Source organism: Burkholderia sp. 28_3, from assembly GCF_003253915.1.
Taxonomy (GTDB): domain Bacteria; phylum Pseudomonadota; class Gammaproteobacteria; order Burkholderiales; family Burkholderiaceae; genus Burkholderia; species Burkholderia cenocepacia.
In genome coordinates this window covers 168888-224436 of sequence record NZ_QKZF01000010.1, presented here as the reverse complement: position 1 = coordinate 224436, position 55549 = coordinate 168888, and the positions used below count along the sequence as shown (strand labels likewise).

Genomic DNA, 55549 nt, shown 5'->3' with positions numbered 1-55549 from the left:
CCCGGACACCTGCGTCGGCACCGACAGCCACACGCCGCACGTCGACGCGCTCGGCGTGATCGCGATCGGCGTCGGCGGGCTCGAAGCCGAGAACGTGATGCTCGGCCGCGCGTCGTGGATGCGCCTGCCCGACATCGTCGGCGTCGAGCTGACCGGCAAGCGCCAGCCCGGCATCACCGCGACCGACGTGGTGCTCGCGCTGACCGAGTTCCTGCGCAAGGAAAAAGTGGTCGGCGCGTACCTGGAATTCCGCGGCGAAGGCGCGGCGAGCCTCACGCTCGGCGATCGCGCGACGATCTCGAACATGGCGCCCGAATACGGCGCGACCGCCGCGATGTTCTTCATCGACGGCCAGACGATCGACTACCTGCGCCTCACCGGCCGCAGCGACGAGCAGGTGAAGCTGGTCGAGACCTACGCGAAGGCAGCGGGCCTGTGGGCCGATACGCTCGCGAACGCGCAGTACGAGCGCACGCTGACGTTCGACCTGTCGAGCGTCGTGCGCAACATGGCCGGCCCGTCGAACCCGCACAAGCGGCTGCCGACGTCGGATCTCGCCGCGCGCGGCATCGCCGGCCAGTGGGAAGAGAAGCCGGGCGAGATGCCCGACGGCGCGGTGATCATCGCCGCGATCACGAGCTGCACGAACACCAGCAACCCGCGCAACGTGATCGCCGCCGCCTTGCTCGCACGCAACGCGAACGCGAAGGGCCTCACGCGCAAGCCGTGGGTGAAGAGCTCGCTCGCGCCCGGCTCGAAGGCGGTCGAACTGTATCTGGAAGAAGCGAACCTGTTGCCCGAACTCGAGAAGCTCGGCTTCGGCATCGTCGCGTTCGCGTGCACGACCTGCAACGGGATGTCGGGCGCGCTCGATCCGAAGATCCAGCAGGAGATCGTCGATCGCGACCTGTACGCGACGGCCGTGCTGTCCGGCAACCGCAACTTCGACGGCCGCATTCACCCGTATGCGAAGCAGGCGTTCCTCGCGTCGCCGCCGCTCGTGGTCGCGTATGCGATCGCCGGCACTATCCGCTTCGACATCGAGCGTGACGTGCTCGGCCACGATCCGGACGGCCAGCCCGTCACGCTGAAGGACATCTGGCCGACCGACGAGGAGATCGACGCGATCGTCGCGTCGAGCGTGAAGCCCGAACAGTTCCGCAAGGTCTACGAGCCGATGTTCGCGCGCAGCGCCGATGCGGGCGAGCGCGCGGCGCCGCTGTACGACTGGCGCGCGCAGAGCACGTACATCCGCCGTCCGCCGTACTGGGAAGGCGCGCTGGCCGGCGAGCGCACGCTGAAGGGCATGCGCCCGCTCGCGGTGCTCGGCGACAACATCACGACCGACCACCTGTCGCCGTCGAACGCGATCCTGCCGAACAGCGCGGCCGGCGAGTACCTCGCGAAGATGGGCCTGCCGGAAGAGGACTTCAACTCGTACGCAACGCACCGGGGCGACCACCTGACCGCGCAGCGCGCGACCTTCGCGAACCCGACGCTCGTCAACGAGATGGCGGTCGTCGACGGCGCGGTGAAGAAGGGCTCGCTCGCGCGCGTCGAGCCGGAAGGCAAGGTCATGCGGATGTGGGAAGCGATCGAGACGTACATGAATCGCAAGCAGCCGCTGATCGTCGTGGCCGGCGCCGACTACGGCCAGGGCTCGTCGCGCGACTGGGCCGCGAAGGGCGTGCGGCTCGCGGGCGTCGAGGCGATCGCCGCCGAAGGCTTCGAGCGCATCCACCGCACGAACCTGATCGGGATGGGCGTGCTGCCGCTCGAGTTCAAGCCGGGCACCAACCGGACGACGCTCGGCATCGATGGCACCGAGACCTTCGACGTGATCGGCGAGCGCACGCCGCGCGCCGATCTCACGCTCGTGATTCACCGCAAGAACGGCGAACGCGTCGAGGTGCCGATGACGTGCCGGCTCGATACGGCCGAGGAAGTGTCGATCTACGAAGCGGGCGGCGTGCTGCAGCGGTTCGCGCAGGACTTCCTCGAATCGTCGCAGGCAGCCTGACCGGCGCACATTGAGAACACAGACATGGCTCATATTCCTCAAATCAGGATTCCCGCGACCTACATGCGCGGTGGCACCAGCAAGGGCGTGTTCTTCCGGCTGCAGGATCTGCCGGATGCCGCGCAGACGCCGGGTGCCGCGCGCGACGCGCTGCTGCTGCGCGTGATCGGCAGCCCCGATCCGTACGGCAAGCAGATCGACGGGATGGGCGGCGCGACGTCGTCCACCAGCAAGACGGTGATCGTGTCGAAGAGCACGCGGCCGGGGCACGACGTTGACTACCTGTTCGGGCAGGTCGCGATAGACCGCGCGTTCGTCGACTGGACCGGCAACTGCGGCAACCTGTCGGCGGCGGTCGGCCCGTTCGCGATCAGCGGCGGGCTGGTGGATCCGGCGCGCGTGCCGCGCGATGGCGTCGCGACCGTGCGGATCTGGCAGGCGAACATCGGCAAGACGATCATCGCCCATGTGCCGATCACGAACGGCGCGGTGCAGGAGACGGGCGACTTCGAGCTGGACGGCGTCACGTTCCCGGCCGCCGAGGTGCAGCTCGAATTCATGGATCCGGCCGCGGAGGAAGAAGGCGCGGGCGGCGCGATGTTCCCGACCGGCAACCTCGTCGACGATCTCGCGGTGCCGGGCATCGGCACGCTGAAGGTGACGATGATCAACGCAGGCATCCCGACGATCTTCGTCGACGCGGAAGCGATCGGCTACACGGGCACGGAGCTGCAGGACGCGATCAACGGCGACCCGAAGGCGCTCGACAAATTCGAGACGATCCGTGCGCACGGCGCATTGCGGATGGGCCTGATCGACACGCTCGACGAAATCGCGACGCGGCAGCACACGCCGAAGATCGCGTTCGTGGCGAAGCCGGCCGACTACGTCGCGTCGAGCGGCAAGCGTGTGAACGCGGGCGACGTCGACCTGCTGGTGCGCGCGATGTCGATGGGCAAGCTGCACCACGCGATGATGGGCACGGCGGCGGTCGCGATCGGCACGGCCGCGGCGATCCCCGGCACGCTCGTCAATCTCGCGGCGGGCGGCGGCGAACGCCACGCGGTGCGCTTCGGCCATCCGTCGGGCACGCTGCGCGTCGGCGCGGAAGCGCGGCGCGAGAACGGCGAGTGGACCGTCACGAAGGCGATCATGAGCCGCAGCGCGCGCGTGTTGATGGAAGGCTGGGTGCGGGTGCCGGGGGATGCGTTCTGAGCGTGGTCGTCGGGATCGGCGCGGATGCGGGCGGCTTCGGCCGCCCGCATTGTTTTGGTCAGCCGTGCAGGAACCGGCGCAGCGCGTCGTGGCTCAGGCGGCGCGCCGTTTCCGACACTCGCGCGCCGGGCACGAGGTCGAATCCATGGACGCCGCCGGGCAGCACGTGCAGTTCGGTCGGCACGCCTGCGCGCAGCAGGCGCTGCGCGTAGTCGAGATTTTCGTCGAGGAACAGGTCGAGCGAGCCGACCGACAGGAACGTGGGCGGCAGGCCGTCGAGCCGCGTGGCGCGCGCGGCCGCCGCGTACGGCGACACGCCGTCGATGCCCGGGGCGTGACCGAGCAGCGCGGTCCAGCCGAATCGGTTGTTGGCCGCATGCCAGATGAATTCTCCGGCATGCGGATGCGGCGGGCGCGTGCAGGTGCGATCGTCGAGCATCGGATAGATCAGGTGCTGGAACGCGAGCGGGAATTCGCCGCGGTCGCGGGCCAGCAGCACCAGCGCGGCGGCCAGCCCGCCGCCCGCGCTTTCGCCCGCCACGCCGATCCGCGCGGCGTCGATGCCGAGGGTATCGGCGTGACGGAACACCCATGCGAGCGCCGCGTAGCAGTCTTCGATCGCACCGGGAAACACCGTTTCCGGCGCGAGGCGATAGTCGATCGAGATCAGCGCGCAGCCGAGGTGTGTGACGAGCAACCGGTGCACCGCTTCGAGTTCCTTCGCCGCGCCGCGCACGAAGCCTCCGCCGTGCAGGTGGACGATCGCTGGTAGCGGGCGCGCGTGGCCGTCGGGCAGATAGACGAGGACCGGGACGTCCGGCGCGCCGGACGGGCCGGGCACCGTGCGGCGTTCGAGCGTGCTGCCGGTCGGGTCGGGCGGCGGCAGCGGCAGCACGCGCTGGCGCGACTGCGCGAGGTTGTCGGCATCGAGCGTGACGGTCGGCCAGGTCTCGAGCAGCGGGCGGATTTCAGGATCGACGAGATGCAGGGTGTTCAACGCAGGGCTCCATCGTGGAAGTGGGCGGCGCGCCGCGGTCAGAGCACGCTGCGCGCGACGACCCAACGGTGCACCTCGGTCGGGCCTTCGAAGATGCGCATCAGCCGCGCTTCGCTGGCCATCTGCTGCAACGGCATTTCCTTCGTCATGCCCATCGCGCCGAGCGTCTGCATCGCATGATCGATCACGGTCCACGCCATTTCGGTCGCGAACACCTTGACCATCGAGATCTGCGTGCGGGCATCCTGCCCGGCATCCACGCGCGCGGCCGCTTCGTAGGTCATCAGGCGGCATGCGTGGATCTGCGTGAGCGCGTCGGCGACCCACCACTGGACCGCCTGACGCTCCGCGAGCGGCACGCCGAAGGTCGTGCGCTGTTTCGCATGGTCGCACAGCAGCGCGACCGCGCGCTCGGCGCGGCCGATGCACCACGCGGCCATCTCCAGCCGCCGGTTCGCGAGCCGGGCCTGCATCGGCGTGAAGCCGGCGCCTTCCGGGCCAAGCAGTTGCGCGGCGGGAATGCGGCAGTCTTCCAGCACGATTTCGTAGGTCGACAGCCCGCCGATCATCGGAATCCGGCGTTCGATGATGAAACCCGGCGTGTCGCGATCGACGATGAACGCCGACATGCCGCCGCGCTTGCCCTTGCTGCGATCGGTCAGCGCCATCACGATCGTCCAGTCGGCATCGGCCGCGTGGCTGATCCAGATCTTCCGGCCGTTCAGCACCCAGCCGTCGCCGTCGTGCACGGCGGTCGTCGACAGCGCGCCCGGGTCGGAGCCGGCGCCCGGCTCGGAGATCGCCATCGCGGCACGCGTGGCGCCGCGTGCGTACGGGTCGAGATAGCGCGCGCGCTGCGCATCGTCGGCCGCATCGCACAGCATCCGCAGGTTCGGCGAGTCGGGCGGCAGGATGTACGGGGTGACGGTCGTGCCGATCGCCTCGTTCACGCCGACCATCGCGACGGCCGGCAGATCCGAGCCGCCCACGTCGAGCGGCGCGTCGAGTCCCCACAGGCCGAGTTGCCGGGAGCGCTCGTCGAGGTGCGCACGTTCGTCGACGAGCAGCCCGAAGCGCTGGCCGTCGGCCTCGCGCGCCATCACCGCCGCTTCGAGCGGAATCAGTTCGTCCTTCACGAAACGCGCGACGAGATCCCGGATCATCCGGTGTTCGAGTTCGAGTTCGAAATTCATGTGGGTAGGTGCGTACAGGAGAGGAAGAAGCCGTGCCGTCAGCCGGCGTTCGCGCGCGCCGCCGCGCGGGCGCGCAGCGTCCCGAGCAACGCGAGCGCGCCGGCCGCCAGCAGCGCGGCATTGAAATAGAGGCCGCCGCGCATCGATCCGGTGGCCGTGTTGAGCACGCCCATCAGGAACGGGCTCGCGAATCCGCCGATCGCGCCGGTCATCGTGATCGCCGCGATCGCGACCGCCATCGAGCGCTTCGGCAGCGCGAGCCCCGGCAGCACCCAGAACGCGGGCAGCGCCGCGGCGTGCGTGGCGACCGCGATGCACAGCGCGATCATCAGATGCGACGTGCCGGCGCTGCTCGCGAGACCAGCGAGCGCCGCCGCGCACGCGAGCATCGCGACGGCGCCGTGCTTGCGCCATTCGCGCCGGCGCTCGGTGCGCCAGCCCATCGCGAGCATGCCGACGATGCCGCACAGGTACGGCAGCGCGGATATCAGCCCGATCTGCATCGCGCCATGCAAGCCGCCGCGATGCAGGATCACGGGCATCCAGAACACCAGCGCGTAGCCGGCGGCCGCGATCGCGAAATTGGCCGCGCACAGCAGCCAGAAATCGCGGTGCGCGAGCAACGACCGCGCCGCGTTCGCGGCCGGCGTATCGGCTTCGGCCTGCGCATGCGCGGCGCGCAGCGTGGCCTTGTCTGCGTCCGACAGCCAGCGTGCGTCATCCGGCCGGTCGTCGAGAAAGCGTAGCGCGACGAGGCCGAGCGCGCTGCTCGGCAGCCCTTCGACGACGAACAGCCATTGCCAGCCGCTCAGGCCGCCCAAGCGGTCGAAGTACGACAGGATCGCGCCCGACACGGGGCCGGCGATCAACCCTGCGAGATACAGCGCGGTCATGAACAGCGCGAACGCCTTGGCGCGCTGCCGTGGCGGATACCACGCGCCGAGATAGAACAGGATGCCGGGGAAGAAGCCGGCCTCGAACACGCCCAGCAGGAAGCGGCACGCGTAGAACTGCGCGGGCGTCGTGACGAACATCGTCGCGGCCGAGCCGAGGCCCCACAGCACCATGATCCGGGCAATCGTCCGCCGCGCGCCGATCCGCGCGAGCCACGCGTTGCTCGGAATCTCGAACGCCATGTAGCCGATGAAGAAGATGCCCGCACCGAGCCCGTAGACGGCGTCGGAGAAGTGCAGCTCGGCGGCCATCTGCGCGTGTGCGAAGCCGATGTTGATCCGGTCGATGAACGACAGCGTGTAGCAGAGGATCAGGAACGGCAGCAGCCGGCGCGAGATCCGGCGATACAGCGCCTGCGTCGCGCCGTCGTCGTCGACGGCCGGGTGGGTCGAAAGGGTCGGGGTCATGGGCACTCCGTCAGAAGCGGTGAACGATGCCGAGCGCGAACACTTGCTCGGTGCCGCCTGCTTGCGGCTGCAGGCCGGCGACGACGGTATTGCGGGCGTCGCCGCCGTTCTTCATGTAGAGATAGCGGGCGTAGAGCGAAGTCCGCTTCGACAGCGGATGGTCGTAGCCGACGCCGAGCGCAGTCGCGTCGTTTGCCGAACCCTTCACGTCGCGGCGCACCACCGACACGAGCACGCGATCGAGCGCGCCGACGTTGATCGACGCACCGACGCTCGCGGTCGAGAACGCGGGCAGGCGCGCCGCCGTGCCGACGCCGTACAGGAACGCGGCGTACAGCTTGACCCGCGCGAATGCGTAGTTGGTCGCGAACACGTAGTGGCGGGTCGTCGACGGCGCGACGACGGGTCCCAGGTTGCCGGCCGACGTATCGCCCTGGAAGCCGGCGCCGACATAGAGGCCGCCGATCCGGTACTGCAGCCCGGCGCCGTAGTTGCGTCCAGCCTGTGTCGACAGCGCGTTCGGCGTCGGAAAGCCGTACGTGGCCATCACGCGCAGGCCGTTCCAGTCGGGGCTCAGGTACGACGCCGCCTGGTTGAAGCGCGGAATCGGTGGCGTCGTGTTGCTCGTGATCGTGTCCGTCGACGTCGCGAGCAGCGCGAGCGGCGACAGCCGCTCGTTGAGTCCGAACGGATCGCCGTCGTACACGACGTAGAACGCGGGCGTGTATTGCCGGCCGAGCCGCAGGTCGCCGTAGCGCGCGTTCTGCAGCGACACGTATGCCTGCCGGTAGAACAGCGTGCCGCCCTGGAACGATCCGTCGGCCGGCGAGAAGCCGCTTTCCAGCACGAATTTCGTCGACGTGCCGCCGCCGAGATCCTCGACGCCCGTCAGGCCGAAGCGGCTCGTCGACGCGCCGCCGCCGCTTTGCCGCATGCTCGACAAACTGCCGACGCGATCGAATTCGACGTAGCTGTCGACGATCCCGTACAGCGTGACCGACGACGCGTGCGCCGGCGTGGCGCACAGCACGCACGCGCTGACCAGGAATGCTTTTCGTTGCATGAAGGTGTCTCCGTCCATGTTTTATTGGCGCGCCCGCGTTCTGGGAGCGGTGCGCGCGGGTGTCGCGGTGCGGTGCCGGGCTCAGCGCCCCTTGAACACCGGCTTGCGCTTCTCGAGAAACGCGCGGGCGCCCTCGATCCGGTCCTCGCTCGCGTAGACGTCGGGGCCGACGTCCAGCCGCAGCGCGGCGGCCACCGGCAGCCCCTGGCTGCGGGTCGCGGTTTCCTTGATGCGGCGGATCGTGAGCGGTGCGTTCGCGGCGATCGTCTGCGCCAGCTCGCGCACGGTGTCGTCGAGCGCGGCGCCCGGCACGACGCGGTTCAGCAGGCCGACGCGTTGCGCTTCGTCTGCGTCGAAGCGGCGGCCCGTGAACAGCAGCTCCATCGCGATCGCGTGCGGCAACATGCGCGGCAGCAGCACGCTAGCGAAGTTCGCGCCCATGCCGACCCGCGCTTCGGGCAACGCGAAGGTCGCGTGATCGGCGGCGATCCGCAGGTCGCACGCGAGCGCGATTTCGCAGCCGCCGCCGATTGCATGGCCGTTGACGGCCGCGATGGTCGGCTTGCGCAGTTCCAGGATCAGCTCGTGGACGTTGCGCGCGAGTCCGCGCATCGGCTGCATCCCGCGGATCTCGGGGTCGCCGAGATCGACGCCCGCGCTGAACGCGCGTTCGCCCGCGCCGCGGATCACGATGACGCGAATCGACGGGTTGTCGTCGAGCGTGACGAGTTCGTTGCACAGGCGCCGGATCGCGTCGGCGGACAGCGCATTGGCGACGTGCGGGCGATTCATCGTCAGCCACGCGACGCCGTCGGCGTCGTCGCGCAGGATCGACGGCGCATCGTCGTCCGTCGGTGAAGAAAAGCGCGGGGCGGTCATGACGCGCTCCCGACCACGTCTGCCCGCGTGTCGGGCAGCACGCCCGCCTGCCGCAGCGCGTCGCGGCGCGCCGCGTCGATCCCGAATGCGTCGAGCACGGCGTCTGTGTCGGCGGCGAACGGCTGGGGCGGCCGGCGGATCGCGCCGGGCGTGCGGGACAGCTTGGCGGGGATGCCCGCGCCGATGTACGTGTCGGTGTCGACGAACATCGCGTTGCGCGCCGCCTGCGGATGGCCGAACGCATCGGCCACGGTGTTCACCGGCCCCGTCGCGACGCCGGCGTGCATCAGCCGCTCGACGACGTCGTCCGCCTGCAGTTCGGCGGTCAGCTGGCCGAGCAGCGAGTCGAGCGCATCGCGATGCGCGACGCGCTGTGCATTGGTCGCGAAGCGCGGATCGCGCGCCAGCTCGGGCACGCCCAGCGCGTCGACGAGCCGCGCGAACGTGCGGTTGTTGCCGGCGCCGGTCGCGACCGGCTTGTCCTTGCACGGATAGACGCCGTACGGCGCAATCGCGCCGTATACGTTGCCGGTCGCGACGGGCACGTCGCCGGTTGCCATCCAGCTCGTGCTGACCGGATGCAGCATCGACAGCGCGGTGCTGAACAAATCGATGTCGACGTGCTGCCCGAGGCCGGAGCGTGTCCGCTCGACGAGCGCGATCAGAATGGTGGAGACGGCGCTCAGGCCGGCCGCGTAATCGACGACCGGAAACGGCACCTTGAGCGGCATGCCGCCCGGTTCGCCGTTGATCGACATGAAGCCGGCGAGACCCTGCGCGACCGCGTCGTAGCCCGGAAACCGCGCAAGCGGGCCGTCGGTGCCGTAGCCGGAAATCGAGCAGTGGACGAGGCGCGGAAAGCGCGCGCGCAGGCAGTCTTCGTAGCCGATGCCCCAGCGTTCGAGCGTGCCCTGCTTGAAGTTGTCGATCAGCACGTCGGCCGTTTCGAGCACGCGGAACAGCACGTCGCGTCCGTCGGGATGCGACAGGTCGAGCGCGAGATTGCGCTTGTTGCGGTTGAGCCCCCAGTAGTAGCTGGAGATGCCGTTCGGCATCGCGGGGCCCCAGTCGCGCGTTTCGTCGCCCTGCGGCGGTTCGATCTTGATGACGTCGGCGCCGTGGTCCGCGAGCGTCTGCGCGCAGAACGGCCCCGCATAGACGCGGCTCAGGTCCACCACGCGCACCCCTGCGAGTGCGCCTTCGTTGCTGCTGGTCATGACGATGTCTCCTTCGATGTGGGTTCGACGGGCCGGCAGGCCGGCCTGTGCCGGCCGCACGGCCGCGATGCGTCGCGGGTTCAGCCGCGCGCGGCGAACAGCGCGGTGACGGCCGCGCGATGGTCGGGACTGGCGTGCGCGAACGCCTGGTACGACGCCGACAGGTCGAGCAGCGTGTCGAGGCTTGCGTGGCGGCCTTCGCGCAGCAGCCGCTTGGTCAGGCGTAGTGCGGTGCCCGAGTGATGCGCGATGCGGCCGGCCAGTTCGTGCGCATGCGCGAGGAGGTCGCCATCGGGCACGACGCGCGACACGAGTCCGCAGCGCAGCGCGGCCTGCGCGTCCAGCGCATCGCCGGTGAACGACATTTCCGCGGCGACCGCGGCGCCGACGATCCGCGGCAGGAACCACGCACCGCCGTCGCCCGGCACGAGACCGAGCGCGATGAAGCTCTCCGCGAAGCGCGCACGCTCGGCGGCGATGCGGATGTCGCACATGCACGCGAGATCGGTGCCGGCGCCGATGGCCGGACCGTTGACCGCTGCGATGGCCGGCACTTCGAGGTGCTCGAACGCATGCGCGAGCCGCTGGATGCCGCGGCGATAGCTGGTGCGGATCGCAGCAGGGTCGTGCGGGCCCGCTTCCACGAACGCGCGCATCGCCTTTACGTTGCCGCCCGACGAGAACGTCGTGCCGGCGCCGGTCAGGATCAGCACGCGGATCGATTCGTCACGGTTTGCTTCGTCGCAGCATTCGGTCAGCGCGTCGATCGCATCGGTGTCCGAAATTGCGTTGCGGGTGTCCGGACGGTTCATCGTGACGGTCAGGATCGCGCCCTGCCGTTCACGGATCAAAAAGGCTGCCATGTTGTCTCCGTGTGTTCTGTGCCGCGGGACTTCACGCCGCGGGCCGAAGCCTAGTATCGTCACGACGGTTGGCGGCGGGAAATTCCGTTCCACATACGTGGAAGGCCCGTGCCGGTTGCTGCGGAGAGGGCGGGATGAGCGGAAGCGTGGTCAAGAGCGCGGCGCGCGTGTTCGAGGTGCTGGAACTCTTCAGCACCTTGCAGCGGCCGCTGAGCGTGCGCGAGATCGCGACGCGCTGCGGGTATCCGGGGTCGAGCGCGGCGGCGCTGCTGACCAGCATGAAGACGCTCGGCTATCTCGCCTACGACGATGCAACCCATGCGTATGCGCCCACCGCGCGGCTCGTCAATCTCGGCGAAGCGCTGGTCGATTCGGCGGCCGGCAGCCGGCGGCACTGGCATGCGGTCGCGAAGCGGCTGGCGGCGCGCACGCACGAGGCGGTCGTGATCGCGGTGCAGAGCGACCTGTACGTGCAGTACATCGACGCGGTCGAGGGCTCGCATTCGATTCCGGTGCAGTTCTATGCGCCGATCGGCACGCGTCGCGAGATCTGCATGTCGGGCCTTGGCTGGGCGCTGCTGAGCATCCAGCCCGACAGCACGATTCGCCGGCTCGTGTCACGCAGCATCCGCCGGATCGGGAAGTCGGGCAGGACGATCGACGAGGACGTCGTGCTCGACAAGGTCGAACAGACCCGCCGGCTCGGCTATTCGTATTCGGCGCACACCGTGACGCAGGGCGCCGCGATGATCTCGATGGTGATCGCGGATGGCTGGAACGGGCTGCCGCTGGCGATGGGCGTGGCCGGGCCGGTCGAGCGGATCGACCCGCATCGGGACGCGATCGTGCGCGCGATGCAGGCGGCGCTGGCCGAGCGGGCGTAGGGCCCGCGCAAGCCCGTTATCGGTGTGAACAGGCGCTGGTCGCGCGAAGCTGGCGGGCGCAGGCATTCGCATAGAATCGGAAAGCTTCGCCGCCCCTGTTCCGACTGCATTTCAGCGAGGTCACCATGTCATTGAACGCGCCGCTTGCCGGCATCCACATCGTCGAATTCGAAGGGCTCGGCCCCGGCCCGCTCGCGGGCTGGATGCTCGCCGGCATGGGCGCGCGCATCACGCTGATCGCGCGCCCGTCCGGCCGAACCAGCGCGCCGGACGCGCTGCGGGCTCGCGACGGCGATCTGCTGCGCGAAGGCAAGACGATCGTCGAACTCGACCTGAAGGCGCCGGCCGGGCGTGACGCCGCGCTCGATCTGATCGCGCAAGCCGATGCGCTGATCGAGGGCTTGCGGCCCGGCGTGATGGAGCGGCTCGGCCTCGGGCCCGACGTTTGCGCGCGCCGCAATCCCAAGTTGGTCTACGGGCGCATGACCGGCTGGGGCCAGGATGGACCGCTGGCAGCCGCGGCCGGGCACGACCTGAACTACGTCGCGCTGACCGGGCTGCTGTCGCTGTCCGCGCCGCGCGACGGTCGGCCCGGCGTGCCGCCGACGGTCGTCGGCGATGCGGGCGGCGCGCTCGGGCTCGCGTTCGGCATCGTCTGCGCATTGCTCGACGTGCGCGGCGGCGGGCCGGGGCGGGTGGTCGACGGCGCGATCGTCGACATCGTGTCGATGCTCGGTTCGCTCGCGCTGTGGGCGCGCGCGAACGGCCAGCTCGACGGCGCGCAGCCGAGCCTGTTCCACGACGCGCCGTTCTACGACGTGTATCGCTGCGCGGACGGCGAATGCGTGACGATCGGCGCGCTCGAACCGCCGTTCTATGCGCTGCTGGTCGAACGGCTCGGGCTGACCGACGTCGATCCCGCGTCGCAGTACGACCGGGCGCGCTGGCCCGCGCTGAAGGCGCGTTTCGCGGACGTGTTCGCGCGGCAGCCGTCCGCGCACTGGCGCGCGCTGCTCGAAGGCACCGATGCGTGTTTCGCGCCGGTGCTGAGCGTGGCCGACGCGGCCGTGCACCCGCACAACGCGGCGCGCGGGATCTATCGGACGGATGAGCACGGGAACGTGCGGGCGCGGGTGGCGCCGCGGTTTTTGCCGCTGGTGGGGGACGACGCGGCCTAGCGGCGCGACTTGGGCGCCAGGCGGCCGCGATATTGGGCGCCGGCCGTTCAGGCCGTTCTCACGCCGTTTCCACCGGCGCATCCGGCATCTTGCCGTCGCCGACGCGGTTGATCGTGCCTTGCGCGATCGCGACGAGCCGCTCGTGATCGCCGTCGATGACGAACACATGGCACTGGCAGGTCGCCTGGTGCCGGCCCGCGTAGACGAGCTTCGCGCGGGCGACGAGCGTGCCGTTCACGGCCGGCCGCAGATAGTTGATCTTGTATTCGGCGGTGATCACGCGCGGGCCGAGCACGAGCGCGCCGGCGAACGTCAGCGCGTTGTCCGCGAGATAGCTGATGACGCCGCCGTGCACGAAACCGTGCTGCTGCCGCAATTCCTCGCGCACGGGCAGGCACAGCGACACTTCGTTGTCGCCGATGTGCATCAGCTCCGTGCCCAGCAGCATGCTGAACGGCTGCGCGCGCAATGCGCCGCGCGCGTGGTCCGTGATGTCGGTCATCGAACTTTCCTTCGAAATGCGTGCCCGCTTGCGCTGAACTCTAGGAAGGGGGCTCCGGATAAGCAAGGAAATTCGTCCGCGTTTCGTGCAAATCCCGGCGCGATGCAACGCGATTATTGCGTCGAATACACAAGATCTCCGCGTTTGCGGGCGATTCGACGCGAATGCGCGAGCGAAGCGCGCACTTGACCTGCGTTGCCGCTGATTCCGCCTAAAGTCCGACGAAGAAATGCCGCTAATGCCGGGGCATCGCCTCATCGTCCGCTCTCCAGGAATCCCCCATGTTCGGAAAAATCAAGCTCGCGTCGGGTCTGCTCGGCGTGTTGACCGTGTTCTGTCTCTTCCTGTTCGCGATCGAAGCGCTCGGCTTCTGGGCGCTCACGTCGACGCGCAGCGGCGTCGACGATCTGTCGAACGTCGCGATCGCGCAGGTCGACGCGGCCAGCCGGGCGACCGAGCAACTGCTCGACGCGCGCATCAACCTGTCGCGTGCCGGCACGCGGATGGTGCGCGGCGGGCCGAAGCCCGAAGACATCATCCGCCACGCGGGCACGTCGCTCGCGCAAGCGGACAAGGCGTTCGCCGTACTGACGGCCGCGCAGGCGGTCGACGACACCAACCGCGCGCGCGTCGCGGCGCTCACCGAGCGCTATCGCGCGCTGCGCGGCGCGCTGGGCGAACTCGTGCAGTTCCTCGACGCCGACAACATCCAGGCGTTCCTCGACCAGCCGACCCAGGGTTTCCAGGACGCGTACATCGCCGAGCTGCATCGCTTCACCGGCTATGGCGGCACCTCGAGCCGCGCGGCGCTCGACACCATCGACGGCGGCATGCTGTGGTTCAAGTCGGTCGGCATCGTGCTGCTGGTGGCGATGCTCGCGGCGAGCGCGGCGATCTACGCGGCCGCGCGGCGCGCGGTCGTCGCGCCGCTGGAGCAGGCCGGCCGCCATTTCGAGCGGATCGCGCAGGGCCGTCTCGACGAAGCCGTGCAGGCGGGCGGCGTGTTCGAGATCGACCGGATGCTGCGCGGCCTCGCCGCGATGCAGACGAGCATCGCGGGCACCGTGCGCACGGTGCGCCAGGCGTCCGACGCGATTCACCTCGGCGCGGGCGAGATCGCGGGCGGCAACGCCGACCTGTCGGCGCGCACGGGCACACAGGCCGCGTCGCTCGAGGAAACCGCCGCGAGCATGGAGGAACTGACCGCGACGGTCCGGCAGAACACCGACAGCGCGCGCGCGGCGAGCGCGCTGGCCGACGCGGCGCTCGAAGCGACGAGCCACGGCGGCGGCGTGGTCGACAGCGTGATCGACCGGATGCGCGGCATCGCGCAGAGTTCGGGGCGGATCGCGGAGATCATCTCGGTGATCGACGGCATCGCGTTCCAGACCAACATCCTCGCGCTGAACGCGGCGGTCGAGGCCGCGCGGGCCGGCGAACAGGGGCGCGGCTTCGCGGTGGTCGCGGGCGAAGTGCGTTCGCTCGCGCAGCGCAGCGCGCAATCGGCGAAGGAGATCAAGGCGTTGATCGAGGATTCGGTCGCGCAGATCAACGGCGGCGCGGCGCTCGTCGAGCGCGCCGGCGACGCGATGCGCACGGTGTCGGCGTCGATCACGCGGGTCGTGCAGACGATGTCGGAAATCACCGCGGCGTCGGTCGAGCAGAGCGTCGGGATCGAGCAGGTGAACCAGGCCGTCACGCAGATGGACCAGCTCACGCAGCAGAACGCGGCGCTGGTCGAGGAAGTCGCGGCGGCCGCCGCGTCGCTGAACGACCAGACCGCGCACCTGATGCAGGCGGTGTCGGTGTTCGAACTGGGCGACGGACGCGCCGCGCATGGCGAGCGCGCGGCGCCGTCGTTCGCCGCGGCGGGTTACGCGCCGGTCGGCAGCGCCGCGTAGGCGGTCGCGAGGTGGTAGGGCGTCGTCGACGGCATGTCGGCGCGCGACACCTGCCCGTCCGCCGTCTTGCACTCGAACCAGCCGCGCGGATGCAGGAAGCGCGCGGCGAACCGCTCGATCTGCCGCGCGAGCGGCGCGGAGGCCGGCGTGCCGCCGTGCGTCGCCAGCGCGCGCAGGTATTCGGTCTGCGCCCAGATCCGCTGCGTGCCGTCGATGCATGCGCCGTGCGCGTCGAGCGCCGCGCACACGCCGCCCGTCTGCGGATCGACGCCGTACTGCTCGGCGAACGCGAACGCGCGCGACAGCGCGGCGGGCAGCCCGGTCCGCGCGAGCCGCGCACCGGCCGCATCCACCAGATAGAACCACTCGAACTGATGGCCGGGCTCGAAACGGTTGTCGGCCGCGCCGAGCGGCAGCTCGGCCACGCAGCCGGTCGCCGCATCGACGAACGTGCGTTCGACGGCCTGCGCGGTGCGCGCGAGCGCATCGTCGAACGCGGTATCGCCGAACGCATCGGCGGCCGCGAGCCACGCTTCGGTCAGATGCATCAGCGGATTCTGCAGCGCGCCACTGCCGGACGACGAGAAATCGGGGTGGCGCGCGGCATCGAGCAGCGCGTCGCCGGGGCGCGGCGCGAAGCGGTCCTGGATCAGCGCGGCGGTTGCTTCGGCCACCGTGCGCGCGGCGGCGTCGCCCGACGCCGCATGCCACGCGGCACATGCGAACACGATGAACGCATGCGTATAGAGATCCTTGGTCGTGTCGAGCGGCGCGCCCTGCGCGTCGACGCTGTAGATCCAGCCGCCGTGGCGCGGGTCGCGAAAGTGCCGGCACAGCGCGTCGAACAGCGTGGCCGCGTGCGCGGTGTCGCCGGCCTGCGCGAACACGAACAGTTGCCTTGCGCACGCCATTGCGCGATAACGGGTCACGGGCAGCGGCGCATGGGTGGCCGGATCGACGGCCTCGAACGGCAGTTGCAATGCTGGGTCGAACCCTGAACCCCGCCAGATCGGCAAGACGACGTGCGCGAAATGGTGGCGCAGCTGGGCGGCCTGGGCGGAAGCGGAGTCGGAAACGGACATGGCGGGGTTGAGCGCTTGGATCGAAACGTGTCGGCGCGGCCCGGAGAATCGGCGCGGCCGGGGCCAAGGATAAAACATTCCGCGCGGCCGGCACCAAAAAAAGGAGAGAAATAGGATGCTCAGCAACCTGGAACTCGTGATGCGGCTCGTTCTCGCGGCGGCGCTCGGCAGCGTCATCGGCTTCGAGCGCGAGCGCCTGTCGTGGGCGGCCGGCCTGCGCACGCACATGCTGGTGTGCGTCGGCTCGACGCTGATCATGATCGTGTCGGCGTTCGGTTTCGCCGACGTGCTCGGCACCAGCGACCACGTCGTGCTCGATCCGTCGCGGATCGCCGCGCAGGTCGTGTCGGGCATCGGTTTCCTCGGCGCGGGCTCGATCCTGCTGCGCGGCGAGATCGTGCGCGGGCTGACGACGGCCGCGAGCCTGTGGTCGGTCGCCGCGATCGGCCTGGCGGTGGGCGGCGGGCTCTATGTCGCGTCCATTTCGGCGACCATCATCATCCTGATCATCCTGGACGGCATCAAGCCGCTGGAGCGGCGCTATTTCACGGTGCGCCAGCGGCGCCAGCTCGCGTTGACGGTGGCCGGCGGCACGCTGACGTTCGATTCGCTGCACGCGGCGCTCGGTCCCGACAGCGCGCGGGTGAAGCAGTTCATCGTGCAGCGCGCGGACGACACGGGCGAGCAGGACGAGGTGCGCATCGCGCTGGCGCGGGTGTCGGAACTCGAATACAAGGCGATCTGCGACAAGCTGCGCGCGCTGCCGGGCGTCACGCGTTTCGACGGCGGGAACGGGCTGTCGGGCGACGAATAGCGTGAATCGGTTGCGGGGCGTGCGACAATGGCCGATCACCGATTCCGTTCGACATCCGGGTCCGCGCTTGCGGGCCCCGCCATCCGATTTCCATGACCGAATCCGTTTCCACGCCTCGCTCCCGCTCCCGTTCCACCCGTTCGTCGGCCCGTTCGCGCCAGCGCTCGGCCGCTGCCGCAGGCAGCACGTCCGCCCGGGCGACGGCACGATCCGGCAGCGCGCCGGCCGGCGACGCGCCGCGCGACGAACGGACGCTCGACCTGTTCGGCGATCCGGTGCTCGAGCCGGGCGAGCGCATGCCGGTGGCGGCGCACGATGAAGCGAGCGTGGAGGGCGATGCGGCAGCCGGTGTCGACGACGGTCGACAGGCCATGCTGGACGGGTTCAGTCCGCCAGCGGATGCGGCCGTGGCAACGCGTGCGGAAGCGGAGAGTGCGGCGGCGACGGTTGCAGCGGTCGAGGCCGTTTCGACGCCTGAAGGCGGGACGGCCGCGAACGTCTACAGCGCATCCGCAGAGCGTCTTGCAACGCAGGCCGCCGATTTGCCCGCGGGCGCTGGCGCCGCCACGAAGATCGATGGTCCCGTGATCGACGGCGCCGCGAAGGCGACGACGAAGCTGCAAGCCGCCGATGGCGTTGCGGCGCGGACGGTCGAATCGCAAGCAGCAGACGCCGAAGCCGCGAAGCCTGCAGTCGAGGCGGCGGTCGTCAAATCCCGCGAAGGGAAATCTTCCGGTGATGCCGCGAAGGAACGCCGCGCGTCGTCGGGCGGCAAACGCCGGGCGGCTGCCGGTGCCAACGAAGCGGCGGCGACGCCGGCCGTGCCGGTTGCGCCGAGCGTCGATTCGAAGCCGGAAGCGGTCGATTCGAACCCGCCGTCGGTCCAGGCTGCGCCGGCCGAGCCGCAGACGCAGGCACCGTCCGCACAGCCGCCCGAACCGGTCATCGCCACGCCATTCGCGAAGCCTCGCGACGCAGCGGCGCAGCCCGACGCTTCGCCGTCGCCGGTTGCACAGCCGGTGGCATCCGTCGCGTCGTTCGTGACCAGGCCATCGTCCGAGCGTACGCAACCGGCCGCGCCGGCCTTCGATCCGGACACCCACCTGCGCCCGCTGACCGACCGGCTCGCCGCGCTGCAGGCCGACGTCGACGGCCTGACCCGCGCGGCCGATCGCGAGATGCGCCGCGTCAACCGCTTGCTGCTCGCGCTGGCCGTCGTCGTGCTGGCGGGGCTCGTCGCGCTGGTGCTGCAAACGCGGCAGATCGCGCATCTGAAGCAGGACGTCGCCACCAAGCAGCAACGGATCGATCGTCTCGCGGCCGACCTGTCGACGCAGCAGGCCACGCTGATGACGCTCGAGGAGCACCACGAAGCGCTGCTGTCGCAAGTCGACCGGCTGCAACGCAACGCGAACCGCGAGGCGGCCGTCGCAAAGCGGGTCCGCCGCACGCGTTGATCGTTTCGACCCTATCCCGGAAGCCCGGCGCAGCAAGGATCGCCGTTTCGCACCGACGCGCGGCTGTCGCGGGCGTGCGGCAAACCGATGCAGCGCACTGGCAGAGTTAAGGGAAAACCCTTAGAATGGAGGTCATATAAGGGAAAACCCTAGCCACATCTGTCAGGAGTCTCACATGAGCTTCATCCTCGCCCTGCTGCAAAAGATCGACGACCTGTTCGTGTCCCCGCACCTGCCGCTCGACGCCGAATACTCGTACGCCGCGCGTCGTGCCGAAGCCGAGCGCGTGCGTCGTGCGCACCTCGTGCCGATCGTCCTGTACCGTCGCTGATTCGCTGATTCGCTGATTCGCTGATTCGCTGATTCGCTGATTCGCTGATTCGCTGATTCGCTGATTCGCTGATTCGCTGATTCGGCGCGGCGTCCGCCGCACCCGCCTGCCCGTGTCCACCGCCGCATCGCGCGCCGGTGCGAGTGTCCCGCTACACTGGAAGTCCGATTCCGTTCACGGCGACCGGGCCATGTTGCAGATGCGGCCGATGACGGCCGGCGAATTCCACGCGTACCGCACGCGAGCCATCGACGGCTACGCGCGCGACCTCGTTTCTTCCGGACAAAATGCTGTCGAAGACGCGTCCGACCGTGCGCGCGCCTGTTTCGACACGCTGCTGCCGGACGGCCTGCTGACCGCCGGCCAGACCCTCGTCACACTCATCGATGGCGCCAGCGGCGACACGGTGGGCGACCTCTGGTACGCGATCGTCCCCGAAGGGCCGAACCGCACGCTGTTCATCTACGACCTCGACATCGTCCCGTCCCGGCGCCGCCAGGGCTGGGCCACGCGCGCGCTCGATGCGCTCGATGCCGAGGCGCGCCGGTACGGCGTTACCGAGATCGGGCTGTCGGTCTTCAATCACAACGCGGCGGCGCGTGCGCTGTATCGAGCATGCGGCTTCGCGCCGATCACCACGACGTTGATCAAACCGGTCGTGTCGAACTGAATCCGCCGGCATCGCGATGCATCGTCGCGTGCTGTCGGTTCGGCGCACTACGTAGCCGGCTATCTTCCCGACCCTTCCTGTCGATCGAACGCCGAACGGCCCGTTCGGCCGTCCGCCATTCATCGCTTGCCGCCTCAACGCGCGCGGCCTTTCCATCTCCGCAGCAGCAGCGCGTTGGTTACGACGCTGACGCTGGAAAACGCCATCGCGGCGCCCGCGATCACCGGGTTCAACAAGCCGAGCGCCGCGAGCGGCACGCCGACGAGGTTGTACACGAACGCCCAGAACAGGTTCTGCTGGATCTTGCGGTACGTGCGCTTCGAGATGTCGATCGCGTCGGCGACGAGCGCCGGGTCGCCGCGCATCAGCGTGATGCCGGCCGTGTGCATCGCGACGTCGGTGCCGGTCGCCATCGCGATGCCGACGTCCGCCGCGGCGAGCGCGGGCGCATCGTTGATCCCGTCGCCGACCATCGCGACGACGCCGCCGTGCGTGCGCTTCAGCTCGGCGACGACGCGTGCCTTGTCGTCGGGCAGCACCTGCGCGTGCACTTCGCCGATGCCGAGCGCCGCCGCGACGGCCGCCGCGCTGCCACGGTTGTCGCCCGTCACGAGTGCGCTCGCGACGCCGCGCGCCGACAGCGCCGCGATCGCGTCGCGGGCGCCCGGCTTCACGGTGTCGCCGAATGCGATCAGCGCGAGCACCGCGCGCGGCGCATCGACGCGCATCAACCACGAGATCGTATTGCCGGCGCGTTCGAGTTCCGCCGCGCGCGCGTCGAGCGCCGGCGGTACCGCGATGCCGAGTTCGTCGCGCCAGCGCGTACTGCCGAGCGCAAGTTGTTGCCCGCCGACGTGCGCTTCCACACCGCGCCCGGCCACCGCGCGTGCATCGGTCGCGACGACCGGCGCGGCTACGCCGCCCTGTGCGGCCACGTCGGCGTCATGCGCGGCGACCACCGCGCGCGCGAGCGGATGGTCGCTCTGCCGCTGCACGGCCGCCGCGAGCGCGAGCGCTTCGTCGCGCGGCACGCCGACGGCGTCGAACGCCGTCACGGACGGTTTGCCTTCGGTCAGCGTACCGGTCTTGTCGAACGCGATCACGGTCGTGCGCTGCGCGAGTTCGAGCGCCTGCGCGTCCTTGATCAGCACGCCGTGCCGGGCCGCGACGCCGGTGCCGGCCATGATCGCGGCCGGCGTCGCGAGACCGAGCGCGCACGGGCAGGCGATCACGAGCACCGCGACCGCGTTGAGGATCGCGGTTTCCATCCCGGCGCCGGCGATCAGCCAGCCGACCAGCGTCAGCACGGCGATGCCGAGGATCGCCGGCACGAACACCTCGCTGACGCGATCGACGAGCCGCTGGATCGGCGCCTTCTCGGCCTGCGCGGATTCGACGAGGCGGATGATGCGCGCGAGCGTCGTCTCCGCGCCGATCGCGGTGGTTGCGACGACGAGCGCGCCTTCGCCGTTGATCGAGCCGGCCGTGACGGCGTCGCCGTCGTCCTTCGGCACGGGCAGGCTTTCGCCGGTGATCAGCGATTCGTCGATGTGCGAGCGGCCCGACACGATCCGCCCGTCGACCGGCACGCGCTCGCCGGGCCGGATGCTGACGTGCGTGCCGACGCGCACCTGCGACAGCGGCACGTCGCGTTCGACGCCGTGCTCGACGACCCGCGCGCGGTCGGGGCGCAGCGCGTTCAGCGCGCGGATTGCCTCGGTGGTCTGGCGCTTCGCGCGCGATTCGAGCCACTTGCCGAAGCGCACGAGCGTGACGATGACGGCCGACGCTTCGAAATACAGATGGCCCGGATGCGCGGGATCGCGCAGCAGCATCCACAGGCTCAGCCCGTACGCGGCCGACGTGCCGAGCGCGACGAGCAGGTCCATGTTGCCGGTGCGCGCCTTCACCGCATGCCAGGCCGCGCGATAGAAGCGTGCGCCGAAGCCGAACTGCACGATCGACGCGAGCACGAGCTGGAGCCAGCCGGGCAGCATCAGGTCGAGGCCGAACGGCGCGGCGAGCATCGGCGCGACGAGCGGCGCGCTCAGCACGGCGGCGCCGATCACGAGGTTGCGTTCGCGGATGGCCTCGCGGCGCTTGCGTGCGTCGGCGTCCGGCGCGGGGCCGGCCGGTTGCGCGTCGGCGCCGGCCGTTGCGCCGGCGGGTGACGCGGCGGGAAGCGATGCATGGTAGCCGGCCGTGGTGACGGCGGCGATCAGCGCGGCGGCGTCGAGTGCGCCGGCGCCGTGCACCGACGCGCGCTCGGTCGCGAGATTGACCGTCGCGCGCGCGACGCCCGGCACGGCGGCCAGCGCTTTTTCGACGCGGCCGGCGCAGGACGCGCAGGTCATGCCGCCGATGTCGAGTTCGACGTCGGCGGCCGCGGAAGTGGCGGCGGAGGTGGCGGCGGAGGTGGCGGGGGCGGCAGGCGTGGCGACGGCCGCCGGTGTCGCGCCGTAGCCGGCGTGTTTCACCGCTTCGGCAAGCTGGGCGGCGGATACGTCGGCCGACGCGTCGACCGTCGCGCGTTCAGTTGCCAGGTTGACCGAGGCGCGCGTGACGCCCGGCACTTTCGCGAGCGCCTTCTCGACACGCGACACGCACGACGCGCAGGTCATCCCGTCGATGTCGAGTTCGATGCTCGCGGGCGTAGCGGGGCGGGTCGGGGCGGCGGCCGGGGCATTGGTATCCGACGCTGTCGGCGTCGCGCCATAGCCGGCCTGTTTCACGGCATCTGCCAATTGCGCGGCGGAAACCCCGGCCGACGCGTCGACCGTCGCGCGTTCGGTCGCCAAGTTGACCGAGGCGCGCGTGACGCCCGGCACCTTCGCGAGCGCCTTTTCGACGCGCGACACACATGACGCGCAGGTCATGCCATCGATATCGAGTTCGATCGTCGCGGCGGCGGCCGGCGCGGACGACGTTGCTTCGCGCGCCGCCGGCGTGGCCACACCGGCTTCGACGGCCGCTTCGCGCACCGCTGCGTGGTAGCCGGCCTCACGGATCGCGTCGACGAGCCGGTCGGGCCCGACCGTGTCCTGAGCGGTGACCGTCGCCGCCTGTGCATCGAGATCGACCGCCGCATCGACGACGCCCGGCACGGCGGCCAGCGCGCGCTGCACGCGGCCCGTGCAGCCGCCGCAATGCATGCCGTCGACGCTCAGCGCGATCGTTTGCCGTGCCGCGGAGGCAAGTGGTTCAGTCATGTCGGATTCCCCAAAAGCGCGGTTCGTGCCGCGAATGGTTCCAGTATCAACATTCCCATGATGGTAAGGTCAAGCGCCGGCGACGATGCGACGCAGGTCGATGCACACAGGTTGTCACAACGCGGAAAAAGCGATCGCCCGGCTTCCGGACGGACGACCGGGCGACCGAGCGTGCCGGGGTGTGTGCGCTCAGGCGCAGAGCTTGGCGCTTGCGAGGCGATTGAGGCTGACGCCTTGCTCGGCGGCCTGGATGATCAGCGCGCGGTGCGCCTGCGGCGGGATGCGGACCTTGAATTCGCCGCTGTAGGTTCGGTCGGCGATCGGTTCGGGCACGGTCTCGCCGTTCGCGGTCATCTCGCTCACGACGTCGGCGACGAGCCGGCGAATGCCGACCAGTGCGCCCTCCGGTGTTGCGTCGAGCCACGAAAGAGACGGGAATTCCGCGCAGAGGCCGACGTGCTCCCCGTCCTCCGGGGACCACGTTACGCGGTACGTAAAGTGGTCTTGGGTCATGATTTCTGTTCCTTCAGTCGATCGATCGCGTCGAGAACCTGCGAGATCTCGAACAGATCGATGAAGCGCACCTTCGCGGGCTTGCGCGTCATTTGGTCGAGGATTCTTCCATTCGCTTGGCGTAGCCTGTGGTGCCAATAGTGACACCATTGGTCGATCATCGTCGACGGCCCTCGTCCAGCCATCATTCCGGCGCGATGGCGCCGTTTCAGATTTTTGTCGAATCCTGTGCAATATTTCAGATTCGTTGATAGTTCGACTACCGTTTTACCCGTTATTCGGCATATTGGGGGATGCCCTTAGGCGCTATGATACCGGCCTGACATCAGCGCCCACCGTTACGAAACGTAGCGAAACGGTCATCCGGGTACGCTGGGGTGCCCTGTTTTAGCCGTTCGCGAGACGAACAGGGCGTTGACTGAAAAGAACGATATTCGGCCAGTAATCGATGATTGAAAACCAGCGAGAATCAGTTTCTCTGCGACGCGCGTGCGCGTCGCTGGCCATTGCGGCGTTGCTTGCAGGATGCGCGTCGCAACCGGACGCGATCCAGCGGAAAACCGGCTGGATGCGGGCGGAAGTTGCCGACTCCTATATCTATGCGTATCCGCTCGTGCTGATGGACGTCGCGAAGGAAGCCGCGACGGGCGGCGACGGCGCGCAACCGGGGCAGGCGCCGCTCAACACGCTGCGCCACGCGCAGGCGCTGCCGCCCGTCGGCGCGGTCAACCCGCCGCTGCCGGGCGTCGACACGCTCGACTCGACCGGCTGGCTCGATGTCGCCGCCGAACCCGTGATCGTCACGCTGCCCGACACGCGCGGCCGCTACTGGGACGCGCGTGCGCTCGACATGTGGACCAACGTGCTGTGGTCGTCGTCGAGCGTCGCCGCACGCGGCCCCCGTGGTGCCGGCCGATCGCAAACGATTGCCTTCGCCGCGAAGGACTGGCAAGGCACGTTGCCGAAGGGCGTGCTGCGTGTCGACGTGCCGTCCGCCAATGCGTGGCTCGAAGTGCGGTTGCAGACGAGCGGCGGGCGCGACCTGACGAACGTGAAGAAGCTGCAGCGCGCGATCCGCGTGGTGCCGCTGTCGGTGTACACCGGCGCCGAGCGCGGTGCGTCGGTCGCGGTCCATGCGGGCAGCGCGCCGTCCGAGGCGGTGGGGGGCGGCACGCCGGCCGAGCAGGTCGCCGCGCTCGACCCGAAGGCGTTCTTCACGCGCTTCGCGCGGGCGCTGCAGGACAATCCGGCGCCGGCCGACGACGCGCACGCGCAGGAATCGCTCGCCGACATCGGCGTGACGGCCGGCTACCCGGTGCTGTGGACGGGCGACCGTCTGACGGCCGCGACGGCCGGCGTCGCCGAGGCGCGCGCGCGGCTCGCGGCGGCGCCGTCGAACCTGCTGAACGCGAACGGCTGGAGCTGGATCGGCGATACGGCCGGCAAGTACGGCCAAGACTACGCACTGCGCGCGTACGCGGCCTACACGCAGTTCGGCACCGCGACGCGCGACGACGAGACGCTCGCGGTCGCCCGCGTCGACAGCGATGGCCATCCGCTGAACGGCGCGAACCGCTACGTATTGCATTTCGCGCCGGGCGCGCTGCCGCCGGTGCGCGCATTCTGGACACTCACGCCGTACACGACCAACGGCGCGCTGCCCGACGTCGGGTCGGCGCGCCGCTCGCTCGGCGATCGCGACCGGCTGCGCCGCAACCATGACGGCTCGATCGACATCGTCGTGTCGGCGTCGCCGGGCGGCACGCATGCGGCCAACTGGCTGCCGGCGCCGCGTACCGATTTCGCGCTCGCGTTGCGCCTGTACGCGCCGAAGCCGCAGGCGAGCGACGGGTCCTGGATGCCGCCCGTCATCGTCCGGAAATGAACGGTTGACCGTCGCCGTTGTCCGACCGGCGGGCGCTGCGGCGGCGCCCGACCTCCGTACCGTCACCTCCTGAGCCTATACTTTCGGGATAGCGTGCGCGGCCGCCCGGTTATCCGGTGCGGCCCGGCATCCATTCCCGAGGCATTCAAGCATGGCAAGCGCAGACAAAGAAACCGTACCCTCGACCCTCCATGCCCTCGGCGGCGTTGCACGCTCGCGCCGCACCCGGCGTATCGGCATCGGCGTGCTGATCTTCGTCGTTTTATTCGGAGTGCTCGGCTTCTTCGCGGCGCCGCCGCTGATCCGCCATGTCGCCGAACAGCAGTTGAGCAAGCAGCTCGACCGGCCGGCCACGATCCAGCGCATCGCGCTGAACCCGTACACGCTGAACCTCGAAGCCGACGGCATCCACCTCGGCGAGCGCGGCGGCCAGGGCGATTTCATCGACATCGGCAAGCTGGTCGTGCGGCCGTCGTGGTCGTCGCTGTTCCGCGGCGCGCCGATCGTCAACGAGGTCCGACTCGACTCGCCGCGCTTTCACATCGTCCGCTACGATGCGCAGCGCTTCAATTTCACCGACCTGATCGAGAAGTTCTCGTCGCCGACGCCGAAGCCCGACAGCAAGCCGACGCAATTCTCGGTGTCGAACATCCAGGTCAACGACGGCCGGATCGATTTCGACGATCGCCTGCTGAACGAAAAGCACGTGGTCGACAACTGGACGCTCGGCATCCCGTACATCGCGACGCTCGCCTCGAAGACCGACATCTTCGTCGAGCCGAAGCTGCGCGCGCGCTTCGACGGCAGCCCGATCTCGATCGACGGCAAGACCAAGCCGTTCGCGCAGTCGCGCGAATCGGAGATCGCGCTGAAGTTCGACCGCCTCGACGTGCCGAAGCTGATCTCGTACGTGCCGGCGAAGCTGCCGGTGGCCGTGACGAGCGGCCTGCTCAGCAGCAACCTCACGGTCAATTTCGTGATGAGCGGCGAGACGCCGGCGCTGCGCGTGTCGGGCACCGTCGACCTGAACGACGCGAAGGTGACCGACCGCGCGTCGGCGCCGCTGTTCGCCGCGCGCGGCGTGCACGTCGCGGCGGCCGGCCTCGAGCCGCTGCGCAACGCGATGCACTTCGACGAGATCCGGATCGACCGGCCGGTGGTCGACCTGTCGCGCGACAAGCAGGGCGTGCTGAACGTCGAGAAGCTCGTCGCGCAACCGGCCGCCGCGCCGAAGGTCGAGGCCGGGGCTGGCAAGCCGGCCGCGTCGGCCGTCGCCGCCGCATCCGGTGCGTCCAGTGCGTCCAGTGCGTCCGGCGCCGTCGCCGCCGCCAGCGGCGCGAAGGCCGAACGTAGCGCCGCCGCGAAGGAAGCGCCGCCGCTCGACCTGACGATCCGTCATGTCGCGATCGACGGCGGCACGATCAACGTCGACGACCGCGTGCCGGCGACGCCGACCGCGATGTCGCTGACGAAGCTCGCCGCGACGCTCGACGGTTTCTCGCTGCAGGGCAAGACGCCCGCGAAATACACGCTGTCGACGTCGCTGTCGCGCGGCGGCGACGTGACGGCCGAAGGCGCGTTCAATCTCGCCGCGAAGCAGGCCGACACGAAGCTGACGGTCGCCGCGCTCGCGCTGCCGGCGCTGCAGCCGTACCTCGGCGAGGCGACGCGCGCACGCGTGCTCGACGGCACGCTCGGCGCGACCGTCAACGCGAAGACCGACTGGGGCAAGACGCCGCTTGCCGCGGAAGTCGCCGACAGCACGGTCAGCCTGAAGTCGCTGAAGATCGCCGCGCCGGACAACAAGGCGCCCGCGATCGTGCTGCCCGACGCGAGCGCGAAGATCGCGAAGGTCGACGTTGCGGCGCGCACCGCGGAGATCGCGAGCGTCGACGCAAGCGGGCTCGCGCTCGACGTGAAGCGCCTGAAGGACGGCAAGATCGACCTCGCGGCGCTCGCCGAACCCGCGCAGGCGGCGGTGCCGAAGCGCACGGTCGCGCGCAAGGCGCAGGCCGCCGCGCCGTCGTGGCACTACCGGATCGACGCGCTGAACGTGAAGGAGGCGTCCGCGAACTTCACCGACCTGTCGACGCCGCGTCCGGTGAAGCTGGCGATCAAGCCGCTGGAGCTGTCGGTGCAGAAGGTGAGCGACGACCTGACGAAGCCGCTGCCCGTGCAACTGAAAGCGACGCTGAACCGCAAGGGCTCGCTGAACGTGACGGGTGACGTGACCGCGCAGCCGCTGAAGCTCGGCCTGAAGATCAACGGCAACCGCCTCGACGCGGCCGCGTTCGAGCCGTACTTCGGCAGCGCGCTGAACGCGACGATCGCCAGCGCGCTGCTCAACGCGCAGGGCAACCTGACGTTCGCGCAGGTGAAGGACACGCCGCGCGCGACCTATCGCGGCGACGTCGCGCTGGTCGACGTGCGGATGCTCGACAAGGCGACGTCCGACCCGTTCGCCGGCTGGCGCTCGCTCGCGCTGTCGAACCTGAAGGCAAACTACGACGAGAAGGGCACCGACGTCGACGCCGCGCGCGTGACGTTCTCGAACTTCTACGGCCGCGTGCTGCTCGATGCGCAGGGGCGGCTGAACCTGAAGGACGTGGTCGCGAAGGAGACGGGCCCTGCGCAGTCGCTCACGCGCGACGCGAGCAAGGGCGAGCCCGTGCCGCTGTCGCCGGGCGTGACGCCGCCGGCCGCCGCGCAGGCCGCATCGGCCGCGGCCGCGCAGCAGGCGTCCGTGCCGGCCGCCGCGTCGGCGACGGTGGTCGTGAAGGCCGCGCCGCAGCCGCAGAACCCGGTGCGGATGCACTTCGGCGAACTGGTGCTGCAGAACGGCCGCGTCACGTACACGGACAACTTCATCAAGCCGAACTACACGGCGAACCTCGTCGCGATCAAGGGCACGGTCGGCGCGTTCGGCACGGATTCGACGACGTCCGCGCCGGTCGACGTCGCCGCGAACCTCGCGGGCAACGGGCCGATCTCGATCAAGGGCTCGGTGAACCCGCTGATCGAGAAGCCGGCGCTCGACCTCACGGCGACCGCGCACGACATCGAGCTGACCAACCTCACGCCGTATTCGGCGAAGTACGCCGGCTATCCGATCACGAAGGGCAAGCTCAACGTCGATCTGCACTACCAGCTCGCGAACGACCAGCTGTCGGCGAACAACCACATATTCATCGATCAGCTGACGTTCGGCGATCGGGTCGAGAACGACACGGCGACGAAGCTGCCGGTGAAGCTCGCGATCTCGCTCTTGAAGAACACGCGCGGCCAGATCGACGTGAACCTGCCGGTGTCGGGCTCGCTGTCGAATCCGGAGTTCAGCGTCGGCGGCCTGATCTGGCATGCGGTGCTGAACCTGATCGCGAAGGCCGTCACGTCGCCGTTCACGCTGCTCGCGAATGCGTTCGGCGGCGGCGGCGAGGATCTCGGCTACGTCGAGTTCGCGCCGGGCTCGTATGCGCTGACCGACACGCAGCAGAAGAAGCTCGACACGGTCGTGAAGATGCTGACCGAGAAGCCGTCGATTCGCCTCGACCTGATCGGCCGCGTCGATCCGGCGCAGGACACGCCGGGGCTGCGTGACGCGTACGTCGAGCGGCTGGTGCGCCAGCAGAAGCTGAAGGACGTGGTCGGGCAGGGCGAGAGCGTCGATCCGATGTCGGTGAAGGTCGACAAGGCCGAATACTCGAAGTACCTGACGCGCGCGTACAAGGCCGCCGACTTCAAGAAGCCGCGCAACCTGGTGGGCCTGCAGAAGACGCTGCCCGATGCGGACATGAAGCAGGCGCTCGCCGATCATGCGCCGGCCGACGACAACGCGCTGCGTGCGCTCGCGCAGCAGCGCGCGCAGGCCGTGCGCCAGTACCTCGACGGCAAGATCGATTCGAGCCGCATGTTCGTCGTCGCGCCGAAGCTCGATGCGAAGGGCATCTCGGACAAGGGCGCGACGACCCGCGTCGACTTCGGGCTGCAGTAAGCGTTACCGCCGTCCGTCATCCCGCATCCGCCGCCGCGCCCGTACTCGTCGGGCGCGGCGGCTTTTTTTCAGCGGCCGGCGATCGCCGGTTCGCGCTTGTCCAGTTCCTTCCTCGCGGCCAGCGGCAGACGCGCGTCGTCCCACTGCGTCAGCCATTCGATTTCCTTCGCGGTGAACACCGGTCCGTAGTTGCGCAACGCGTACTGCAGCGCGTCGACGACGTGATGACGGATGATTTCAGGGGTACGTGCATCGTCCAGCACGAACCGGAGAGCTTCCAGGGTCGACATACTCGTGCTCCGGGTCAGGGGAAACCCTTTATCACACGCCAATAGTCGCGGGCCAACCCGAAAAAAAATCCCGCCGCACGGGCCGGCGCACGCGAGGGCCGCGGATTGCGACCGCGTGATGTCATTTGCGATTGGTTACGTTTGACAGAGAACAGAAAGCCCCGCTTCATCCGAGCGCCGCACGATCCGGCGATATTTTGCGCGCCTGAAGGCAGGTCACGTGGTTCAACATCAATCGGTGAGGTGGGGTGATGATTTCCAGGTTCATCAAGCAACGGAAAATGGCGGCGATGGTGGCGGGTGCGCTGGCGCTCGCCAGCGCGGGCGTGCATGCGGCGCAACAGGACGGCAACGCTCAGGGCGGGGACAACGGCCGGGCGAGCCGCGTCGTGAAGCACGTGCTGCTGCTGAGTATCGACGGCCTGCACGAACAGGATCTCGCGCGCTGCATTGGCGCGAATACGTGCCCGAACATCGCGGTGCTCGCGAAGAGCGGTGTGACGTATGCGAATGCGTATACGCCGGGCCTGTCGGATTCATTCCCGGGCCTCGCCGCACTGGTGACGGGCGGCTCGCCGAAGACGGCCGGCCTGTTCTACGACGTGTCGTACGACCGCAACCTGTACGCGCCGAGTGACACCACGTGCTCGGGCAAGCAGGGCTGGAACGTCGTGTTCGACGAGACGACCGGCATCGATGCGCAGAACGGCGGCGCGCTCGTGCACCTCGACGGCGGCGGCGCGTTCAATCCGCAGGCGATCCCGCATGCGAAGGTCAACGGTCAGTGCGTGCCGGTCTACCCGCACAACTACGTGAAGACCAACACGGTGTTCGAGGCGGTGAAGGCCGGCGTGCCGAATGCGCGCACCGCGTGGGCCGACAAGCACGCGTGGGGCTACGACTGGCTGAACGGCCCGTCGGGCACCGGCGTCGACGACCTGATGCGCACCGAGATCAATTCGATCGACCCGGCGACCAACACCGCGTACACCGACGTCTATTCGCACACCGCGCGCTTCGACAACCTGCACGTGCAGGCGCTGATCAACCAGATCGGCGGCCGCGATTCGACCGGCACGAAGACCGCACCGGTGCCGACGCTGTTCGGCGCGAACTTCCAGACGCTGAGCGTCGCGCAGAAGGCGCCGGTCGCGAAGGGCGGCGGCTATCTCGACGCCGATTTCACGCCGAACGGGCAGGTCGCGAACGCGATCACGTATGTCGACGACGCGATCGGCCATGTCGTCGCGGCGCTGAAGCAGGCGAACCTGTATTCGTCGACGGCCGTGATCGTCACGTCGAAGCACGGCCAGTCGCCGAGCGATCACACGAAGCTCGTGAAGAACGGCGACACGCTGACGAAGCTGCTCGAAGCGAACAACTACCTCGACCCGAACGGCAACTTCGGCCAGAACAACACGACGACGGGCAACCTGAACGACGGTTCGGGCCTGGTCGGCACGGGCTTCGTGCAGACCGACGACGTCGGGCTGATCTGGCTGCGCGACCGCAGCCAGCGCACGGCCGTCGTGCAGACGCTGAAGGCGAACCTCGGCTGCAACGCGCCGGGGATCTGCGCGGACGGCCCGCAGGCATACGTGCTGTACGGCGCGGCGCTCGCCGAGCGCTTCGGCGATCCGGCCAACGGCCGCACGCCGGACATCGTCGTCCAGCCGAATCCGGGCGTGATCTACACGTCGAGCACGAAGAAGGACGAGGAGCACGGCGGCAACGCGCCGGACGACAGCCACCTCGGCCTGCTCGTGTCGTATCCGGGCATTCATCGTGCGCGCACGGTGAACGACCTCGTCGGCACGAAGCAGGTCGCGCCGACGATCCTCGCGCTGCTCGGCGCCGACCCGCGCCTGCTGCAGGCGGTCGTGGCCGAGAACACGCGCGTGCTGCCGGGGCTCGGTATCGGGCGTTGAGCGTGGGGAAGGGCGGTGCGTCCGCGGCATGACGCGGGCGTTTCGGAAGTTGAGTGGGGTGAACGCGGCGCCGGGCGGATCATGGCGCCGCGATGCCGGTGCATGGCTTGAATTCAGGCGCGTGCACCGGCATATTCGTCGCGCATCACCCGTTCAACGACGTACCGAGAGGATCGCTCATGCGCCTGCTGCTTGCCCTGCTGCTTCCGTGGTTCCAGTTCTTCACGATCGGCCGCCCGATCGCCGGGATCATCTGCCTGCTCCTGCAACTCACGGTCATCGGCTGGTTGCCGGCCGCGATCTGGTCGGTGTATGCGCTGAGCCAGTACAAGACCGATCGCAAGATCGACGCGGCGCTGCGCGGGCGGCCGTAGACGCGCAATGCGCGGTGGGGTGATTCAGCCGCGTGGTTCGTATTTCGGTAGAAATCTATATATTTCATTCACATCGGCGATGTGATTTGTATGGATTTCTGCCTAAATGGCGGATTCGTGCGTTGTTCGGCTTGATGTATCCAGCCGAAACCGCTGCCGAATGACAAAGCGGCCGCCCGGTCCATCGTTCGACCGGGCGGCCGCTTTACCTACTTCACCGCAAACAGCGTCAGGTTCATGAAGATCTTGAACGCATAGCCGAGCGTGACCGCGCCGATCACGCCGCCCGCCCACAGGACGACGAACCACATCCAGCCGCGCATCCGCGGCCGCGGCGCCTCGGGCGGGCGATCGGCGGAATCAGTGGTGGTAGTAATGCTGGTCTTCATGGCGCACCTTGCCTCGGAATACCCAGTAACCCATCGTCGTGTAGGCGATGATGATCGGGAGGATAACCGCTGCGCCGACCAGCGTGAAGGTCTGGCTCGAACGCGGCGCCGCCGCTTCCCAGATCGTCATCGTCTGCGGAATCGCATACGGGAACAGCGTGACGAGCAGGCCGACGTAGCCGAGCAGCACCAGCGCCAGCGCGAGCACGAACGGCGTCATGTCGTGCCGGTCGCGCACCGCGCGACGCATCCACGCCGCGCACGCGGCGACCAGGAACGGCACCGGCAGCAGGCGCCAGAACAACCCCGAATCGAACCAGCGCTGCGCGATGGCCGGGTCCTGCAGCGGCGTCCACAGGCTGACGATCGCGATGAAGCCGAGCAGCACGACGGTCAGCGGCCACACGACGCGATGCAGGCGGCGCTGCAGGTCGCCTTCGGTCTTCGCGACGAGCCAGCAGCAGCCGAGCAGCGCATAGGTCACGATCAGGCCGAGGCCGGTCAGCAGGCTGAACGGCGTGAGCCAGTCGAACGCGCCGCCGGCGTACACGCCGTCCTTCACGTCGATGCCCTGCAGGAACGCGCCGAGCGCGATGCCCTGGAACAGCGTCGCGCCGGCCGAGCCGCCGATGAACGCGAGATCCCACAGCTGTTTCGTGCGGCGCGCCTTGGCGCGGATCTCGAACGACACGCCGCGGAAGATCAGGCACACCAGCATGAAGATCAGCGGCAGGTACAGCGCCGACAGTACGGTCGAATAGACGACCGGGAACACCGCGAACAGCCCGGCGCCGCCGAGCACGAGCCACGTTTCGTTGCCGTCCCACACGGGCGCGACCGTGTTCATCATCAGGTCGCGTTCCTTCTCGTCCGGGAAGAACGGGAAGACGATGCCGATGCCGAGGTCGAAGCCGTCGAGCACGACGTACATGAAAAGCCCCAATGCGATGATCGCGGCCCAGATTACGGTGACGTCCATAGGTTTTCTCGTAAGCGAAAGGAGTGGGCTCAGACGGTCTCGATCAGCTCGTCGACGGCCGACATCGGGCGGCGCGCGGTGTGATCGGGGCGCGTATCGGGTTCGTCGTCGTGCTTGACGTCGGGCAGCGCGGGGCCGGCCTTCATCAGCTTCAGCATGTAGTACACGCCGGTGCCGAACACGAGGAAGTACACGATCACGAACGTCATCATCGACAGGCTGACCTGCTGCACCGACAGCGGCGACACGGCTTCCGCAGTGCGCTTCACGCCATACACGACCCACGGCTGGCGGCCGGCTTCGGTCGTCACCCAGCCCGCGAGCAGCGACACGAAACCGGTCGGGCCCATCGCGAGCGCGAAGCGCTGGAACCCCTTCGATTCATACAGGCGGCCGCGGCGACGCAGCAGCCAGGCGAGCGCGGCGAGGCCGATCATCGCGAAGCCGAGGCCGACCATGATCCGGAAGCTCCAGAACACGACCGTCGAATTCGGGCGGTCTTCCGGCGGAAAGTCCTTCAGACCGCGGATCTCGCCGGCCCAGCTGTGCGTGAGGATCAGGCTGCCGAGGTGCGGCACCTTCACCGCGTAGCGGGTCGTTTCCGCCTGCATGTCCGGAATGCCGAACAGGTTCAGCGCGGTACCGCCCTTTTCGGTTTCCCACAGCCCTTCGATCGCGGCGATCTTCGCGGGCTGGTGCTTCAGCGTGTTGATGCCGTGCTGGTCGCCGATCACGGCCTGCAGCGGCGCGAGCACGAGCAGCAGCCACAGCGCCATCGAGAACATCTTTTTCACGCCCTTGTCGCGGCGACCCTTCAGCAGGTGCCACGCACCCGTCGCGGCCACCACCAGCGCGGCGACGATGAACGCGGCGATCGCCATGTGGAACAGGCGGTACGGGAACGACGGGTTGAAGATGATCGCGAACCAGTCGGTCGGCACGACGCGGCCGTCGACGATCTCGAAGCCCTGCGGCGTCTGCATCCAGCTGTTCGATGCGAGGATCCAGAACGTCGAGATCAGCGTGCCGATCGCGACCATCAGCGTCGCGCCGAAGTGCGCGCGCGGGCTCACGCGGTTCCAGCCGAACAGCATGATGCCGAGGAAGCCGGCTTCGAGGAAGAACGCGGTCATGACCTCGTACATCAGCAGCGGGCCGGTGACGGCGCCGGCGAAGCTCGAGAAGCCCGACCAGTTGGTGCCGAACTGATAGCTCATCACGACGCCGGAGACGACGCCCATCCCGAACGCGACCGCGAAGATCTTCGACCAGAACAGGCAGAGCGTTTTGTAGTACTGCTTGCCGGTCTTGAGCCAGCGATATTCGAGCACGGCGATGAAGCTGGCGAGGCCGATGCTCAGCGCCGGAAAGACGATGTGAAAGGAGACGGTGAACGCGAATTGCAGGCGGGCCAGATCGAGGGCCGAAAGTGCGGTGTCCATACCAGATGACCGAGGCTGACGATACCCGCCGGCGGGTGCCGGCGGACCCCGGCGGACAGGCGTCGGGGTTGGCTGGAGTATGTGCCGCGATGTTGCACCGCGAAATGCGCCAACTCGTCGCAGATGTCCAGTCCGTCGCGCGCGATTTCGGGATAAATCGTTGATTCGTATCAAGAACGTCGTTCGCGGCGCGCGCGGTCGCGGCGTGGCGGTCTGACGCACGTGCGTCAATATGGCGCGTCGCGTCATCGGAACGGTTTTGCGCAGACGAAAACCGTGTGCCGGGACGGCGATCGGTTTCGATGCGTTAAACGCGTAACGCGAGCGTTCGAACGGGCGGGGCGTCTGTGACACGGGTAACGTCGCGCAACATTCGCGCGCCGGCCCGTAATGGATCCCCGAGCGCGTGCGGCGTAGCGTTCGGGATGCCTGGTTCGGATCGCCGAACCGGCCTGCCGGAGAACGTGACGTGAATGGATTGAAGCTCGCGCTGGGCGCGGCGGCCGCGCTCGCGGTCGCGACGGGCGGCGTGGCGCATGCCGCCCGGGTCGGGGTCTATATCGGCCCCGGCTACCCGTATTACGCCCCGGTCGTCCCTGCGCCGTACTACTACCCGCCGCCCGTCGTCGCGGTGCCGGTCGCTCCGCCGCCGCCGCCCGAGTATGTCGAGAAGGGGCAGCCGCAGGACGACGGCGACGCGGACCTCTGGTACTACTGCGACGCGTCGAAGCATTACTACCCGCATGTGAAAACCTGCAAGTCGGGCTGGCGCGCGGTGCCGGCGCGGCCGCAGTGACGGAGGCGCGACGATGAACACCGTATTTCGACCGCTGCGCGTGCCGGCCGTGCTGGCGCTGGCCGCGCTGCTCGGCGCGTGCGCCTACCTGCCGAGCGGGCCGAGCGTGATGGCGCTGCCGGGCACCGGCAAGTCGTTCGACCAGTTCCGCGCGGATGACGGCAGTTGCCGGCAGTATGCGTTCCAGCAGTCGGGCGGCGTGAGCGCCGGGCAGGCGTCGACCGCGAGCGCGGTCGGCAGCGCGGCCGTCGGCACCGCGCTCGGCGCGGCGGCCGGCGCCGCGTTCAACGGCGGCACCGGCGCGGCGGTCGGCGCGGGCGCGGGGCTGCTCGCGGGCAGCGTCGTCGGTGCGGGCGCCGCGCAGGGTTCGGCCTACGACGTTCAGCGCCGCTACGACTATGCGTATCTGCAGTGCATGTATGCGACCGGCAACCGTGTGCCGGTGCCGGGCGGCATGAGCGGGGGGAGCGGCGGCGGGTATGGCGGTAGCGGATACGACACGGCGCCGCGCGCGGCGCCGCCGATGCCGCCGGCGGGCGTCCAGCCGCCGCCGCCGCGATACTGATCCGCGCGATCGCATGCCTCCATCGGCACGCGCTGCGTGAATTGCGTACACTCTGAGTCTCGTTTTCGGCAGGGCCGGACGCAGGGATGCCGGCTCGCGTTTTCTCAGGGCACAGCGATGATCGATTTACGCAGCGATACCGTGACACGTCCGAGCCAGGCGATGCTGGCTGCAATGACCGCCGCCGAAACCGGCGACGACGTCTGGGGCGACGACCCGACCGTCCTGCGCCTGCAGGCGGTGACGGCCGAGCGGGCCGGCAAGGAAGCCGGCCTGTTCTTCCCGAGCGGCACGCAGAGCAACCTGGCCGCGCTGATGTCGCATTGCGAGCGCGGCGACGAGTACATCGTCGGCCAGCTCGCGCACACCTACAAGTACGAAGGCGGCGGCGCGGCCGTGCTCGGCAGCATCCAGCCGCAACCGATCGAGAACGCGCCGGACGGCACGCTGCCGCTTGCGAAGATCGCTGCGGCGATCAAGCCGCTCGACAATCACTTTGCCCGCACGCGCCTGCTCGCGCTCGAAAACACGATCGGCGGCCAGGTCTTGCCGGAAGGCTATGTGCAGGAAGCCGTCGCGTTCGCGCGCAGCCGCGGGCTGTCCACGCATCTCGACGGCGCGCGCGTCTGCAATGCGGCGGTTGCATCGGGTCGCCCGATCGCCGCGTTGTGCGCGCCGTTCGACACCGTGTCGATCTGCTTCTCGAAAGGGCTCGGTGCGCCGGTCGGCTCGGTGCTGGTCGGCAGCCGTGCGCTGATCGAGCGCGCGCAGCGCTGGCGCAAGGTGCTGGGCGGCGGGATGCGGCAGTCGGGCATTCTCGCGGCGGCGTGCCTGTATGCGCTCGATCACAACGTCGAGCGGCTCGCGGACGATCACGCGAATGCCGCGCATCTCGCCGAAGGGCTCGCGCGCATCGACTCGGTGAAGGTGCTGTCGCATGCGACGAACATGGTGTTCGCGCAATTCCCCGAAGCCGATTGCGCGCCGCTCGAGGCATGGCTCAAGGAACGCGGGATTCTCACGCAGATGCTGTATGCGTCGCGCTTCGTCACCCACTGCGACGTGTCGCGCGCGGACATCGACACGTTCCTCGGCGCGGTCGGCGAGTACTTCTCGCAGCGGCGCGCGTGAAGCGGAGTGCGTCGGCCGGCGACGGGCCGGCGCGACGTGGCATGACGCAGGACGCGGAGGGTTGACGCGGCGCGTCGTCGGTCGATCGTTGCCGTGCCGGCGGATTACGCCTGCCGCGGCGTGTCGGCGGGCGGCGTGCCGTCGTGGAACAGCGATTTCAGCTGCGTGCGCAGTTCGGCGCTGTCGGTGTGCTGGTGGACCGAGACCGCGTGTTGCACGGCGGCCTCCAGCAGTTCGTTGTCGGAGTCGGCGGAAATCGCGACCGAGCAATGCATCGCGCTGGGAAACTCGCGGCAATCGATATAGCGGCGGGACATGATGTTCTCCTCACATGAAAGGGAACGGCCGGACCTGGACGATCGGCCGCGCGGCGCGTTCGCGAGGCCGATGGAAAAAGTATAGGCGGCGCGGCCGACTTTCTCGTCGGAGTGCGTACCGCGCCGGCCGACCGTATCGATCGCCGGCGCGGCTGCCGGCGCGTTACGGCAGCGGCGCGAGCAACCGGCGCGCCGCTTCGACGACCCGCTCCGACAGCGACGCCATCGTCGGCGACTGCACGGTCCACGCGTGCCAGTACAGCGTGACGTCGGTCGGATGCGCGGGCGCGAGATCGACGAGCCCCTGCGTATCGAGCGGCGCGGTGCCGATCAGCGGCTCCGGCACCATCGCGTAGCCGAGCGCGTGCCGCACGGCCGCGAAGTGCGCATGAGTGCCCGGCACGTAATGGCACGGGTAGGCGCCGTCCGGCAGCCCGAACTTCTCCTTCAGAAACGACGATTGGAGCGTGTCGCGCCGCGAATACGCGACGACGGGGGCCTTGCGTGCGCTCGTGCGGTTCAGCCCGCGCGGAAACCAGCGCACCGCGAACGCGGCGGCCGCGAGCAGCCGGTAGCGCATCGTGCCGAGCGGCGTCGCGATGCAGCCGCGCATCGGCTTCGGCTCGGTCGTCACGCAGCCGACCGCCATTCCGCTTTCCAGCAGCGCGAACGTGTGATCCTGATCCTCGACGATCAGCTCGAACAGGATCCGCTCGCCGGCGAGCACGGACGTCAGCGCGGGCAGGAACCAGGTGCCGAGGCTGTCGGCGTTCAGCGCGATCGTCACGGAGATCGGCGATTCGCGTTCGGTCGCGAGCGTGCTCTGCAGGTCGGCCTGCAGCAGCGCGACGCGGCGCAGGTGCTGCAGCACGCGCTGTCCGGCCACGGTCGGGCGGCACGGCCGCGTGCGCAGCACGAGCGGCGTGCCGAGGCTCGCTTCCAGCGCGCGGACCCGTTGCGTGACGGCGGACGCGGTCACGTGCAGGCGCACGGCCGCCTGCTCGAAGCTGCCGGTGTCGGCGACGGCCAGCAGCGCGGCGGCCTGCTTCGGATCGATCGTCATCGACATGTCGGGGGCATTCCTGTGAGCGGAGACGAGAACAGGCCGTAGTGTAAGGCAGCGTGGGCCGCCGTCCCGGCGCGGCGAATCGTCCCGCCATGCGCGATTCGTCGCCGGAATCGGTTGCCGCGTATGGGATGCGCTGCGGCGCGGGCATTTTGATCTACGCTGTATGCATGCGCGAAACGCGGCGGCGATGTCGTCATGCCGATGCCGGTGCCCGACGACGACAGGCGGCACACGAGCCCGGCTACACTCCACTGAAGAACAAGCGACGGAGCAACCGAGCCATGATCTTCCGGCAACTTTTCGACCCGCAATCGTCGACGTACACGTATCTGCTCGCCGATAGCGCATCGCGCGAGGCGCTGTTGATCGATCCGGTGTTCGAGCAGGTACGCCGCGACGCGGCGCTGCTCGACGAACTCGGGCTGCGGCTCGTCGCGACCGTCGACACGCACGTGCATGCCGATCACGTGACGGGCGCCTGGCTGCTGAAGCAGCGCACCGGCAGCGCGATCGCGATCTCGGCCGCGAGCGGCGCGCAAGGCGCCGACCGCTACCTGAACGACGGCGACCGCTGTGCGTTCGGTTCACGCTACCTGACCGTGCGCGCGACGCCCGGCCACACGAGCGGCTGCATCAGCCTCGTGCTCGACGACGAATCGATGGCGTTCACCGGCGATTGCCTGCTGATCCGCGGCACCGGCCGCACCGACTTCCAGCAGGGCGACCCGCGCGCGCTGTATCGCGCGGTGCACGGCCGGCTGTTCACGCTGCCGGCCGCGTGCCTGCTGTACCCGGCGCACGACTATCGCGGGCTCACGGTGACGAGCGTCGGCGAGGAGCGGCGCTTCAACCCGCGCCTCGGCGGCGATCTCAGCGAGGACGATTTCGCGGGCTACATGCGCAACCTCGGGCTCGCGCATCCGCGTCAGATCGACGTCGCGGTGCCGGCGAACCTGCAGTGCGGGGTCGCCACGAACGCGCCCGATGCGCAGGCGGCAGCCGACTGGGCGCCGCTCGTCTATACGTTCGCCGGCTTCTGGGAAATCGATCCGCAATGGCTCGAGGATCATCTGCCGGCCGTGCAGGTCGTCGACGTGCGCGAGCCGGACGAATTCACCGGTCCGCTCGGCCATCTGCCGGGCGCGACGCCGATCCCGCTCGGCGAACTGGCCGCGCGCACCGGCGAGATCGCGCGCGACCGGCCGGTCGTGACCGTATGCCGGGCCGGCGGGCGCTCCGCGCAGGCGACCGTGATCCTCAGGAAGGCCGGCTTCGACGCGGTCGCGAATCTCGGCGGCGGGATGCTGCGCTGGCGCGCGGAAGGGCGTGTCGTGATGGACGGCCGATCGTAGCGGCCCAGGCAGTCCTTCGAAAAAATGTCGGACCGATGTCGAAACGGCCGGGCGCCGTTCGTCGTCAAGGTATCCGATCACGTGGCGCCGCACGACGCGGCGCCGAAACCCGGAGAGACCCCACGATGATGCCGACGCTTTACGCCCATCCCTTTTCGTCATACTGCCAGAAGGTGCTGACCGCGCTATACGAGAACGGCACGCCGTTCGACTATCGCGTGCTCGCGCACGACGACCCGAAGCCGATGCATGAACTGGCCGCGCTGTGGCCGCTGAAGCGCTTCCCGGTGCTCGTCGACGCGGGCCGCACGGTGATCGAGGCGACGATCATCATCGAATATCTCGGCCTGAACCATCCGGGCCCGGTGCGCCTGCTGCCCGACGATCCGCGCGCCGCGCTCGAGGTGCGGACGATGGACCGCTTCTTCGACAACTACGTGGCGACGCCGCAGCAGAAGGTCGTGTTCGATGCGCTGCGGCCGGAAGCCGAGCGCGATGCGCGCGGGGTGGCCGATGCGCGCGCGATGCTCGAGACGTCGTATGCGTGGCTCGACAGGACGATGGCCGAGCGCGAATGGGCGGCCGGCGACCATTTCAGCCTCGCCGATTGCGGCGCGGCGCCGTTCCTGTTCTACGCGGACTGGACGCACCGGATCGATCCGGCGTTCGCGAACGTGATCGCGTACCGCCAGCGTCTGCTTGCGCGGCCGTCGTTTGCGCGGGCGGTCGACGAGGCGCGGCCGTATCGTTCGTTCTTTCCGCTCGGTGCACCCGATCGCGACTGACGGGTGCGGCCGTCGCACGGCGCGCGGCCGCCGCGCATGGCCGGCATCGCGCGCCGGGGCGACGGAACGACAGCAGCAGCACCATTGCGCGGCGGCCTGTCACATCGTGCGCGTGGCCGACTGCGCGAGCGTCAGCAGTTCGTCGAACTGCGTGATCAGCTCGAAGCACAGCAGGAACGCGAGCGTATAGGCCGGCGCGGGGAAGCGCCGGATCATCTCCAGCACCTGCGGCGCGAAGCGCGAGCGGATTGCGTCGCGCGTCAGCAGCCACGCGATCGCGATGCCGATCGCCGCGCCCGCGATCAGGTCGGTCGGATAGTGAAAGCCGAGATACGCGCGCGGCAGGCAGATGAACACGACCGAATACAGCAGCGCGACGATGCCGACGCGGCGCGCGATGATGAAGATGCCGGTCGCGATCGCCATCCACAGCATCGCGTGATCGCTCGGAAACGAACTCCATGTCTGCAGCGTCGCCGCGCGCAGTCCGGCCGACGGAAAGTGCAGGTGCAGGTCGGGGTTGTAGATCGGCCGTACGCGGAACGGCAGCACCTGGGCGAGCACGCGGCCGACGGCGAGCGCGACGAGCCCGCTCGCGACGGTGGCGACGACCCGTTCGCGTTGCCGTTCGCGGTTAGGGCCGGGCTGGAACCACAGCCAGCACAGCACGGGAACGAGCACGAAGCCCTTGAACGTGTAGAGGCCCGCGATCACGCGGATCGCGTGATTCATCAACGGGCCGAACGTCACGTGGGTGAGGAAGATCTGGATCGTGGTGTCGAAATCGTTCATGTCCTGTGCGACCCGGGCGGACGCGCAGCGCATGACGGGCGGCCGGCTGGATCGGAAAGCGCGCTCGCACGGAGCGCAACGGGGGGCAAGTATGTCACCCGTTATTTCGAAGAAAATGCGAAAAAATACCGGGAATCCCCTGACGCACCGGGCTCGGTGGTGGGGCCGGATGGCAACGCGCCGTACGGTGCGGCAGGGTCGAATCATCCGATGTTTGCGTGCGGACCTGCACGAACGCCGGAAAAATATTTGGGTGAACTGGACAATTCGACCGGCCGGTGCGGACCTTGCGCCGGATGAACGATTGCCGTGCCGGAATGGTGCGAAGCTGCCGGGCGGCGCGGCGTCATGCGCGCGTCGATCAAAAATATAAAAAAAGCGGGCAAGCCTCGTGGGCTTGCCCGCCGGTGCTACGCGACGCCCGATCTCAGTTGCGCCACATCCGCACGACGAGCGCGGCCAGCGACGTCGCGACGGCCAGCGCGGTCACCGCATTCCAGCCCAGTTGCGCGAGCAACGAACTGCCGAGCGCGGCGCCGGCCGCCATCCCGATGAACATGCCGACGAACAGCACCGCGTTGAGGCGGCTGCGCGACGCGGGATCGATCCGGTAGACGATCGACTGGTGCGCGATCAGCGTCGCCTGCACGCCCAGATCGAAGCCGATCGTCGCGACCGCGAGCAGGACGAGCTGCGCATGCGGCGACATCAGCGGCGCGGCGGCCATCGACGCGAACGACGCCGTCGCGATGCCGATCCCGATGCGCGTGACGCGCTCGGGGCCGTGATGGTCGGCCAGGCGTCCGGCAATCGGCGCGGCCAGCGCGCCGGCGGCGCCCGCAAGGCCGAACGCACCGGCGGCCGCGCTGCCGAGATGGAACGGCGCACCGTGCAGCATCACCGCGAGCGTCGACCAGAACGCGCTGAAGCCGACGGCCAGCAGCCCCTGCGCGAGGGCGGCGCGGCGCAGTGCCGAATGCTCGCGCCACAACGCGCCGAGCGAGCCGATCAGCGCGCGATACGGCAGCTGCGTGGTCGGCGCGAAACGCGGCAACCCGCGTGCGGCCACGGCGCCGATCGCGGCGACGCTGACCGCCGCGAGCGCGAACATCGCGCGCCAGCCGGCCGTCTCGGCGATGAACCCGGCCACGACGCGCGACAGCAGGATGCCGAGCAGCAACCCGGTCATCACCGTGCCGACGATGCGGCCGCGATGCGCGTCGTGCGCGAGCGTCGCGGCGGCCGGCACGACGTCCTGCGCCATCGTCGCGGCGAGGCCGATCGCGAAGCTCGCCGCGAGCAGCAGCCCGAGCGATGGCGCGACGGCCGCCAGCAGCAGCGCGACGACCAGCGCGGCGGCCTTGGTGACGATCACGCGGCGTCGGTCGAAGCGGTCGCCGAGCGGCGCGAGCAGCAGGATGCCGAGTGCATAGCCGAGCTGCGTGAGCGTCGGCACGAAACCGATCGCGCGCGCCGACGCGCCGAGATCGGGTGCGAGCGCGCCGAGCATCGGCTGCGCGTAGTAGAGCGGGGCGACGCCGAGGCCGGCGGCGGCCGCGAGCAGCAGCACGAGCCGGCGATCGGGCATCGAATGGGCGGCCGGATGGGCCGGAGCGTGCGCCACGCGGGGCGCGGTATCGAGACGGGCAGTGGTGGACATCGCGTACATCCTCGGTTGAAGAATGGGATGGACGCGAGTGTGGCGGCACGCGGCCGGCGACGGTAGTGCCGCCTTGCGCAGATTTGTTATACGCTGCACGCATGACCGAAAAATCCTCATCCTCTCCCGCTGCTGGCGGGTCTCCGCGCATTCAGACGGTGCCGGTGGACGGCGCCGGCTATCGTTTCGAGCTGATGGAAACCTTCGTGCGCATAGTCGAGGCCGGCAGCCTGTCGGCGGCGGCCGTGCAACTGCATACGACGCAGCCGACGATCAGCCGCCGGCTGCAGGCGCTGGAAAGTTCGCTCGGCATGCGGCTGCTGCAACGCACGACCCATGCGATGCGGCTGACCGTCGACGGCGAGCGGTGCTTCAAGCGGGCGAAGGAGCTGCTGGCGAGCTGGGCGGCGTTCGAGGCCGATTTGCGCGGCGCGCAGGAGGAGCCGGACGGGCTGCTGCGGGTCGCGGTGCCGCACGCGTTCGGGCAAGAGCGTTTCGTCGTGCCGCTCGCGCAGTTCCTGCGCGACTATCCGCGCGTGTCGGTCGAGTGGCTGCTGCAGGACGAGGTGCGCGATTTCGTCGGCAGCGGCATCGATTGCGCGATCCAGGTCGGCGAGCCGACCGATCCGGGCGTGGTCGCGATCCGGCTGACCAAGGTGCCGCGCTTCGTGGTCGCCGCGCCGTCCGTGCTGAACGGCGCCGACGTGCCGGCCGACCCGGACGCGCTGGCCGCGCTGCCGTGGCTCGCGTTGCGCACCTACTACCGCAACGAACTCCTGCTGACGCATGCGGCCACCGGCGACACGCGGCGCCTCGCGATCCGCCCGCGCATCACGACCGCGAACCTGTATGCACTGCGCAGCGCGGCGCTGCTGGGCGTCGGCGCGTGCGTCGGATCGTCATGGTTGCTGGCCGGCGATCTCGCGCGCGGCGATCTCGTGCACCTCGCGCCCGAGTGGCAGGCCGCGCCGCTGCCCGTCTACCTGACCTATCCGCATGCGCAGTTCTATCCGTCGCGGCTCGTGCGGTTCGTCGCGATGATGCGCGAGGCCGTGCCGGCGCTCGTCGAAGGGCGCGACGGCTGACGCGGGCGGCGCGCCGGTGGCGACTCGCGGTCAGCCGCGCCGGATGCCTTCCGGCAGCGCGCTGATGCGGCGTACCTCGGGCGAGTCGAGCCACGCGCGCGACGTCGCGCAGTCGACGAACATGTCGGTCGCGTCCTCGCCCCAGAACAGGTCGCCGTCGAGTACGAAGGTCGGGACGCCGAACACGCCGTCGGCGATCGCGCGATCCGTGTTCGCGCGCAGCGCGTCCTTGACCGGCTGGGCGTCGACGGCCGTCACACCTTCCGGAAAACCGACGGCTTCGCACAGGGCGGCGAAGCCTTCCGGCGTCGATACGTCCTGACCGTCGCGCCAGATATGCCGGAAGATCCGCCGGATCGCGTCGGGCGAGCTGCCCATCGCGATCGCGAGGCGCAGCGGCTTGATCGGATTGAACGGGTGCGCGGGCGGCATCCGGAAGGCGATGCCGAGCTTGTCCGCGCGGTATTGCGCGTGGCGATAGGTGAACACGCGCTTGGCCGCGATCTCCGCCGGCGCTTTCTGGCCCCAGTGCGCGAGCAGCGCGCCGAGCACGATCGGCCGCGGCTCGAACGCGGCGGCGGGCGGCAACCGGTCGAACTGTTCCTGTTGCAGGTAGGCAAACGGCGAAACGAAATCGAAATACCAGGTGGCGGTGCGCGCGGCGTTCATCGCGGGTGTCTCCTCGTGCGGGTCCGGTTGACGGTTGCACGCGCGGCGCGGTGCCGGTGAACGACGCGCTGCGTGCATCGGCGGCCAGTGTCGCATGCGGTTGCCTTTCATGCTGCCGCGTCGCCTGCCGGGATGCAGCCGACGCCCTACGAGCGGACCGTGTCGTCCGCTGACGACGCGAGCCGCGCGAGACTGTCGCGCACGGCGGGTGCGTCGTAGCGCGCGCCCGCGCCGCCGAGCGCGACGGTCGCCTTCTGCGCGAGCGGCAGCAGCATCGCGAGCGCCGCCGTCATCGCCGGCGCGGCGGCGAGCCGCGATTTCGGGCCCGACACCGTCAACGCACCGACGCATTCGCCGGCCGCGTTGAACACGGGCACGGATGCCGATGCCGTCTCCGGGTCGCGCTCGCCGTACGACGCGGCCCACAGCTGTTCGCGCACGTCGTGCCAGCGGGCGTCCTGCGTGTCGGTGAAGGCCAGCAGCACCTTCCCCGAGGCGCCCTGGCCGACCGGAAACTCCTCGCCGACGCGGATCGAAACACGCACCGCCCGCGCGGGCTCGACGCGATAGAGTACGGAGCGCACGTCGCCCTGGCGCACGTAGAACGATGCCGTTTCCCCGAGTTCGCGGCTCAGCGTCTCGAGCAGCGGCTCGACTACCGGGCCGACGCGGAACGAACGCTGGTACAGCGCGGCGAGCCGCAACGGCTCGTGCCCGATCGCGTACTGGCCGTCGTCGAGTTTGCGCATGAAGCCGCCATGCTCGAGCGCGGCGAGCAGGCGCAGGATCGTGCTCTTGTACAGCCCGGTGCGGCGCGACAACTCGGCGAGCGACAGCCGGTCGTCGGTCTGGCCGAACGCACGGAGGATCGCGAACGCACGGTCGAGCACGGCGACGCCGCTGGATGCTTCCTCGGTCGCCGGATCGGATGCGTCGCCGGCGTGAACTGCTGGATTCCTCGGCACTGCCTGCTTCCTTCGAATGATGGGACGGTCGACTATATCGTTCTATCTGACAGAACACAAGTTCCAGAAAAACGCGATTTCACGGGTATACCCCGCTTATCGCCCGTCCGACGTGCGCTTACAGTTCTGTCAAACGGAACTATGTTCTTTCAGATAGAACGATGAGGTGTCGAATGAAGGTTTCCGAAAACACGAAGGTGCTGGTCAGCGAGGTCGGGCCGCGCGACGGGCTGCAGAGCATCGAGGCCGTCATGCCGACGGCCGCCAAACTGCGCTGGATCACCGCGCTGGCCGCGGCCGGCCTGCGCGAGATCGAGGTCGGGTCGTTCGTGCCGGCCAGGCTGCTCCCGCAGATGGCCGATGTACGCGAAGTCGTGGCGCACGCGCTCGCGATTCCGGGGCTGCACGTCGCCGCGCTCGCGCCGAACCTGCGCGGCGCCGAGGGCGCGTTCGACGCGGGCGTGCACAAGCTGACGCTGCCGGTCTCGGTGACGGAAGCCCATTCGCTGGCGAACATTCGCAAGACGCCCGCGCAGATGATCGACGAGGTGCGCGCGATCGTCGCGTTGCGCGACGCGCGGTTTCCGTCGGTGCAGATCGAGGCGGGCGTGTCGGTGGCGTTCGGCTGCACGATCGCGGGCACGGTCTCCGACGACGAGACGATCGCGATGGCGGTGGCGATGGCCGAATGCGGGGTCGACGAAATCGGCCTGTCCGACACCAGCGGTTATGCGAATCCCGCGCAGGTGCGCCGGCTGTTCACGCGGCTTCAACGCGAAGTCGGCGACAAGGCCGGCGGCGCGCATTTCCACAACACGCGCGGGCAGGGGCTCGCGAACGTCGTCGCGGCGCTCGATGCGGGCGTGACGACGATCGACGCGAGCCAGGGCGGCCTCGGTGGCTGTCCGTATGCGCCGGGCGCGAGCGGCAACATCGTCACCGAGGATCTCGTGTTCCTGCTCGAGGCGATGGGCTACGACACGGGCGTCGACGTCGACGCGTTGCTCGCCGCGCGCGCGATCCTGCAGGCGGCGCTGCCGTCCGAGGCGCTGTACGGCCACGTGCCCGACGCAGGGTTGCCGAAGGGTTTCCGCTATGCGGATGGTCGCGCTGCGGTGGCTCGACAACCGGAAGGATGCGTAGCGGGAGTCGCACGATGAACGATCGACAACAGGCTGCCGCGCTGCCGTATGCGGGCGTGCGCGTGATCGAGATGACGCACATGGTGATGGGCCCGACGTGCGGGATGCTGCTCGCGGATCTCGGCGCGGAAGTGATCAAGATCGAGCCGATCGCGGGCGACAGCACGCGGGCGCTGCGCGGTTCCGGCGCGGGCTTCTTCGGGATGTTCAACCGCAACAAGAAGAGTCTCGCGGTCGACGTGAAGGACCCGCGCGGGCTGGAGATCGTGCGGCGGCTCGTCGCGACGGCGGATGTCTTCAGCGAGAACTTCAAGAGCGGCACGATGGACCGGCTCGGCCTCGGCTACGCGGCGCTGGACGCGCTGAATCCGCGTCTCGTGTACGTATCGCACAAGGGTTTCCTGCCGGGGCCGTACGAGCATCGCACCGCGCTCGACGAGGTCGTGCAGATGATGGGCGGCCTGGCCTACATGACGGGCCCGGAAGGGCGGCCGCTGCGCGCGGGCGCGAGCGTGAACGACATCATGGGCGGCATGTTCGGCGCGATCGGCGCGATGGCCGCGCTCGCGCAGCGCGAGCGCACGGGCCGCGGCCAGCAGGTGCAGAGTTCGCTGTTCGAGAACAACGTGTTCCTCGTCGCGCAGCACATGATGCAGTTCGCGGTGACGGGGCAGGCCGCGGCGCCGATGCCGAGCCGGATTTCCGCGTGGGCCGTCTACGACGTGTTCTCCGTCAAGGACGACGAACAGATTTTTCTCGCGGTCGTGTCGGACACGCAGTGGGCGCTGTTCTGCGACGCGTTCGGCCTGACCGCGCTGAAGGACGATCCGCGCCTCGCGACCAACAACCTGCGCGTACAGGCGCGCGAATGGCTGCTGCCGGAATTGCGTTCGCGGCTGGCGCCGTATTCGGCCGCGGAGATCGGCGCGATCTTCGAATCGACCGGCCTGCCTTACGCACCGATCACGAAGCCGCAGGACCTGTTCGACGATCCGCATCTGCTGGCCACGGGCGGCCTCGAAGCCGTGACGCTGCCGGCCGACGCGAGCAGCGCCGGGCGGCCGGTCGACACGCGCACCGCGCTGCTGCCGCTGACGCTCGCCGGCGAGCGCTTGCGGCTGCGCTCGGCGCCGCCCGCGCTCGGCCAGGATACGTGCGCGCTGCTCGGCGAGCTCGGCTACACGCCGGACGATGCGCGTGCGCTGATCGATGCCGGCGTCGTGGCGGGGCAGTACGGCGCGGCCGCCGCCGCGCACGGCGACGCGCCGGGCGGCGCGCCTTCGGCGAACGAAGTGGCGAGCGCGTAGCGCAGCCGCGATTCATCGAACGAACAAAGGCGTCCCGGCCGCGCACCGCGCGGGGAGGCTCGCCGCATTCACGGAGACAACCATGACATCCGCTTCCCCGGCGCTGGCCGCCGATCGCGAGACCGACGCGTCGATCGAGCAACGTGCGGTGCGCAAGGCCGCGTGGCGCTTCATCCCGCTGCTCGCGCTCGCGTATTTCTTCAACTATCTGGATCGCACGAGCGTCGGATTCGCGGCGCTCACGATGAACCGCGATCTCGGGCTGACCGCGACGCAGTTCGGCTGGGGCGCGGGGATCATGTTCGCCGGCTATTGCGTGTTCGAAGTGCCGAGCAATCTCGCGCTGTACCGTTTCGGTGCGCGCCGCTGGCTGGCCCGCATCATGATCACGTGGGGGCTGATGGCGGCCGCGACCGCGCTCGCCACCGGGCCGACGAGTTTCTATGCGATCCGGCTGCTGCTCGGCATCGGGGAAGCCGGATTCTTTCCCGGCGTGATCTTCTTTCTTGCGGTGTGGTTTCCCGCGAGCTATCGCACGCGTGTGCTGGCGTGGTTCACCGTGTCGACGCCGCTGTCGTCGCTGATCGGCGGCCCGCTGTCGACGTGGCTGCTGCAGCTCGACGGCGCGCTCGGGCTCGCCGGCTGGAAGTGGATGTTCATCGTCGAAGGGCTGCCGGCGTGCGCGCTCGGTTTCCTCGTACTGAAACTGTTGTCGGACTCGCCGGAGCATGCGACGTGGCTGTCGGACGACGAGCGTGCCGCGCTGCAACGCGCGTTCGAGCGCGATGGCGCGGCGGCCGGCCGCAAGAAGCGCTTCGGCGTCGCGCTGCGCGACGTGCGCGTGTACGTGCTCGCACTGATCTCGTTCGGCTTCACGATGGGCTCGTACGGCATCGGCATCTGGTTGCCGCAAATGCTGAAGGCGCACGGGATGTCGACGATGCAGACCGGCTGGCTGTCCGCGGTGCCGTACTTCTTCGCGACGGTCGCGTTGCTGTGGTGGGCGAAGCGGGTGGACCGACGCGGCGGCCCGGTCGCGAACCTGGCGATCGGATTGTGCATCGGCGCGGTGGCGCTCGGCGTGTCGACCCATTTCCTGACCCTCGGGCCCGCGCTCGTCGGCATCACGCTCGCGCTGATCGGCACGATCGCCGGCCGCACGATCTTCTACACGCTGCCGTCGCGCTTCCTGTCCGGCCAGGCCGCGGCCGGCGGGCTGGCGCTGATCAATTCGATCGGCGCGCTCGGCGGCTTCGCGGGCCCCTATCTCGTCGGTTACCTGAAGGACAGCTTCGGCACCTTCACCGCCGGGATGCTCGGCCTCGCGATCGTGCTGGCGATCACGACACTGCTCACGCTGTCGCTGTACGCGTTCGACCGGAGCGAATGACATGACCTTTTCGATCAAACGGCGCCGGTTGATCGGCGCGGCCGCCGCCTCGCTCGCGCTGCCCGCGTTCGCCGACACGCCGGCCCCTGATGGAGCCTCCCGCATGACGCAAAGCAACTACCTCGCGGTCCGCCCCGACTGGCTCGCGTCGGCGCTCGAACCCGCGCTCGAGCCCGACCTGCCGATCGTCGACGCGCATCATCACTTCTATGAACGGCCGGGCTGGATCTACCTCCTCGACGACTATCTGCAGGATGCGCGCTCGGGCCACAACATCCAGGCGTCCGTCTACATGCAGGCGCAGACGCGCTATCGCGATTCGGGTCCCGCGGAGCTGAAGCCGGTCGGCGAGACGGCCTATGTCGCCGGCGTGACCGAGCCGCTGCAGCACGGCCCCGTGGCGGTCGCGAAAGGCATCGTCGGCCATGCGGACCTGCGGCTCGGCGAACGCGTGCGCGACGTGCTGGAAGCGCATCTCGAAGCGGGGCGCGGGCGGTTTCGCGGCGTGCGGCACCTGAGCACGTGGGATGCCGATCCGACGCTCGCCAATCCGCTGTCGGCGGTGCCGCGCGGGCTGCTGCTCGATCCCGCGTACCGGGCCGGCGTCGCGCAGCTCGCGCCGCTCGGGCTGTCGTACGACGCGTGGCTGTTCTTCCCGCAGTTGCCCGAATTGTCCGAGCTCGCGAAGGCGAACCCGGACACGCGGATCATCGTCAACCACTGCGGCGGCGTCGTGCGGATCGGCAGCTATGCGGACAAGCGGCCGGAGGTGTTCGCGCGCTGGTCGGCGTCGATGCGCACGCTCGCGCAACTGCCGAACGTGTACGTGAAGGTCGGCGGCCTCGGGATGCGCATCAACGGATTCGATTTCGAGAAAGGCGCGAAGCCGCCGTCCTCGGCGCAGCTCGCCGACGCGTGGAAACCGTGGATGATGACCTGCATCGACGCGTTCGGCCCCGGGCGCTGCATGTTCGAGAGCAATTTCCCGGTCGACAAGGGGTCGTATTCGTTCGTGAACGGCTGGAACGCGTTCAAGCGTCTGACCGCGCAGGCCGGCGCGGACGAGCGCGACGCGCTGTTCCGCGGCACGGTCACGCACGCGTACCGGCTCGGCTGACGCGCGTACGCCGCGTCACCCGGCTTCCACCAGCGCCGCGAGCCGCGCCAGCGCCATCTGCCAGCCGGTCTCGTTGTCGGCGGCCGGCACACCGGGCGGGACGCCGTCGTGCACGGCATCCACGCGCGTGCCGCCCGCTTCGTCGGACAGCGTGATCGTGATCGTCATCGCGCCGCGCAGCATCGGGTCGTCGGTTTCGAATACGTCGATCTCGACGATCTGCTGGTCCGGCACGAGCGTGACGAAGCGGCCGTGATAGGTGTCGGTATGCGCGGTGGTCTTGCCGGTGCCGGCCGCGGGCGCGTCGTAGCTCAGCGACACGCGCAGCGCGCCGCCTTCGCGCGCATCGTACGCATGCACGCGGCAGGTCATGCCGTCGGGCACTTTCCACTGTTCGACCGCGTGGGGGTCGAGCAGCGCGCGGTAGACGCGCCCGCGCGGGGCGTTCAGGTGCCGGCTGACCCGGGTCGAATGCGTGTGCGTGTGCAACATGTGGCCTCCCGCGAAGCGCGCGCGACGGTGCACGCCGGCGCCCGGCGTGTCGTCATGCTTCCTTCAGGAATCCTAGGCGCGGGCGCGGCGGCATGCAATGACCGCACGCGAGACGGCGTTCAGCGCAGGGTCGCGGCGAAGGCGTCGAGCTGCGTGATGCAGGTGTTCCAGCCCTCGAAAAAGCCGAGTGCTTCGTGGCGCTCGCGCGTCGCCGCGTCGGGATGCATCACGCGCGCCTCGTAGCGGCTGCCCGCGTCGTCGTCGGCCATCGTGATGATCGCCGTGAAGCCCATCCACGGCGCCTGCGGCCGCCAGCCGCCCGTGAGCATCGACGTGAACGCGATGCGCGATTCCGGCACGATTTCGAGGAAGCAGCCGGGATTGTCGCTCGTGCCGCCGTCGGGGCCGCGCATGAACGTATGGAAGGCGCCGCCCGGCAGCAGGTCGAACGCGCGCACCTCGGTGGTCCACGGTTTCGGGCACCACCATTCCTTCAGCAGATCGGGGTCGGTCCATGCGCGCCACAGCGCCTGGCGCGGCGCGCGCAACGTACGCGTGATGACGAGGTCGTGGGCTTCAGCGGGTTCGACGTGGCTGGCTGACATCTTGCTCCTCCTGGTGACGGCGTTCGACGAATTCGACGAGACGATCGGATCGCGCTTCCCACTGCGCGCGTTGCGCGGCGAGCCACGCCTCGGCCTCGGTCAGCCGGCTGCCGACCAGCGCGCAGGTGCGCGAGCGGCCGGTTTTGCGGGTTTCCACGAGGCCGCTGCGCTCGAGCACGGCAACGTGCTTCATGAACGACGGCAGCGCCATGTCGAACGGCGCGGCCAGCGCGGAGACCGTGCGCTCGCCCTGGCCGAGCGCGCTGACGATCGCGCAGCGCGTCGGATCGGCGAGCGCATGAAAGACGTCGCTGATGCCGGATTGAAAGTTATCCATTTGGCTAAGTGTAGACGATGCGGGAAACGCTGCAGCGAAAATTTTCGTCACGTACGATGATGGGGCGGTAACGCGCGCCGATCGGGCGCTGCGTCGCCGGACGTCTGCCGTCGTCGCGCGAGCCTCGACGCCCGGCCGGCGTTCGTTCCGATTCCGGCCCATGCCGAACCCGCACATGCGGCCCACCTGATTACCGGAGATGGCATGACCGAACCTGTTACCGTCCGCCGCGTCGGCGCGAGCGAAGCGATGGCCTGCGTCGATGCGCTGGCCGACGTGCTGATCGATTGCGTCGAAGGCGGCGCGTCCGTCAGCTTCATGTTGCCGATCGCGCGGTCGACCGCGGTCGCGTTCTGGACGCGCGTGGCCGACGGCGTTGCGAACGACGAGCGCATCCTGCTCGTCGCCGAGGATGCATCGGGCCGGATCGTCGGCACCGTGCAGGTCGTGACCGCGCAGCCCGAAAACCAGCCGCATCGCGCGGACATCTCGAAGATGCTCGTGTCGCGGCACGCGCGCCGGCAGGGCATCGCCGCGCGCTTGATGGCGGCGGCCGACGCGGCCGCGCGCGACGCCGGCAAGACCGTGCTCGTGCTCGACACGGTGACGGGCGGCGACGCCGAGCGGCTGTACGAGCGGGCCGGCTGGCAGCGTGTCGGCGTCGTGCCGAACTATGCGCTGATGCCCGACGGCGCGCTCTGCGCGACGACGATTTTCCACAAGCAGCTCGCGTAACGGCAATCGCCATGTTGAGCGGCATCGTTCCGGGCGTGTCGGGAGCCGCTTCTTGCCCGGCAGCCAACCGTCAGGAATAGCAGGACCGGAGGCAGCCCCGGTCCGATATAGTCGCGTTCTCGCAAAGGACGCCGACAACACGCCACGCAACCGCCGCCTCGATGAAACGCTCCCACGTCGCTTTCGCCCTCACGGGCCTGCTCGTCGCGCTGCCGATTGCCGCGTATGCGCTCGTCAAGCCGCTGCGCGTCGTCGCGCCTGCGCTGGTTCCCGGCGTGTCGTGCCCGCGCGCCGACATCTGCACGGACGATGCCGCGAAGCTCGGCGCCGCGCAGCAGCTCTATCGCGACGGCGCCGCCCGCGCGGCGGCGGCCGTCGGCGGGTTCCGCGCCGTACCGCGCATCGTGTTCTGCGCGACGCGCGCGTGCGCCGATGCGTTCGGCCTCGGCACGCGCGCGGCGCTGACGCTCGGCGATTTCGGCATCGTGATCGCACCGCGTGGCTGGCAGACCTATTTTCTCGCGCACGAGCTGATCCATCACCGTCAGGCCGAGGTACTGGGCAACCTGGCCGTCGTGACCAAGCCGCGCTGGCTGATCGAAGGGATGGCGTATTCGCTCAGCGACGATCCGCGCCATCCGCTCGCGCAACCGTTCGAGGCTTGGCGCACGCGGTTTGCCGCGTGGAATGCGGCGCGCGGTGCGCAGCCGCTGTGGGATGCCGCGCGGGCGATCGAATAGCGCGGCAGCGGCGAGCGCGCTGCGTCGAAGGGTGCGCCGTTACGCCGACGTCACCGGATCGCCGCGTCGGCCGGTCAGCGCGTCCCGCCCCGCGTCGAGAATCTCGTCGGCCAGCGCGGGATCGCTGCCGGCGATCGCGCGGGACAGCACGAGCGCACCGACCATCTGGCTGAAGACCGCCAGCGCGTCGCGACGCGTGTGCTCCGACGTGGCGCCGTCGGTCGCCACCATCCGTTCCAGTCGATCGAGATACGCGGCGAGCCCGTGCGCGTAGCAGGCGCGCGCCGTCTCGGTCAGCCGCGGCGCATCGCCCGCGAAGCCGGACAGCGGGCAGCCGGCCTCGAGGTTGTCGCGATGCGCGGGTGACAGATACGCGGCCACCTGCGCGTCGAGGCTGCCGGCATTCGGCGAATCCGCGCGGTCGTGCATCGCCTTTTCCATCACTTCGGCGACCAGCGCGTCTTTCGACTTGAAGTGGTTGTAGAAGCCGCCCTGCGTGAAGCCGGCTTCCTTCATCAACTCCGTCAGCCCCACGGCGTCGACGCCGCGCACGCGGAACAACCGTTCGGCAGCCGCGACGATCGCGCTTCGGTTCTCGGCAGCCTGCTGTCTGGATACGCCCATCGATCTCTCCCTGATTGTTGCCGATCGCGTCGATTGAAAAACACGATGGTGATCGCCATTGACATACCCGCGTAGCGCGAACACAATGCACCGCAAAGACAATGGTGATCGACATTGACATCGAGTGTAGCCGACTTGGCGGGCAACACAAAGCCAAGCCGGGCGCGGATGGCAATCGGTCGGCGTCTTTAACGTCGCGGGCAACAACCGGCAGCGAGCGGCTCGGTACGCGATGGCAACCTCGTTTTCCACCGGATCTCATGCGCGCGGCGAGCCGGCGTGCAGGCGATTCATCATGCGAAAGGAACGATCATGAAGATCGAAGGTGCAGTCGTTTTCGTGACGGGCGCGAACCGCGGGCTGGGGCTCGAATTCTCGAAGCAGGCGCTCGCCAGGGGCGCGCGCAAGGTCTATGCGGCGGCGCGCGACCCGGCCACCGTGACGCTGCCGGGCGTCGTGCCCGTGAAGCTCGACGTGACCGATCCGGCGGCGGTCGCGGCGGCGGCCGATGCGGCGCGCGACGTCACGCTGCTGATCAACAACGCCGGCATCGCGCGGCTCGGCAGCCTGACGGACGACGGCGCGCCCGACGCGCTGCGCGATCACTTCGAAACCAACGTGTTCGGGATGCTCGCGATGTCGCGGGCGTTTGCGGGAACCCTGGCGGCCCACGGCGGCGGCGCGATCCTCAATATCCTGTCGGTCGCGAGCTGGGTGAACCGGCCGATCCTGTCGGGCTACGGCGTATCGAAATCGGCCGCATGGGCGTTGACCAACGGGCTGCGCCACTCGCTGCGCGAGCAGCGCACGCAGGTCGTCGGGCTGCACGCCGGTTTCATCGATACCGACCTGACGGCCGGCCTCGACGTGCCGAAGGCCACGCCGGCCGACGTCGTGCGCCAGGCGTACGACGCCATCGAGGCGGGAGCGGAGGAAGTGTCGACCGACGAGTTCACGCGGCAGGTGAAGGCCACGTTGTCGTCGGGCGTCTATCTGGAAGAGCCGGCGCCGCGTTGACGGCGCCGGTCATGCGCATCCGCCGCCTGCGCGGTGAGCGCGGCGGCGGCGGTCGACGCGTCAGACCGTCGTGTCGATGATGCCCGGGATCTTCACGTCCGGGTTCACGTCCGCGTCGTAGTCGACGCCGGCGATCTCGAAGCCGAACAGGCGCAGGAACTCGGTCTTGTAGCCCGCGAAGTCCGTCATCTCGTACAGGTTCTCGTTCGTGACCTTGTCCCACATCGCGA

Annotated in this window: 53 protein-coding genes (2 of these 53 only partly in view); 26 read left to right on the top strand and 27 right to left on the bottom strand. The window is 69.2% G+C overall.

Going from position 1 to position 55549, the window contains the following annotated elements:
• Positions 1 to 2020, top strand: the 3' portion of a protein-coding gene (acnD, locus tag DFS13_RS22050) for a Fe/S-dependent 2-methylisocitrate dehydratase AcnD (protein WP_006494360.1). Its footprint begins 575 nt before the window's first position; the window shows 2020 of its 2595 coding nt (coding positions 576–2595); the start codon falls outside the window, past its left edge; its stop codon occupies positions 2018 to 2020.
• 24 nt (positions 2021 to 2044) lie between these two features.
• Entirely contained in the window at positions 2045 to 3235 is a 1191-nt protein-coding gene (prpF, locus tag DFS13_RS22045; RefSeq protein ID WP_048987755.1) for a 2-methylaconitate cis-trans isomerase PrpF, read from the top strand.
• A gap of 58 nt (positions 3236 to 3293) precedes the next feature.
• On the opposite strand, the gene DFS13_RS22040 is transcribed toward prpF, so the two are convergent.
• From DFS13_RS22040 to DFS13_RS22010, 7 genes are all read right to left on the bottom strand, one after another.
• Positions 3294 to 4232 (bottom strand): alpha/beta hydrolase, encoded by a 939-nt coding sequence (locus tag DFS13_RS22040; RefSeq protein WP_069352653.1) that lies wholly within the window; start codon positions 4230 to 4232, stop codon positions 3294 to 3296.
• Between the two features lie 38 nt (positions 4233 to 4270).
• On the bottom strand, positions 4271 to 5425 hold the full coding sequence (locus tag DFS13_RS22035; RefSeq protein WP_006481666.1) for an acyl-CoA dehydrogenase family protein: 1155 nt from the start codon (positions 5423 to 5425) through the stop codon (positions 4271 to 4273).
• 38 nt (positions 5426 to 5463) lie between these two features.
• Positions 5464 to 6786 carry an MFS transporter gene (locus tag DFS13_RS22030; protein ID WP_006481669.1) on the bottom strand — a complete coding sequence of 441 codons (1323 nt, stop codon included), beginning with the start codon at positions 6784 to 6786 and terminating at the stop codon, positions 5464 to 5466.
• A gap of 10 nt (positions 6787 to 6796) precedes the next feature.
• Positions 6797 to 7849, bottom strand: a complete 1053-nt coding sequence (locus DFS13_RS22025; RefSeq protein ID WP_006481652.1) for a porin — start codon at positions 7847 to 7849, stop codon at positions 6797 to 6799.
• An 81-nt stretch (positions 7850 to 7930) separates the two neighbouring features.
• Positions 7931 to 8728: an enoyl-CoA hydratase/isomerase family protein gene (locus DFS13_RS22020; protein WP_080431289.1), complete on the bottom strand. Its 798-nt coding sequence runs from the start codon at positions 8726 to 8728 to the stop codon at positions 7931 to 7933.
• Positions 8725 to 9945, bottom strand: coding sequence for a CaiB/BaiF CoA-transferase family protein (locus DFS13_RS22015; RefSeq protein ID WP_060214704.1), 1221 nt, complete (start codon positions 9943 to 9945; stop codon positions 8725 to 8727). Before DFS13_RS22015 ends, DFS13_RS22020 begins: the two co-directional genes overlap by 4 nt.
• 80 nt (positions 9946 to 10025) lie before the next feature.
• Positions 10026 to 10808, bottom strand: a complete 783-nt coding sequence (locus DFS13_RS22010; protein ID WP_006481671.1) for a crotonase/enoyl-CoA hydratase family protein — start codon at positions 10806 to 10808, stop codon at positions 10026 to 10028.
• Between the two features lie 134 nt (positions 10809 to 10942).
• Between DFS13_RS22010 and DFS13_RS22005 the strand changes: the two genes are divergently transcribed.
• Positions 10943 to 11692: an IclR family transcriptional regulator gene (locus DFS13_RS22005; RefSeq protein ID WP_012493610.1), complete on the top strand. Its 750-nt coding sequence runs from the start codon at positions 10943 to 10945 to the stop codon at positions 11690 to 11692.
• Positions 11693 to 11817: 125 nt separating this feature from the next.
• Positions 11818 to 12870, top strand: coding sequence for a CaiB/BaiF CoA-transferase family protein (locus DFS13_RS22000; RefSeq protein ID WP_048987747.1), 1053 nt, complete (start codon positions 11818 to 11820; stop codon positions 12868 to 12870).
• A gap of 58 nt (positions 12871 to 12928) precedes the next feature.
• Here the strand turns inward: DFS13_RS22000 and DFS13_RS21995 are convergent, their stop codons facing one another.
• A complete protein-coding gene (locus tag DFS13_RS21995) occupies positions 12929 to 13372 on the bottom strand; it encodes a PaaI family thioesterase (protein WP_006480333.1) in 444 nt (147 codons plus the stop codon).
• Positions 13373 to 13653: 281 nt separating this feature from the next.
• On the opposite strand from DFS13_RS21995, the gene DFS13_RS21990 reads away from it, so the two are divergent.
• Positions 13654 to 15273, top strand: a complete 1620-nt coding sequence (locus DFS13_RS21990) for a methyl-accepting chemotaxis protein (protein WP_111442123.1) — start codon at positions 13654 to 13656, stop codon at positions 15271 to 15273.
• Here DFS13_RS21990 and DFS13_RS21985 read toward each other — a convergent pair.
• On the bottom strand, positions 15246 to 16355 hold the full coding sequence (locus DFS13_RS21985) for an AGE family epimerase/isomerase (RefSeq protein WP_069352652.1): 1110 nt from the start codon (positions 16353 to 16355) through the stop codon (positions 15246 to 15248). The two genes, DFS13_RS21990 and DFS13_RS21985, sit on opposite strands and share 28 nt — an antisense overlap.
• Positions 16356 to 16470: 115 nt before the next feature.
• Between DFS13_RS21985 and DFS13_RS21980 the strand changes: the two genes are divergently transcribed.
• From DFS13_RS21980 to DFS13_RS21970, 4 genes are all read left to right on the top strand, one after another.
• Positions 16471 to 17169: an MgtC/SapB family protein gene (locus DFS13_RS21980; RefSeq protein ID WP_111442122.1), complete on the top strand. Its 699-nt coding sequence runs from the start codon at positions 16471 to 16473 to the stop codon at positions 17167 to 17169.
• Positions 17170 to 17261: 92 nt separating this feature from the next.
• On the top strand, positions 17262 to 18626 hold the full coding sequence (locus DFS13_RS21975) for a flagellar hook-length control protein FliK (RefSeq protein WP_069352651.1): 1365 nt from the start codon (positions 17262 to 17264) through the stop codon (positions 18624 to 18626).
• 175 nt (positions 18627 to 18801) lie between these two features.
• Positions 18802 to 18957: a hypothetical protein gene (locus DFS13_RS40365; protein ID WP_006481665.1), complete on the top strand. Its 156-nt coding sequence runs from the start codon at positions 18802 to 18804 to the stop codon at positions 18955 to 18957.
• Between the two features lie 190 nt (positions 18958 to 19147).
• On the top strand, positions 19148 to 19627 hold the full coding sequence (locus DFS13_RS21970; RefSeq protein ID WP_006481655.1) for a GNAT family N-acetyltransferase: 480 nt from the start codon (positions 19148 to 19150) through the stop codon (positions 19625 to 19627).
• A 134-nt stretch (positions 19628 to 19761) separates the two neighbouring features.
• On the opposite strand, the gene DFS13_RS21965 is transcribed toward DFS13_RS21970, so the two are convergent.
• The 3 genes from DFS13_RS21965 to DFS13_RS41220 form a co-directional block, all read right to left on the bottom strand.
• Positions 19762 to 22836 carry a heavy metal translocating P-type ATPase gene (locus DFS13_RS21965; protein WP_111442121.1) on the bottom strand — a complete coding sequence of 1025 codons (3075 nt, stop codon included), beginning with the start codon at positions 22834 to 22836 and terminating at the stop codon, positions 19762 to 19764.
• A gap of 189 nt (positions 22837 to 23025) precedes the next feature.
• Positions 23026 to 23349: a type II toxin-antitoxin system HicB family antitoxin gene (locus DFS13_RS21960; RefSeq protein WP_111442120.1), complete on the bottom strand. Its 324-nt coding sequence runs from the start codon at positions 23347 to 23349 to the stop codon at positions 23026 to 23028.
• 88 nt (positions 23350 to 23437) lie between these two features.
• A complete protein-coding gene (locus DFS13_RS41220) occupies positions 23438 to 23488 on the bottom strand; it encodes a hypothetical protein (RefSeq protein WP_353739180.1) in 51 nt (16 codons plus the stop codon).
• A 309-nt stretch (positions 23489 to 23797) separates the two neighbouring features.
• Between DFS13_RS41220 and DFS13_RS21950 the strand changes: the two genes are divergently transcribed.
• Positions 23798 to 25234, top strand: coding sequence for a DUF1254 domain-containing protein (locus DFS13_RS21950; protein WP_006486342.1), 1437 nt, complete (start codon positions 23798 to 23800; stop codon positions 25232 to 25234).
• A gap of 151 nt (positions 25235 to 25385) precedes the next feature.
• A complete protein-coding gene (locus DFS13_RS21945; protein WP_111442119.1) occupies positions 25386 to 29225 on the top strand; it encodes a DUF748 domain-containing protein in 3840 nt (1279 codons plus the stop codon).
• A gap of 68 nt (positions 29226 to 29293) precedes the next feature.
• Here DFS13_RS21945 and DFS13_RS21940 read toward each other — a convergent pair whose 3' ends face one another.
• Complete coding sequence (locus tag DFS13_RS21940) at positions 29294 to 29515, bottom strand: hypothetical protein (protein WP_034178311.1); 222 nt, start codon at positions 29513 to 29515, stop codon at positions 29294 to 29296.
• Between the two features lie 251 nt (positions 29516 to 29766).
• Between DFS13_RS21940 and DFS13_RS21935 the strand changes: the two genes are divergently transcribed.
• Complete coding sequence (locus tag DFS13_RS21935; RefSeq protein ID WP_105865869.1) at positions 29767 to 31443, top strand: alkaline phosphatase family protein; 1677 nt, start codon at positions 29767 to 29769, stop codon at positions 31441 to 31443.
• 179 nt (positions 31444 to 31622) lie between these two features.
• Positions 31623 to 31817: a YqaE/Pmp3 family membrane protein gene (locus DFS13_RS21930; protein ID WP_006487958.1), complete on the top strand. Its 195-nt coding sequence runs from the start codon at positions 31623 to 31625 to the stop codon at positions 31815 to 31817.
• A 209-nt stretch (positions 31818 to 32026) separates the two neighbouring features.
• Here the strand turns inward: DFS13_RS21930 and DFS13_RS21925 are convergent, their stop codons facing one another.
• The 3 genes from DFS13_RS21925 to DFS13_RS21915 are packed head-to-tail and all read right to left on the bottom strand — an operon-like array spanning position 32027 to position 34627.
• Positions 32027 to 32206 (bottom strand): hypothetical protein, encoded by a 180-nt coding sequence (locus DFS13_RS21925; RefSeq protein WP_034187692.1) that lies wholly within the window; start codon positions 32204 to 32206, stop codon positions 32027 to 32029.
• A complete protein-coding gene (gene cydB, locus DFS13_RS21920; RefSeq protein ID WP_006494372.1) occupies positions 32178 to 33185 on the bottom strand; it encodes a cytochrome d ubiquinol oxidase subunit II in 1008 nt (335 codons plus the stop codon). Before cydB ends, DFS13_RS21925 begins: the two co-directional genes overlap by 29 nt.
• A 29-nt stretch (positions 33186 to 33214) precedes the next feature.
• Entirely contained in the window at positions 33215 to 34627 is a 1413-nt protein-coding gene (locus DFS13_RS21915) for a cytochrome ubiquinol oxidase subunit I (RefSeq protein WP_111442117.1), read from the bottom strand.
• A gap of 469 nt (positions 34628 to 35096) precedes the next feature.
• Between DFS13_RS21915 and DFS13_RS21910 the strand changes: the two genes are divergently transcribed.
• From DFS13_RS21910 to ltaE, 3 genes are all read left to right on the top strand, one after another.
• Positions 35097 to 35423, top strand: a complete 327-nt coding sequence (locus DFS13_RS21910) for a hypothetical protein (RefSeq protein ID WP_048987733.1) — start codon at positions 35097 to 35099, stop codon at positions 35421 to 35423.
• Between the two features lie 13 nt (positions 35424 to 35436).
• Complete coding sequence (locus tag DFS13_RS21905; protein ID WP_059722149.1) at positions 35437 to 35988, top strand: YMGG-like glycine zipper-containing protein; 552 nt, start codon at positions 35437 to 35439, stop codon at positions 35986 to 35988.
• Between the two features lie 117 nt (positions 35989 to 36105).
• Positions 36106 to 37119: a low-specificity L-threonine aldolase gene (gene ltaE, locus DFS13_RS21900; RefSeq protein ID WP_034203185.1), complete on the top strand. Its 1014-nt coding sequence runs from the start codon at positions 36106 to 36108 to the stop codon at positions 37117 to 37119.
• A gap of 104 nt (positions 37120 to 37223) precedes the next feature.
• Here the strand turns inward: ltaE and DFS13_RS21895 are convergent, their stop codons facing one another.
• Positions 37224 to 37436 (bottom strand): DUF1059 domain-containing protein, encoded by a 213-nt coding sequence (locus tag DFS13_RS21895; RefSeq protein ID WP_006480352.1) that lies wholly within the window; start codon positions 37434 to 37436, stop codon positions 37224 to 37226.
• Between the two features lie 163 nt (positions 37437 to 37599).
• Positions 37600 to 38505 carry an HTH-type transcriptional regulator ArgP gene (locus DFS13_RS21890; RefSeq protein ID WP_006490811.1) on the bottom strand — a complete coding sequence of 302 codons (906 nt, stop codon included), beginning with the start codon at positions 38503 to 38505 and terminating at the stop codon, positions 37600 to 37602.
• Positions 38506 to 38786: 281 nt separating this feature from the next.
• Between DFS13_RS21890 and DFS13_RS21885 the strand changes: the two genes are divergently transcribed.
• Complete coding sequence (locus DFS13_RS21885) at positions 38787 to 39857, top strand: MBL fold metallo-hydrolase (RefSeq protein ID WP_060211036.1); 1071 nt, start codon at positions 38787 to 38789, stop codon at positions 39855 to 39857.
• A gap of 125 nt (positions 39858 to 39982) precedes the next feature.
• The gene (locus DFS13_RS21880; protein WP_111442116.1) at positions 39983 to 40642 is read left to right on the top strand and encodes a glutathione S-transferase family protein; all 660 of its coding nucleotides are present in this window, start codon (positions 39983 to 39985) and stop codon (positions 40640 to 40642) included.
• Between the two features lie 99 nt (positions 40643 to 40741).
• Here the strand turns inward: DFS13_RS21880 and DFS13_RS21875 are convergent, their stop codons facing one another.
• Positions 40742 to 41434, bottom strand: a complete 693-nt coding sequence (locus DFS13_RS21875; protein ID WP_034203187.1) for a phosphatase PAP2 family protein — start codon at positions 41432 to 41434, stop codon at positions 40742 to 40744.
• A gap of 427 nt (positions 41435 to 41861) precedes the next feature.
• Complete coding sequence (locus DFS13_RS21870) at positions 41862 to 43094, bottom strand: MFS transporter (RefSeq protein WP_111442129.1); 1233 nt, start codon at positions 43092 to 43094, stop codon at positions 41862 to 41864.
• 101 nt (positions 43095 to 43195) lie between these two features.
• Between DFS13_RS21870 and DFS13_RS21865 the strand changes: the two genes are divergently transcribed.
• Positions 43196 to 44179, top strand: a complete 984-nt coding sequence (locus DFS13_RS21865) for a LysR family transcriptional regulator (protein WP_012493600.1) — start codon at positions 43196 to 43198, stop codon at positions 44177 to 44179.
• Between the two features lie 30 nt (positions 44180 to 44209).
• On the opposite strand, the gene DFS13_RS21860 is transcribed toward DFS13_RS21865, so the two are convergent.
• A complete protein-coding gene (locus DFS13_RS21860) occupies positions 44210 to 44848 on the bottom strand; it encodes a 2-hydroxychromene-2-carboxylate isomerase (protein ID WP_006496191.1) in 639 nt (212 codons plus the stop codon).
• Between the two features lie 146 nt (positions 44849 to 44994).
• Positions 44995 to 45813 (bottom strand): IclR family transcriptional regulator, encoded by an 819-nt coding sequence (locus DFS13_RS21855; RefSeq protein WP_006490799.1) that lies wholly within the window; start codon positions 45811 to 45813, stop codon positions 44995 to 44997.
• A gap of 173 nt (positions 45814 to 45986) precedes the next feature.
• Here DFS13_RS21855 and DFS13_RS21850 point away from each other — a divergent pair, with 173 nt between their 5' ends.
• The 4 genes from DFS13_RS21850 (at position 45987) to DFS13_RS21835 (ending at position 50769) form a co-directional block, all read left to right on the top strand.
• On the top strand, positions 45987 to 46973 hold the full coding sequence (locus DFS13_RS21850) for a hydroxymethylglutaryl-CoA lyase (RefSeq protein ID WP_111442115.1): 987 nt from the start codon (positions 45987 to 45989) through the stop codon (positions 46971 to 46973).
• On the top strand, positions 46970 to 48262 hold the full coding sequence (locus DFS13_RS21845; RefSeq protein WP_006496193.1) for a CaiB/BaiF CoA-transferase family protein: 1293 nt from the start codon (positions 46970 to 46972) through the stop codon (positions 48260 to 48262). Before DFS13_RS21850 ends, DFS13_RS21845 begins: the two co-directional genes overlap by 4 nt.
• A gap of 82 nt (positions 48263 to 48344) precedes the next feature.
• On the top strand, positions 48345 to 49652 hold the full coding sequence (locus DFS13_RS21840; RefSeq protein ID WP_006496194.1) for an MFS transporter: 1308 nt from the start codon (positions 48345 to 48347) through the stop codon (positions 49650 to 49652).
• Position 49653: 1 nt separating this feature from the next.
• Entirely contained in the window at positions 49654 to 50769 is a 1116-nt protein-coding gene (locus tag DFS13_RS21835; RefSeq protein ID WP_111442114.1) for an amidohydrolase, read from the top strand.
• Between the two features lie 15 nt (positions 50770 to 50784).
• Here the strand turns inward: DFS13_RS21835 and DFS13_RS21830 are convergent, their stop codons facing one another.
• The 3 genes from DFS13_RS21830 to DFS13_RS21820 all read right to left on the bottom strand — a co-directional run bounded on the left by DFS13_RS21830 (position 50785) and on the right by DFS13_RS21820 (position 52203).
• Positions 50785 to 51261: an SRPBCC family protein gene (locus tag DFS13_RS21830; RefSeq protein ID WP_006488803.1), complete on the bottom strand. Its 477-nt coding sequence runs from the start codon at positions 51259 to 51261 to the stop codon at positions 50785 to 50787.
• A 119-nt stretch (positions 51262 to 51380) separates the two neighbouring features.
• Entirely contained in the window at positions 51381 to 51866 is a 486-nt protein-coding gene (locus tag DFS13_RS21825; protein ID WP_006496197.1) for an SRPBCC family protein, read from the bottom strand.
• Positions 51838 to 52203, bottom strand: a complete 366-nt coding sequence (locus DFS13_RS21820) for a helix-turn-helix transcriptional regulator (RefSeq protein ID WP_048987719.1) — start codon at positions 52201 to 52203, stop codon at positions 51838 to 51840. Before DFS13_RS21820 ends, DFS13_RS21825 begins: the two co-directional genes overlap by 29 nt.
• Positions 52204 to 52407: 204 nt before the next feature.
• Between DFS13_RS21820 and DFS13_RS21815 the strand changes: the two genes are divergently transcribed.
• Both DFS13_RS21815 and DFS13_RS21810 read left to right on the top strand, forming a co-directional pair.
• Positions 52408 to 52938, top strand: a complete 531-nt coding sequence (locus DFS13_RS21815; protein ID WP_006496199.1) for a GNAT family N-acetyltransferase — start codon at positions 52408 to 52410, stop codon at positions 52936 to 52938.
• Positions 52939 to 53099: 161 nt separating this feature from the next.
• Complete coding sequence (locus DFS13_RS21810; protein ID WP_006496200.1) at positions 53100 to 53678, top strand: membrane protein; 579 nt, start codon at positions 53100 to 53102, stop codon at positions 53676 to 53678.
• 39 nt (positions 53679 to 53717) lie between these two features.
• Here the strand turns inward: DFS13_RS21810 and DFS13_RS21805 are convergent, their stop codons facing one another.
• A complete protein-coding gene (locus DFS13_RS21805; protein WP_006496201.1) occupies positions 53718 to 54302 on the bottom strand; it encodes a TetR/AcrR family transcriptional regulator in 585 nt (194 codons plus the stop codon).
• 312 nt (positions 54303 to 54614) lie between these two features.
• Here DFS13_RS21805 and DFS13_RS21800 point away from each other — a divergent pair, with 312 nt between their 5' ends.
• Complete coding sequence (locus tag DFS13_RS21800) at positions 54615 to 55319, top strand: SDR family oxidoreductase (protein ID WP_060265502.1); 705 nt, start codon at positions 54615 to 54617, stop codon at positions 55317 to 55319.
• Positions 55320 to 55379: 60 nt separating this feature from the next.
• Here DFS13_RS21800 and fabV read toward each other — a convergent pair whose 3' ends face one another.
• A protein-coding gene (fabV, locus tag DFS13_RS21795; protein ID WP_006483953.1) for an enoyl-ACP reductase FabV crosses the window boundary here: on the bottom strand, positions 55380 to 55549 show its end. It continues 1033 nt past the right edge of the window; only the last 170 of its 1203 coding nucleotides appear in the window; the start codon falls outside the window, past its right edge; its stop codon occupies positions 55380 to 55382.

What these genes read in the sequence shown, in the direction of transcription:
- DFS13_RS21960 (WP_111442120.1), bottom strand. Translation starts at nt 23,349, where the DNA reads ATGACCCAAGACCACTTTACGTACCGCGTAACGTGGTCCCCGGAGGAC.
- DFS13_RS21885 (WP_060211036.1), top strand. Translation starts at nt 38,787, where the DNA reads ATGATCTTCCGGCAACTTTTCGACCCGCAATCGTCGACGTACACGTAT.
- DFS13_RS21975 (WP_069352651.1), top strand. Translation starts at nt 17,262, where the DNA reads ATGACCGAATCCGTTTCCACGCCTCGCTCCCGCTCCCGTTCCACCCGT.
- DFS13_RS21890 (WP_006490811.1), bottom strand. Translation starts at nt 38,505, where the DNA reads ATGTCGATGACGATCGATCCGAAGCAGGCCGCCGCGCTGCTGGCCGTC.
- DFS13_RS21820 (WP_048987719.1), bottom strand. Translation starts at nt 52,203, where the DNA reads ATGGATAACTTTCAATCCGGCATCAGCGACGTCTTTCATGCGCTCGCC.
- DFS13_RS21815 (WP_006496199.1), top strand. Translation starts at nt 52,408, where the DNA reads ATGACCGAACCTGTTACCGTCCGCCGCGTCGGCGCGAGCGAAGCGATG.
- DFS13_RS21990 (WP_111442123.1), top strand. Translation starts at nt 13,654, where the DNA reads ATGTTCGGAAAAATCAAGCTCGCGTCGGGTCTGCTCGGCGTGTTGACC.
- DFS13_RS21875 (WP_034203187.1), bottom strand. Translation starts at nt 41,434, where the DNA reads ATGAACGATTTCGACACCACGATCCAGATCTTCCTCACCCACGTGACG.
- ltaE (WP_034203185.1), top strand. Translation starts at nt 36,106, where the DNA reads ATGATCGATTTACGCAGCGATACCGTGACACGTCCGAGCCAGGCGATG.
- DFS13_RS22000 (WP_048987747.1), top strand. Translation starts at nt 11,818, where the DNA reads ATGTCATTGAACGCGCCGCTTGCCGGCATCCACATCGTCGAATTCGAA.
- DFS13_RS21845 (WP_006496193.1), top strand. Translation starts at nt 46,970, where the DNA reads ATGAACGATCGACAACAGGCTGCCGCGCTGCCGTATGCGGGCGTGCGC.
- prpF (WP_048987755.1), top strand. Translation starts at nt 2,045, where the DNA reads ATGGCTCATATTCCTCAAATCAGGATTCCCGCGACCTACATGCGCGGT.
- DFS13_RS21880 (WP_111442116.1), top strand. Translation starts at nt 39,983, where the DNA reads ATGATGCCGACGCTTTACGCCCATCCCTTTTCGTCATACTGCCAGAAG.
- DFS13_RS21905 (WP_059722149.1), top strand. Translation starts at nt 35,437, where the DNA reads ATGAACACCGTATTTCGACCGCTGCGCGTGCCGGCCGTGCTGGCGCTG.
- DFS13_RS21825 (WP_006496197.1), bottom strand. Translation starts at nt 51,866, where the DNA reads ATGTCAGCCAGCCACGTCGAACCCGCTGAAGCCCACGACCTCGTCATC.
- DFS13_RS22025 (WP_006481652.1), bottom strand. Translation starts at nt 7,849, where the DNA reads ATGCAACGAAAAGCATTCCTGGTCAGCGCGTGCGTGCTGTGCGCCACG.
- DFS13_RS21940 (WP_034178311.1), bottom strand. Translation starts at nt 29,515, where the DNA reads ATGTCGACCCTGGAAGCTCTCCGGTTCGTGCTGGACGATGCACGTACC.
- DFS13_RS21840 (WP_006496194.1), top strand. Translation starts at nt 48,345, where the DNA reads ATGACATCCGCTTCCCCGGCGCTGGCCGCCGATCGCGAGACCGACGCG.
- DFS13_RS21915 (WP_111442117.1), bottom strand. Translation starts at nt 34,627, where the DNA reads ATGGACACCGCACTTTCGGCCCTCGATCTGGCCCGCCTGCAATTCGCG.
- DFS13_RS22010 (WP_006481671.1), bottom strand. Translation starts at nt 10,808, where the DNA reads ATGGCAGCCTTTTTGATCCGTGAACGGCAGGGCGCGATCCTGACCGTC.
- DFS13_RS21925 (WP_034187692.1), bottom strand. Translation starts at nt 32,206, where the DNA reads ATGAAGACCAGCATTACTACCACCACTGATTCCGCCGATCGCCCGCCC.
- DFS13_RS21810 (WP_006496200.1), top strand. Translation starts at nt 53,100, where the DNA reads ATGAAACGCTCCCACGTCGCTTTCGCCCTCACGGGCCTGCTCGTCGCG.
- DFS13_RS21870 (WP_111442129.1), bottom strand. Translation starts at nt 43,094, where the DNA reads ATGTCCACCACTGCCCGTCTCGATACCGCGCCCCGCGTGGCGCACGCT.
- DFS13_RS21800 (WP_060265502.1), top strand. Translation starts at nt 54,615, where the DNA reads ATGAAGATCGAAGGTGCAGTCGTTTTCGTGACGGGCGCGAACCGCGGG.
- DFS13_RS21945 (WP_111442119.1), top strand. Translation starts at nt 25,386, where the DNA reads ATGGCAAGCGCAGACAAAGAAACCGTACCCTCGACCCTCCATGCCCTC.
- DFS13_RS21980 (WP_111442122.1), top strand. Translation starts at nt 16,471, where the DNA reads ATGCTCAGCAACCTGGAACTCGTGATGCGGCTCGTTCTCGCGGCGGCG.
- DFS13_RS21970 (WP_006481655.1), top strand. Translation starts at nt 19,148, where the DNA reads ATGTTGCAGATGCGGCCGATGACGGCCGGCGAATTCCACGCGTACCGC.
- DFS13_RS21835 (WP_111442114.1), top strand. Translation starts at nt 49,654, where the DNA reads ATGACCTTTTCGATCAAACGGCGCCGGTTGATCGGCGCGGCCGCCGCC.
- DFS13_RS22030 (WP_006481669.1), bottom strand. Translation starts at nt 6,786, where the DNA reads ATGACCCCGACCCTTTCGACCCACCCGGCCGTCGACGACGACGGCGCG.
- DFS13_RS21850 (WP_111442115.1), top strand. Translation starts at nt 45,987, where the DNA reads ATGAAGGTTTCCGAAAACACGAAGGTGCTGGTCAGCGAGGTCGGGCCG.
- DFS13_RS21930 (WP_006487958.1), top strand. Translation starts at nt 31,623, where the DNA reads ATGCGCCTGCTGCTTGCCCTGCTGCTTCCGTGGTTCCAGTTCTTCACG.
- DFS13_RS21950 (WP_006486342.1), top strand. Translation starts at nt 23,798, where the DNA reads ATGATTGAAAACCAGCGAGAATCAGTTTCTCTGCGACGCGCGTGCGCG.
- DFS13_RS21965 (WP_111442121.1), bottom strand. Translation starts at nt 22,836, where the DNA reads ATGACTGAACCACTTGCCTCCGCGGCACGGCAAACGATCGCGCTGAGC.
- DFS13_RS21895 (WP_006480352.1), bottom strand. Translation starts at nt 37,436, where the DNA reads ATGTCCCGCCGCTATATCGATTGCCGCGAGTTTCCCAGCGCGATGCAT.
- DFS13_RS21995 (WP_006480333.1), bottom strand. Translation starts at nt 13,372, where the DNA reads ATGACCGACATCACGGACCACGCGCGCGGCGCATTGCGCGCGCAGCCG.
- DFS13_RS21830 (WP_006488803.1), bottom strand. Translation starts at nt 51,261, where the DNA reads ATGTTGCACACGCACACGCATTCGACCCGGGTCAGCCGGCACCTGAAC.
- DFS13_RS21865 (WP_012493600.1), top strand. Translation starts at nt 43,196, where the DNA reads ATGACCGAAAAATCCTCATCCTCTCCCGCTGCTGGCGGGTCTCCGCGC.
- DFS13_RS21805 (WP_006496201.1), bottom strand. Translation starts at nt 54,302, where the DNA reads ATGGGCGTATCCAGACAGCAGGCTGCCGAGAACCGAAGCGCGATCGTC.
- DFS13_RS22035 (WP_006481666.1), bottom strand. Translation starts at nt 5,425, where the DNA reads ATGAATTTCGAACTCGAACTCGAACACCGGATGATCCGGGATCTCGTC.
- DFS13_RS21860 (WP_006496191.1), bottom strand. Translation starts at nt 44,848, where the DNA reads ATGAACGCCGCGCGCACCGCCACCTGGTATTTCGATTTCGTTTCGCCG.
- DFS13_RS22015 (WP_060214704.1), bottom strand. Translation starts at nt 9,945, where the DNA reads ATGACCAGCAGCAACGAAGGCGCACTCGCAGGGGTGCGCGTGGTGGAC.
- DFS13_RS40365 (WP_006481665.1), top strand. Translation starts at nt 18,802, where the DNA reads ATGAGCTTCATCCTCGCCCTGCTGCAAAAGATCGACGACCTGTTCGTG.
- DFS13_RS22005 (WP_012493610.1), top strand. Translation starts at nt 10,943, where the DNA reads ATGAGCGGAAGCGTGGTCAAGAGCGCGGCGCGCGTGTTCGAGGTGCTG.
- DFS13_RS21935 (WP_105865869.1), top strand. Translation starts at nt 29,767, where the DNA reads ATGATTTCCAGGTTCATCAAGCAACGGAAAATGGCGGCGATGGTGGCG.
- DFS13_RS21985 (WP_069352652.1), bottom strand. Translation starts at nt 16,355, where the DNA reads ATGTCCGTTTCCGACTCCGCTTCCGCCCAGGCCGCCCAGCTGCGCCAC.
- cydB (WP_006494372.1), bottom strand. Translation starts at nt 33,185, where the DNA reads ATGGACGTCACCGTAATCTGGGCCGCGATCATCGCATTGGGGCTTTTC.
- DFS13_RS22020 (WP_080431289.1), bottom strand. Translation starts at nt 8,728, where the DNA reads ATGACCGCCCCGCGCTTTTCTTCACCGACGGACGACGATGCGCCGTCG.